47 protein-coding genes, 1 tRNA gene and 3 pseudogenes (1 of these 51 running past the window's edge) are annotated in these 57671 nt (G+C 48.5%); 19 read left to right on the top strand and 32 right to left on the bottom strand.

Annotated elements, in window-relative coordinates:
- From ACTHR7_RS09570 to ACTHR7_RS09555, 4 genes are all read left to right on the top strand, one after another.
- Positions 1–986, top strand: partial view of a DUF2868 domain-containing protein gene (locus tag ACTHR7_RS09570; protein ID WP_440370719.1) — the 3' portion only. Its footprint begins 355 nt before the window's first position; the window shows 986 of its 1341 coding nt (coding positions 356–1341); the start codon falls outside the window, past its left edge; it ends in the stop codon at positions 984–986.
- 266 nt (positions 987–1252) lie between these two features.
- Positions 1253–1507, top strand: a complete 255-nt coding sequence (locus ACTHR7_RS09565; protein ID WP_070646719.1) for a hypothetical protein — start codon at positions 1253–1255, stop codon at positions 1505–1507.
- A gap of 80 nt (positions 1508–1587) precedes the next feature.
- Positions 1588–1881: a hypothetical protein gene (locus tag ACTHR7_RS09560; RefSeq protein ID WP_070583845.1), complete on the top strand. Its 294-nt coding sequence runs from the start codon at positions 1588–1590 to the stop codon at positions 1879–1881.
- Between the two features lie 39 nt (positions 1882–1920).
- Positions 1921–2196, top strand: coding sequence for a hypothetical protein (locus ACTHR7_RS09555; RefSeq protein WP_070646718.1), 276 nt, complete (start codon positions 1921–1923; stop codon positions 2194–2196).
- 173 nt (positions 2197–2369) lie between these two features.
- Here ACTHR7_RS09555 and dnaK read toward each other — a convergent pair whose 3' ends face one another.
- Positions 2370–4301, bottom strand: coding sequence for a molecular chaperone DnaK (dnaK, locus tag ACTHR7_RS09550; protein ID WP_107867460.1), 1932 nt, complete (start codon positions 4299–4301; stop codon positions 2370–2372).
- 304 nt (positions 4302–4605) lie between these two features.
- The gene (gene grpE, locus ACTHR7_RS09545) at positions 4606–5157 is read right to left on the bottom strand and encodes a nucleotide exchange factor GrpE (RefSeq protein WP_293208555.1); all 552 of its coding nucleotides are present in this window, start codon (positions 5155–5157) and stop codon (positions 4606–4608) included.
- Positions 5158–5316: 159 nt separating this feature from the next.
- On the opposite strand from grpE, the gene cysE reads away from it, so the two are divergent.
- Positions 5317–6135, top strand: coding sequence for a serine O-acetyltransferase (cysE, locus tag ACTHR7_RS09540; RefSeq protein ID WP_293208558.1), 819 nt, complete (start codon positions 5317–5319; stop codon positions 6133–6135).
- Between the two features lie 73 nt (positions 6136–6208).
- Here the strand turns inward: cysE and ACTHR7_RS09535 are convergent, their stop codons facing one another.
- Positions 6209–6799, bottom strand: a complete 591-nt coding sequence (locus ACTHR7_RS09535) for a tyrosine-protein phosphatase (RefSeq protein ID WP_293208561.1) — start codon at positions 6797–6799, stop codon at positions 6209–6211.
- Positions 6800–6924: 125 nt separating this feature from the next.
- On the opposite strand from ACTHR7_RS09535, the gene mnmC reads away from it, so the two are divergent.
- Positions 6925–8535 carry an FAD-dependent 5-carboxymethylaminomethyl-2-thiouridine(34) oxidoreductase MnmC gene (gene mnmC, locus ACTHR7_RS09530; protein ID WP_293208564.1) on the top strand — a complete coding sequence of 537 codons (1611 nt, stop codon included), beginning with the start codon at positions 6925–6927 and terminating at the stop codon, positions 8533–8535.
- Positions 8536–8744: 209 nt separating this feature from the next.
- Here the strand turns inward: mnmC and ACTHR7_RS09525 are convergent, their stop codons facing one another.
- Entirely contained in the window at positions 8745–10982 is a 2238-nt protein-coding gene (locus tag ACTHR7_RS09525) for a TonB-dependent hemoglobin/transferrin/lactoferrin family receptor (RefSeq protein WP_440370722.1), read from the bottom strand.
- A gap of 234 nt (positions 10983–11216) precedes the next feature.
- Complete coding sequence (locus ACTHR7_RS09520; RefSeq protein WP_107792000.1) at positions 11217–12212, bottom strand: Slam-dependent surface lipoprotein; 996 nt, start codon at positions 12210–12212, stop codon at positions 11217–11219.
- Between the two features lie 367 nt (positions 12213–12579).
- Here ACTHR7_RS09520 and ACTHR7_RS09515 point away from each other — a divergent pair, with 367 nt between their 5' ends.
- On the top strand, positions 12580–14121 hold the full coding sequence (locus ACTHR7_RS09515; RefSeq protein WP_440370718.1) for a surface lipoprotein assembly modifier: 1542 nt from the start codon (positions 12580–12582) through the stop codon (positions 14119–14121).
- Positions 14122–14241: 120 nt separating this feature from the next.
- On the opposite strand, the gene ACTHR7_RS09510 is transcribed toward ACTHR7_RS09515, so the two are convergent.
- Entirely contained in the window at positions 14242–14865 is a 624-nt protein-coding gene (locus ACTHR7_RS09510) for a biliverdin-producing heme oxygenase (protein ID WP_070461963.1), read from the bottom strand.
- Positions 14866–15278: 413 nt separating this feature from the next.
- Between ACTHR7_RS09510 and ACTHR7_RS09505 the strand changes: the two genes are divergently transcribed.
- From ACTHR7_RS09505 to ACTHR7_RS09495, 3 genes are read left to right on the top strand one after another with little or no spacing between them, the layout of a single operon-like run.
- Positions 15279–16589: a PqiA/YebS family transporter subunit gene (locus ACTHR7_RS09505; RefSeq protein ID WP_440370717.1), complete on the top strand. Its 1311-nt coding sequence runs from the start codon at positions 15279–15281 to the stop codon at positions 16587–16589.
- Positions 16586–18247, top strand: coding sequence for an intermembrane transport protein PqiB (gene pqiB / locus ACTHR7_RS09500; protein WP_440370716.1), 1662 nt, complete (start codon positions 16586–16588; stop codon positions 18245–18247). Before ACTHR7_RS09505 ends, pqiB begins: the two co-directional genes overlap by 4 nt.
- Positions 18247–18765 (top strand): PqiC family protein, encoded by a 519-nt coding sequence (locus ACTHR7_RS09495; protein ID WP_296184098.1) that lies wholly within the window; start codon positions 18247–18249, stop codon positions 18763–18765. The genes pqiB and ACTHR7_RS09495 overlap by 1 nt, the downstream gene beginning before the upstream one ends.
- A gap of 55 nt (positions 18766–18820) precedes the next feature.
- On the opposite strand, the gene ACTHR7_RS09490 is transcribed toward ACTHR7_RS09495, so the two are convergent.
- Positions 18821–19531 carry a GrxB family glutaredoxin gene (locus ACTHR7_RS09490; RefSeq protein ID WP_296184100.1) on the bottom strand — a complete coding sequence of 237 codons (711 nt, stop codon included), beginning with the start codon at positions 19529–19531 and terminating at the stop codon, positions 18821–18823.
- A gap of 88 nt (positions 19532–19619) precedes the next feature.
- Here ACTHR7_RS09490 and ACTHR7_RS09485 point away from each other — a divergent pair, with 88 nt between their 5' ends.
- The 4 genes from ACTHR7_RS09485 to putA all read left to right on the top strand — a co-directional run bounded on the left by ACTHR7_RS09485 (position 19620) and on the right by putA (position 28699).
- On the top strand, positions 19620–21833 hold the full coding sequence (locus ACTHR7_RS09485; protein ID WP_440370715.1) for a RelA/SpoT family protein: 2214 nt from the start codon (positions 19620–19622) through the stop codon (positions 21831–21833).
- Positions 21834–22087: 254 nt separating this feature from the next.
- On the top strand, positions 22088–22882 hold the full coding sequence (locus tag ACTHR7_RS09480; protein WP_070583823.1) for a formate/nitrite transporter family protein: 795 nt from the start codon (positions 22088–22090) through the stop codon (positions 22880–22882).
- Between the two features lie 456 nt (positions 22883–23338).
- Entirely contained in the window at positions 23339–24865 is a 1527-nt protein-coding gene (gene putP / locus ACTHR7_RS09475) for a sodium/proline symporter PutP (protein WP_070583822.1), read from the top strand.
- Between the two features lie 225 nt (positions 24866–25090).
- A complete protein-coding gene (gene putA / locus ACTHR7_RS09470) occupies positions 25091–28699 on the top strand; it encodes a bifunctional proline dehydrogenase/L-glutamate gamma-semialdehyde dehydrogenase PutA (protein WP_440370714.1) in 3609 nt (1202 codons plus the stop codon).
- Between the two features lie 57 nt (positions 28700–28756).
- Here the strand turns inward: putA and nth are convergent, their stop codons facing one another.
- The 6 genes and pseudogenes from nth to ACTHR7_RS09440 form a co-directional block, all read right to left on the bottom strand.
- Entirely contained in the window at positions 28757–29386 is a 630-nt protein-coding gene (nth, locus tag ACTHR7_RS09465; protein ID WP_049323145.1) for an endonuclease III, read from the bottom strand.
- Positions 29387–29510: 124 nt separating this feature from the next.
- Positions 29511–30890 carry a Na+/H+ antiporter NhaC gene (nhaC, locus tag ACTHR7_RS09460; RefSeq protein WP_070460969.1) on the bottom strand — a complete coding sequence of 460 codons (1380 nt, stop codon included), beginning with the start codon at positions 30888–30890 and terminating at the stop codon, positions 29511–29513.
- Positions 30891–31070: 180 nt separating this feature from the next.
- Positions 31071–31616: pseudogene (locus ACTHR7_RS09455) on the bottom strand (alpha/beta fold hydrolase); the annotation flags it as partial.
- A gap of 146 nt (positions 31617–31762) precedes the next feature.
- Positions 31763–32770 (bottom strand): IS5 family transposase, encoded by a 1008-nt coding sequence (locus ACTHR7_RS09450; RefSeq protein ID WP_440370713.1) that lies wholly within the window; start codon positions 32768–32770, stop codon positions 31763–31765.
- Positions 32771–32834: 64 nt separating this feature from the next.
- Positions 32835–32918, bottom strand: a pseudogene (locus ACTHR7_RS09445) (acetyltransferase); the annotation flags it as partial.
- 92 nt (positions 32919–33010) lie between these two features.
- Positions 33011–34234 carry a sugar MFS transporter gene (locus ACTHR7_RS09440; RefSeq protein ID WP_440370712.1) on the bottom strand — a complete coding sequence of 408 codons (1224 nt, stop codon included), beginning with the start codon at positions 34232–34234 and terminating at the stop codon, positions 33011–33013.
- A gap of 274 nt (positions 34235–34508) precedes the next feature.
- Between ACTHR7_RS09440 and ACTHR7_RS09435 the strand changes: the two genes are divergently transcribed.
- On the top strand, positions 34509–34922 hold the full coding sequence (locus ACTHR7_RS09435; protein WP_440370711.1) for a YqaA family protein: 414 nt from the start codon (positions 34509–34511) through the stop codon (positions 34920–34922).
- A gap of 65 nt (positions 34923–34987) precedes the next feature.
- On the opposite strand, the gene ACTHR7_RS09430 is transcribed toward ACTHR7_RS09435, so the two are convergent.
- The 4 genes from ACTHR7_RS09430 to ACTHR7_RS09415 form a co-directional block, all read right to left on the bottom strand.
- A complete protein-coding gene (locus tag ACTHR7_RS09430) occupies positions 34988–36181 on the bottom strand; it encodes an amino acid aminotransferase (RefSeq protein WP_440370710.1) in 1194 nt (397 codons plus the stop codon).
- Positions 36182–36280: 99 nt separating this feature from the next.
- Positions 36281–36931, bottom strand: coding sequence for an HAD family hydrolase (locus ACTHR7_RS09425; protein WP_440370709.1), 651 nt, complete (start codon positions 36929–36931; stop codon positions 36281–36283).
- Between the two features lie 69 nt (positions 36932–37000).
- Entirely contained in the window at positions 37001–37945 is a 945-nt protein-coding gene (locus tag ACTHR7_RS09420) for a cation diffusion facilitator family transporter (RefSeq protein ID WP_440370708.1), read from the bottom strand.
- A 15-nt stretch (positions 37946–37960) separates the two neighbouring features.
- Positions 37961–38791, bottom strand: a complete 831-nt coding sequence (locus ACTHR7_RS09415; protein WP_440370707.1) for a ferritin-like domain-containing protein — start codon at positions 38789–38791, stop codon at positions 37961–37963.
- A gap of 289 nt (positions 38792–39080) precedes the next feature.
- Between ACTHR7_RS09415 and lolA the strand changes: the two genes are divergently transcribed.
- A complete protein-coding gene (gene lolA, locus ACTHR7_RS09410) occupies positions 39081–39701 on the top strand; it encodes an outer membrane lipoprotein chaperone LolA (RefSeq protein WP_036493771.1) in 621 nt (206 codons plus the stop codon).
- 76 nt (positions 39702–39777) lie between these two features.
- On the opposite strand, the gene glmM is transcribed toward lolA, so the two are convergent.
- Entirely contained in the window at positions 39778–41115 is a 1338-nt protein-coding gene (gene glmM, locus ACTHR7_RS09405; protein WP_070813758.1) for a phosphoglucosamine mutase, read from the bottom strand.
- Between the two features lie 199 nt (positions 41116–41314).
- Positions 41315–42172 carry a c-type cytochrome gene (locus ACTHR7_RS09400; RefSeq protein WP_440370706.1) on the bottom strand — a complete coding sequence of 286 codons (858 nt, stop codon included), beginning with the start codon at positions 42170–42172 and terminating at the stop codon, positions 41315–41317.
- A gap of 285 nt (positions 42173–42457) precedes the next feature.
- On the opposite strand from ACTHR7_RS09400, the gene ACTHR7_RS09395 reads away from it, so the two are divergent.
- Positions 42458–42533 (top strand) — tRNA-Arg (locus tag ACTHR7_RS09395).
- Between the two features lie 91 nt (positions 42534–42624).
- On the opposite strand, the gene ACTHR7_RS09390 is transcribed toward ACTHR7_RS09395, so the two are convergent.
- Together ACTHR7_RS09390 and ACTHR7_RS09385 are read right to left on the bottom strand one after the other, a co-directional pair.
- Entirely contained in the window at positions 42625–43818 is a 1194-nt protein-coding gene (locus tag ACTHR7_RS09390) for an amino acid aminotransferase (protein WP_440370705.1), read from the bottom strand.
- A 110-nt stretch (positions 43819–43928) separates the two neighbouring features.
- On the bottom strand, positions 43929–44702 hold the full coding sequence (locus ACTHR7_RS09385; protein WP_070589682.1) for a FadR/GntR family transcriptional regulator: 774 nt from the start codon (positions 44700–44702) through the stop codon (positions 43929–43931).
- Between the two features lie 427 nt (positions 44703–45129).
- Here ACTHR7_RS09385 and ACTHR7_RS09380 point away from each other — a divergent pair, with 427 nt between their 5' ends.
- Positions 45130–47106: a TonB-dependent copper receptor gene (locus ACTHR7_RS09380; protein WP_070607624.1), complete on the top strand. Its 1977-nt coding sequence runs from the start codon at positions 45130–45132 to the stop codon at positions 47104–47106.
- A 127-nt stretch (positions 47107–47233) separates the two neighbouring features.
- On the opposite strand, the gene ACTHR7_RS09375 is transcribed toward ACTHR7_RS09380, so the two are convergent.
- The 4 genes from ACTHR7_RS09375 to ACTHR7_RS09360 all read right to left on the bottom strand — a co-directional run bounded on the left by ACTHR7_RS09375 (position 47234) and on the right by ACTHR7_RS09360 (position 51501).
- Positions 47234–48571, bottom strand: a complete 1338-nt coding sequence (locus ACTHR7_RS09375; RefSeq protein ID WP_440370704.1) for a sodium-dependent transporter — start codon at positions 48569–48571, stop codon at positions 47234–47236.
- A gap of 267 nt (positions 48572–48838) precedes the next feature.
- Positions 48839–49744 carry a metal ABC transporter solute-binding protein, Zn/Mn family gene (locus tag ACTHR7_RS09370; RefSeq protein ID WP_049331107.1) on the bottom strand — a complete coding sequence of 302 codons (906 nt, stop codon included), beginning with the start codon at positions 49742–49744 and terminating at the stop codon, positions 48839–48841.
- A gap of 79 nt (positions 49745–49823) precedes the next feature.
- Positions 49824–50699: a metal ABC transporter permease gene (locus ACTHR7_RS09365; protein WP_440370703.1), complete on the bottom strand. Its 876-nt coding sequence runs from the start codon at positions 50697–50699 to the stop codon at positions 49824–49826.
- A 76-nt stretch (positions 50700–50775) separates the two neighbouring features.
- Positions 50776–51501, bottom strand: coding sequence for a metal ABC transporter ATP-binding protein (locus ACTHR7_RS09360; RefSeq protein ID WP_440370721.1), 726 nt, complete (start codon positions 51499–51501; stop codon positions 50776–50778).
- A gap of 270 nt (positions 51502–51771) precedes the next feature.
- Between ACTHR7_RS09360 and ACTHR7_RS09355 the strand changes: the two genes are divergently transcribed.
- Positions 51772–52068, top strand: a complete 297-nt coding sequence (locus tag ACTHR7_RS09355; RefSeq protein WP_440370702.1) for a DUF2288 domain-containing protein — start codon at positions 51772–51774, stop codon at positions 52066–52068.
- 66 nt (positions 52069–52134) lie between these two features.
- Here ACTHR7_RS09355 and apaG read toward each other — a convergent pair whose 3' ends face one another.
- The 7 genes and pseudogenes from apaG to ACTHR7_RS09320 form a co-directional block, all read right to left on the bottom strand.
- On the bottom strand, positions 52135–52503 hold the full coding sequence (gene apaG / locus ACTHR7_RS09350; RefSeq protein ID WP_003682575.1) for a Co2+/Mg2+ efflux protein ApaG: 369 nt from the start codon (positions 52501–52503) through the stop codon (positions 52135–52137).
- Positions 52504–52595: 92 nt separating this feature from the next.
- Positions 52596–53084, bottom strand: coding sequence for a phosphatidylglycerophosphatase A family protein (locus ACTHR7_RS09345; protein ID WP_440370701.1), 489 nt, complete (start codon positions 53082–53084; stop codon positions 52596–52598).
- Positions 53077–54033 (bottom strand): thiamine-phosphate kinase, encoded by a 957-nt coding sequence (gene thiL / locus ACTHR7_RS09340; protein WP_440370700.1) that lies wholly within the window; start codon positions 54031–54033, stop codon positions 53077–53079. Before thiL ends, ACTHR7_RS09345 begins: the two co-directional genes overlap by 8 nt.
- A gap of 187 nt (positions 54034–54220) precedes the next feature.
- Complete coding sequence (locus ACTHR7_RS09335; RefSeq protein ID WP_293208441.1) at positions 54221–54940, bottom strand: SDR family oxidoreductase; 720 nt, start codon at positions 54938–54940, stop codon at positions 54221–54223.
- Positions 54941–55035: 95 nt separating this feature from the next.
- Positions 55036–56343, bottom strand: coding sequence for a hydroxysqualene dehydroxylase HpnE (gene hpnE / locus ACTHR7_RS09330; protein ID WP_293208438.1), 1308 nt, complete (start codon positions 56341–56343; stop codon positions 55036–55038).
- Positions 56340–57188 (bottom strand): presqualene diphosphate synthase HpnD, encoded by an 849-nt coding sequence (hpnD, locus tag ACTHR7_RS09325; protein ID WP_293208435.1) that lies wholly within the window; start codon positions 57186–57188, stop codon positions 56340–56342. The genes hpnE and hpnD overlap by 4 nt, the downstream gene beginning before the upstream one ends.
- Before the next feature lie 348 nt (positions 57189–57536).
- Positions 57537–57671 (bottom strand): annotated as a pseudogene (locus ACTHR7_RS09320) (ComEA family DNA-binding protein); the annotation flags it as partial.

Below are 57671 nucleotides of genomic sequence, written 5' to 3'. Positions count from 1 at the left end.
CTTTATTCCTGCGTTTGAAAAATGTGCACTTTATCAGCAGTCCGGCAACTTGGCTCCGTGGAAAAGACCCGGTCAATCAGGCAATTTTGCGGCTTTACATGGACGAATGGCGCAAACCGCAAACACGTTGGCTGATTGGTGCAACTTCACACGGCCTGTGGCTTTGCACGCTGTCGGGAATGTTGGTTTCTGTTTTGCTGCTGCTTTTGGTGCGTCAATATACGTTCAACTGGGAAAGTACGCTTTTAAGCAATACGGCATTGGTGAAAACGGTTGAGGCTTTGTCATGGCTGCCGGAACGTTTGGGCTTTCCTGTTCCTGACAGTCAGGCTGTGATTGCAGGCCGTCTAAATAATCATATCGAAGATGCACGCGCTTGGGCAGGTTTACTCATCGGCAGCATTGTCTGCTATGGCATTCTGCCGCGCTTGATTGCTTGGCTGGCCTGCAAGATTACTTTAAAAATCCTTCGCGAACGTTTGGATTTGAATCAGCCCTACTATCAAAATATCCTCCGCACATGGCAAACGAAGATTGTCGATGCCGATGATTTTCAGGAAAACATCGTTCCTGTTTCATCCAAAATTACGCTGAATAATGCGCCTAAATGGGCTGTTACACTGGAAACGGAATGGTCTGAGCCGCTTTGGTTTTCCGGCGTTTTGGCGCAAGAATGGATAGACAAAGGCGTGGCCGCCGGCAGAAAAGATTTGGAACGATTAGAAGCCGAATTGAAACAAACTCCGGCGCAACTTCTCATCGGCATACGCACGCAAACTGTTCCCGACCGCGGCATTTTGCGTCAAATCAGCCGCTTGGCCGAAGCTACGGACGGCGGCGTTATCGTTCAACTTTTGAATCAAGACAGTTTCTCTGAAGATTTAGATACCAAACTGGATTATTGGCGTGATGCGCTGGCAGAAAGAAACATTGCCTGGCTGGAGCCAACCCGTTTGGCACAAGAAAAACGGCAAAGCGCTATTTGACAGATAAACCGAAGGCCGTCTGAAAAGTTTTCAGACGACCTTTTATCGCAACTTGGAAGCTTGTTTTTAATATTGTCTTGCTGTCTTGATGATATAACCAATTTAAATTTAATCATTTCTTGACTATCCGTTATGTTTTCATTTTTTAATATAACTTAAAAAATAATTTCAAAAAAAACTACTACATACTTGCACTGTCAATACAACAGCAAACGGATGAAAACGCTTGCTATTTTTCACCCCATTTTTCATTTTGGAGTGCTAATATGCAAACACTAAACATGGATGATTTACAACAAGTTTCCGGCGGTTTTAATTTCAGTCGAAGCGCGGTTTCAGGAGCCGGCCGCTGGGTTGGTGCCGGAGCAGGTGCTTTTGCCGGCGGCTTTACCGGAATGGCGTTAGGCGCGATTGCGGGACCGGGCGGTATGGCTGCCGGTGGTGCTATCGGAGCCAACGTAGGTAGAGTTTTAGGAGGCAGATTAGGTTCGTTTGTCGCCAGAAGATCGTTTGGCTATTAAATCATTGCCGATCAAACTCCGTATCCCGAAAATATTTACGGGATACGGATTCTTTATCAACAATACTGAAGGATAACGGCATGAAAAATTTTTGGGAAAATTATAAGAAAAACTTGCAGTTGCTCGCAACTTTTGCCAAAAAATATTGGAAGGTCCTACTGGTCATCAGCTTCGCTGTAAACTTTATTGTCATCGGGGTGAACACTATCTTGAGTCTCTATGTGATCAATCCGAAATATTTTTTAGGGGAAGAATATTTCCTTTCAGAAATTATCGAAAGCCTCGTCGCAGTAAGCTTGATGATATGGACATTCCTGAAATATATTCAGTACAAACAGAAAGATGCTTCTTCGAAAGATTCTTCTTCAAATTAAATACGGAACAATCCCAAACTTTATAAGAAGGATAAGGGCATGAAAAATTTTTGGGAAAATTATAAGAAAAACCTGAAGTTGCTCGCAAGTTTCAGCAAACAATACTGGAAGGCATTGCTGATTATGTGCTTTGCGGCCAGCTTTACTGTTTTCCTTGCGAACTTGATTTTAAGCCTTATCATCAATCCGAAGTATTTCTTTGGAGTAGACCGTTTTCTTCCCGACTGGGTCGAAGTGTTAATTATGTGTACCCTGGTTGAACTGATGTTCTTGAAATACATAAAATCCAAAAAGAAAAAATCGCTTCCAGAATAGGTACAAACAGATTAGCCCAACCTTGTCTTTTCAATGGGTTATATCTTTTTCCTGTCTGTCAAGATTTCTAAAACCAAGGTCGTCTGAAAAGCTTTCAGATGACCTTTTACTATGAATAATTCAAATAAAAAGCGCGAACCTTTCGATTCGCGCTTTTTTTCAGACGGCATCAATTATTTTTTGTCGTCTTTTACTTCTTCAAAGTCGGCATCTACGATGTCGTCGTCTTTCTTAGCGGAAGACGGTTCGGCTTGTGCGCTTTCGCCTGCTTGGGCTTCGGCTTGCGCTTGAGCGTAAACCATTTCACCCAATTTTTGGCTGGCTGCACCCAAAGCTTCGGCCTTGGCATCGATAGCAGCTTTGTCGTCGCCTTTAACTGCTTCTTCAGCTTCTTTCAACGCAGCTTCGATTTTTTCTTTCTCGGCAGCGTCAAGTTTGTCGCCGTAGTCAGTCAGAGATTTTTTCACAGAGTGAATCAGGGCTTCGGCTTGGTTGCGGGAAGCGACCAATTCAGTCAGCTTTTTATCTTCCTCAGCATTGGCTTCGGCATCTTTCACCATGCGTTCGATTTCTTCTTCGCTCAAACCTGAAGAACCTTGGATGGTAATATTGGCCGCTTTACCGGTGCCTTTGTCTTTGGCAGAAACGTGCAAGATACCGTTGGCGTCGATGTCGAAAGTAACTTCAATTTGTGGCATACCGCGTGGTGCAGGTGCGATGTCGGTCAAGTTGAACTGACCCAAAGATTTGTTGGCAGAAGCGCGTTCGCGTTCGCCTTGCAGTACGTGGATGGTTACTGCGCTTTGGTTGTCTTCGGCAGTTGAGAACACTTGAGACGCTTTAGTCGGAATAGTAGTGTTCTTTTGAATCAGCTTGGTCATCACGCCGCCCATGGTTTCGATACCCAAAGACAGAGGAGTTACGTCCAGCAACAATACGTCGCTGCGGCCGCCGCTCAATACTTCGCCTTGAATCGCTGCGCCTACGGCAACGGCTTCGTCAGGGTTCACGTCTTTGCGCGGCTCTTTGCCGAAGAAGGCTTTAACGGCTTCTTGTACTTTCGGCATACGGGACTGACCGCCGACCAAGATCACGTCGTCGATGTCGCTGGTGCTCAAGCCGGCATCTTTCAATGCGATTTTACAAGGCTCAATAGAGCGGGCAATCAGGTCTTCAACCAGGCTTTCTAATTTGGCGCGGGTAATTTTCATGGCCAAGTGTTTCGGGCCGGTTGCGTCCATAGTGATGTATGGCAGGTTGATTTCAGTTTGCTGACCGCTGGACAATTCGATTTTGGCTTTTTCAGCAGCTTCTTTCAGACGTTGCAGAGCCATTACGTCTTGTTTCAAATCAATGCCTTGTTCTTTTTTGAACTCGTCAATGATGTAGTCGATCAAGCGTTGGTCGAAGTCTTCACCGCCCAAGAAGGTATCGCCGTTGGTAGCCAATACTTCAAATTGTTTGTCGCCGTCGATGTTGGCGATTTCGATGATGGAAATATCGAAAGTACCGCCACCCAAGTCATATACGGCTACTTTGCGGTCTTTGTTGTCGCCTTTGTCCATACCGAATGCCAAAGCGGCAGCGGTCGGTTCGTTGATGATACGTTTTACTTCCAAACCTGCGATGCGGCCTGCGTCTTTAGTCGCTTGACGTTGACTGTCGTTGAAGTAGGCAGGAACGGTAATCACGGCTTCAGTGACTTTCTCGCCCAAGTAAGCTTCGGCAGCTTCTTTCATTTTACGCAAAACTTCTGCGGAAATTTGAGGAGGAGACAGCTCTTTGCCTTGCGCTTTCACCCATGCGTCGCCGTTACTGGCTTTGATGATTTCGAAAGGCATAGATTCAATGTCGCGTTGAACTTCTTTGTCTTCAAATTTGTGGCCGATCAAACGTTTGGCGGCGTAAATAGTGTTTTTAGCGTTGGTTACCGCTTGGCGTTTTGCAGGCGCGCCGACGAGGATTTCGCCACCGTCCAAATAAGCGATAACGGAAGGAGTGGTGCGTGCACCTTCTGCATTTTCGATCACTTTGGTTTGACCGTTTTCAGAAATGGCCAAACAAGAGTTGGTTGTACCTAAGTCAATACCGATTACTTTTGCCATATTATGTTGCTCCTAATAAATAAACTTTTCTAAATTAATAATCCTGTGGAACATTTCGTTCCGATGGCTTGTAAATAAGGTTGCTTCATTTTTTTTCAAGGCTTAATTTGAATTTTTTTTTAAATTAAATTCAAGTACTTGATTTATTTATCCACAAGCCGTTTATTCTTTTTTCAGATGGCCGGTTTTAATTTTCCGATTCCGGTTTATCGGAATGATTTTCCAATAGCGGAACATCGGGATTTGAAACCGGATAAGGCCGTCTGAAGATTTTATGCTTGATAAACTTTATCAAGCGGTGCCTTCAGGCTTCTTTTTTCGCTACGATAACCATCGCGGGGCGCAGTACGCGGTCGGAGAGGGCGTAGCCTTTTTTCATGACGCTGACGATGGTGTTCGGCTCTTGCTCGCTGACGACCGTCTGCATCGCCTGATGTTGGTGCGGGTCGAGTTTGTCGCCGGGTTGCGGGTTGATTTCTTTGATATGCGTGGTGTCGAACGCTTTTTGCAATTCGTTCAGCGTCATTTGCACGCCCATTTTCAGCGCGTCGAAATTACCGCTTTGGTCGAGCAGCGCCATTTCGAGATAATCTTTAACCGGCAACATTTCTGCTGCAAATTTTTGTCCGGCGAATTTGTGCGTATCGGCAATTTCCTGCTGATGGCGGCGGCGCAGGTTTTGCTCGTTTGCCAAACCGCGCAGCTCGCTGTCTTTGAGTTGGCCTTCCAACTCGGTGACACGCGCCTGAAGCTCTTCGTAAGTCGGTTCTGCTTGTTTGGCTTCAACGGTTTCGGCAGTTTCAACGGCTGCTGCTTCTTCTGCTTCGTGTTGATGTTGTTCGTTATGCTCCGTCATTTCTGATATCCTTTTAGCGTGTTGATATTCGATGTTTTATATATAAGGCCGTCTGAAAAAACTTCAAGCATTTGAATACCGATTATCAAATGCCTTGTTAAAAGACGTTGGAAAACGGTAAGATAGCCATCTGATTTTATTCTTCAGACGGCCTCGAATATGAAAAAAGACCATTTGAATTCAACCGATTTTGATCTGTGGCACACCATCCGCGAAGAAACCGAAGCGGCCGCCACGGCCGAACCGATGCTGGCAAGCTTCCTGCATCAAACCGTGTTGCGCCACGATTCGCTCGATTCGGTACTTGCCTACCATCTTTCCAGCAAACTCGGCAGCCCGATTATGGACGTGCGCGCGCTGTTTGAAATTTATCAGCAGGCTTTGAGCGTGGACACCCGTATCAGCAAATGTGTCGAGGCCGACTTGAAAGCTATTTACGAGCGCGACCCGGCTTGTGATGAATATTCACTGCCGCTGTTGTATTTCAAAGGCTTCCACGCCGTACAGGCGCACCGTATCAACCACTGGCTCTATCAAAACGGCCGTAAAACGCTGGCGTATTTCCTGCAAAACCGCATGTCGGAAGTCTTCGGTGTCGATATTCACCCTGCCGCCCGTTTCGGTCACGGCCTGATGCTCGACCATGCCACCGGTTTTGTGGCCGGCGAAACCGCCGTCTTAGGCAACAACATTTCCATCCTCCACGGCGTAACGCTGGGCGGTTCGGGCAAAGAAAGCGGCGACCGCCACCCGAAAATCGGCAATGGCGTAATGATTGGTGCGAACGCTTCGATTTTGGGCAATATCCGCATCGGCGAAAATGCCAAAATCGGCGCAGGCAGCGTGGTGGTTGCCGATGTACCATCTTCGATTACCGTTGTCGGCGTACCGGCCAAACCTGTCGGCCGCTCTTCCAAAACTCCGTCTGCCGATATGGATCAAAGCATTCAATTATCGACTACGGATTTTGTAATTTAAGCAATCTGCCATTTAAAAGGCCGTCTGAAAGATTTGTTCTTTCAGACGGCCTTTTATCATTTAAATCCTAGTGTTAACCGCGTTTGCGCAAGGCTTCCAAGTGCGTTTTAACCTGCTTGACTTTCTCTTCGGTAAACAGGTTGGCAATGTTTTTCCAAATGCTGTGATAACCGTAAGGACCATGTTGCATTTCGGCTTTTGCCTCTTCCACCGGCCAGCCTTGATAGATGATGCGGTACATTCCAGCAATCAAACCGGTACGATCTGCGCCATGATAACAATGAATGAGCACTGCGCCGTTTTGCTGTTGTTTTTCAATCAGGTATAGGATTTCCGCAATCTCTTTCGGCTTAATGCTCCATGACAGCAACGGACGGTTTAGCAAGGTCAAACCATGCTCTTTCAAATGGTCATCATCGTTGCGGTCAAAAAAGCGCAAGTTGATCACGCTTTGAATGCCCAGCTTGACGATGGCTTCACCATCTTCGGCAACAGGCTGCTCGCTGCGGTAAAGCTTGTCGTCAATACGATAAAGGTTGGCATCGTGTTTGACGGGCGTTGCCCAGCGTTCGGACTGAACGGCTTTGTTGCCGTTATCCGGCGGCGCGGACGAACAAACGATGGGCAAGCCGGAAGCAAGAAGGCACAATAAAAGACGGCGCATAAAATTCCTGTATGAAAATCAATTGGAAATCAAAATATCATGCGATTCTATCAAAACACGTTCGGATATTCTATCCGCGCAAACCGCGTTACAATAAAGCCTCTTTTTTCAGACGGCCCTTCATCATGACCTGCCTTGCTTGGAACACCACGCCTTCCCTTGCTACCCTTTGCCGCGCGATCGAACAACATACCGTGCCACTTTATTTGATTGTCTGCCTGCCTGAAAACCATATTCCCGATTTTCCGCTGTCAAATCTTCCCTCCGAGCTTGAAGGCCGTCTGAACAACCGTCTCGCTCAATCCGTGAAATGCCTTCAGTTCAACAGCGTCAATGTTTTAGAAAACCTATTGCCTGATGTGCATCTCTGGCTGGTTCCGCCACACCGCGCCGACCGCTTACACGAACATTTCCATCATATCGAATGGCAAACCGAAGCCGTACCGCAATCTGCGCCTACTCTTCTAAAACCTTGGTTCAGACGGCCTGAACATCAAGCCGCACCCGAACACGTCCTGATTATCGGTGCAGGTATTGCCGGCGCAGCGACCGCGCGCAAACTGGCGGAGCACGGCGTACGCGTTACGGTTTTGGAGGCAAGCAAAGCGGCGCATGCAGGCAGCGGCAACCGCCAAGGCTTGCTCTACGCCAAAATCTCGCCACACGATACCGAACAAACCGAGCTGCTGCTGACAGGCTACGGCTACACACGCCGATTGTTGGAAGACTTGCTGCCCGACTCCGACGTATGGGGCGGCGACGGCATATTGCATTTGAATTTTGACGACAGCGAACGCAAACGCAATCAGGCCTTGGGTTTGCAACACCAGCATAAACACCTCTACCGCAGCGTATCCGCCGAAGAGGCTGCGCACATTGCAGGCATGGACGTATTTTCAGACGGCCTTTATTGGCCGCAAGGCGTATGGCTGAATCCGCCTGCCGTCGTTCATACCTTATTGAATCATCCGCTGATTGAGTTACATGAACACTCGCCGCTGACCGCCGTATCGCATGATGGCACACAATGGACGGCACACACGCCGGACACGCATTTCAACGCCAGCCATATTGTTTACTGCATGGGCGCGCACAGCCCGACTGCCGCCGACACCAACGTCTCCGCCCTGCCTTTCCGCCAAATCCGCGGACAAACCGGCGTTGTATCCGCCAGCCCGTTTTCACAAAAACTGCGTTGCGCCATTTCCGGCGAAAGCTACATCAGCCCGAGCTGGCAAGGCCGCCACTGCTACGGCGCGACATTTGTCCTCAACAGCAACGATGAAACTTGGTATCCGCACGAAGAAACCGAAAACCGCGCCACCTTGCAACAGCTCAATCCCCCATTGGCACAATCCCTATTTGAGCAAGATTCGTTTTCAGACGGCCTTCAAAACACACAAGGCCATGCCGCCCTACGTTGCGACAGCCTAGACCATTTGCCCGTTGTCGGCGCACTCGGCGACATCGCCGCCATGCAGTCCGCCTATGCCAAGCTGGCATTGGACAAAAACTACCGCCTCGACAATATCCCCTGCCCTTACCTGCCCAATGCCTACATCAATACGGCACACGGTACGCGCGGACTGGCGACAGCACCCATCTGCGCCGCCGCCATTGCGGCCGAAATACTCGGCTTGCCCCATCCGCTATCGCAAAGGCTGAGAACCGCGCTACACTCCAACCGCGCCATTATCCGCGCGATTATTCGGCAGCAGCCGTTGTTATCCGTTTAAAGATTTCGTTTTAACTAAAAAAGGCCGTCTGAAAGTCATCAAAACTTTCAGACGGCCTTTAGCTATCCGTTAACTGCTTAGAATTTCCATTCCAGCGATACGGCGTAATTGCGGCCTGGGGCGCGGTAGCGGTCTAAGCCTTTGCCATCGCGGTCAACCCCGTTGGTGGTGCTGTAGCTGTACCAACCTTCCTTTCTGTTCTAATTACCTTAGAACTTAGCTTCAAGTGTAAAGTTGTAACTTCTTCCTGGTGAAGAGAAACGCTCTATACCTGCATGTGTCTTATTATTAACACGATTAACTGTACCAAATTCGCGGATGCTGCGCAGCGATTCCCAAGTATAGTATTTTTTGTTGCCGATGTTGTACGCACCGGCGCGCAGGGTGAAGTATTTGCCCAAGTTGACGTAGCCTGTCAGGTCGAAAAGCGTATAGGCTTTGCTGTGCTTGGCAAATGGCCATGGGTTGTTCAAATCATCACTGCTGTGAACGGTGTCAGACGGTTTTTTAGCTGCGGTGTGTGTCAGGTACGCATTGATACCCCAGCGTTTGGAGGGAGCATCGTAGCCCAAATTGTAAACGGCAGACCACGGGGAAAGGGCGTTAATCGGGATTTCCTGTCCGTTGGTTTGTTTGGCTTTGCCTTTGATGTAGCTGACATTAACACCTGCGTGCGTGCCTTGCGGCAAACCGATGCTGTCAAGGTTCCATGTGCCGTTAAATTCCAAACCTTTCACCCATGCGGAGGAACGGTTTTGGTTTTGCCAAACGGGTGAGCTGACCAATGCGGTACCGTCGGAAATCGGTGCATAATTAGGGCTGTTGGGGTTGTCTGAGGACACGCCCATGTAGGTCAGTTCGATAAAGTTGCGGTAGCGGGTTTGGAAGCCGGAGAGTTTAAAGTTTCCGGCTTTGCCACTGCCGGCAAGTCCCAGTTCGAAGTTTTTGGCGGTTTCTGCCTTAAGGTTAGGGTTTGCTTTAAGGTAGAAGTCAGGATGCGGGAACAATAGCCAGGTTTCGTCTGAAGTCGGCGCGCGGAAGCCAGTGCTATATTTTGCCAAAAGATTCAGACGCGGCGTGAATTTCCAGTCTAATCCTAAACCGTAGCTGAAACCGCTGTGTTTACGCTCGCTGCCAAGATAGGGGATTTGACCGCGGATGGCAGGGGTATAGTTGGGGTTGTCCTTGGCTTTGCTGCTGCTGTTGTCGTAGCGAAGCCCGGCATTGAGGCGGTATTGGCTGCTGTCGCCGAATTGGAAGGTGTTGTTCCAGTAGGCAAAACGGTTTTTGGAGGAGCTTTCGACCAGCATAGTCAATTCTTGGTTGTTGGACGTTTGATATTTCGGGTCGTATAGGCGTACCCAATAGCTATGATCTCTATTGCCGTTGTCGTTTTGGGAACCACCCAATCCGTATTGCATTGCCCATACCAATTTGGAAAAGTCGATTTGTTTTTCGGCATCGGCACCGAATTGGGTATTTTTTTGACGGATGTTGCGAAACATATGGTACACGTCGCTGTTCACACCGCTGCGATTATAATCCGTCGGCAAATCCCAGGTCCAAGTGCTCATGTCGATGGTTTGACGGTCGTAACGTAGGTTAAGACTGTCCCATGGACCTTTGTCAAGTTGATTTTTGTATTCGAAACCGATGCGTTTGCGGTAGGAAATATCTTGACGGGAACGGGTATCGCCCAGTGCCTCGCCTTTCCAGTTTGCCGCCCACATATTAGATAATTCGGTCGTTGTGCGGTCGGTACGAGAGTCTTCGTAAATCCAGCCGATACGGTTTTGATCGTTGAAGTTGTAACCCAGCTTGAACAGGGTGCTTATGTTTTCCCAATTTTGAGGGTCAGGTTTGCTGCGCGCTATACCGCGGCTGCCGTAGTTGGTACTGCCGGCATTCGGACTCCAGCTTTGTTTGTTGTCGGTGATGACGGTATCGGCAGCGTCGCTGTTGTTTTTGGTTTCTTTACCGAAACGGCGGGTGTAGACCATCAATGCGTCCAGACCCAACCAGGTTCCCGCGGCGGTTATGCTGCTGAATTTTTGGCTGTTGCGTCCGATATAGCCGCCTTTAATGCCTAAGTGGTAGGGTTTTTCTTCGGAAACATAGTCGCTTGCGGATTTGGTTTTATAGTTGACGGCACCACCCAATGCACCGCTGCCGGATTTGAGCGAGTCCGCGCCTTTGGTCATGGTTACTTCCGAGAAATTTTCAGGTTCGGAAGTGTTGCGGTTTGCATTGAAGTTGCCGTATGCACCGAACAACTCTTGGAATGCTTCAGACGACCTGCTTTCTGCTTGTGCCAGTCCGTCCACGTTGATGGCAACGCGGTCTTTATCGACACCGCGTATGGTAAAACCGTTAGAACCTGAGCGTCCGCCTTCAACGACGCTGATGCCTGGATCGTAACGCACCAAGTCGCTTTCATCGGAGACCATTTGTTTATCCAAAGCCTGACGGCGGATTTTCTCTTCACCGAGTTTTTGTACTTTGCGGCCGCCAATGACTTTGACTTCATTCAACTCCTGATAAGCTTGAGGAATAGGATCGGCCGCTAAGGCAGGGAAAGTTTGGCTGACAATAGCTGCCAGCAGTACAGGTTTAAAATGGAAGGACATTTTTTGCCTCTTAATATATATTGATTATCTATTATTGGAATGCTTGATGTGCAGTTACTTGCTGACAGGTGTCAAACTTGTATCCGTCGTATTGCGGTCGTCATCATTCTTCACGCCGCCGAACACGGTATCCAACGATTTATCGGCATCAAAGGTAACTTTACCGCCTATACTGACTTCTGTTTTATCGCCGTTAAATTGACCAAAGAATTTCCCTTCGACTTTGCCGTTTTTACCATCGGATTCGGCAGTGCCTGAGAAATCAACGCCGTTGATGCCTACATCTTTCATCACAACGTCCGGACCGTAATCAGCATTACCTAAAATCGTGCCGCCGAGTTTGTTGGTGTTGAAATTGGCTGTCAGCAGTGAAAGTTTGGGCGTGTTTTTTTCAGACGACCCGGAGGATTTGCCCGGATCGTAGGTTGAGGTAACGATATTGCCGTTGCGGACGCGGACAGCCCAAACTTCGTATGTAGTCTTGCCTTTTGCCACAGTACTGTCAGACGGAGTGTAATAAGACGGTTTTGCCGTTCCGACAGGTTTGCCGCCGACAAACAGGTCTGCCGTACCGTCTGAACTTATCCATGCGCCAAATTTAAGGTGATCATGTTTGGTTGCAGGGGCATTGGTGAACTGTCCCGAACTACTGCAACAGACAAACAGTTTGCCACCCTCAGATAAAGGTTGTCCTTCATGGCGTGTACGAAGGGCATAAGACGGGCTGGAATATGATGGGACAATCGGATCAGAATATGAACTAATGTTGTAATAGTTACCAGAAGGGGTTTGATAGACATATTGTTTATCGGTATAGCTGTAGCCCCATGATGTTTTCACTTCGAGTTCCGCTTCACGCAGACTGCCGCCTTTACCGGAAAGGGTATTGATGGTCTGTATCGCACTGCTTTCATCGCTCAACTTAACATTGGCGATAGGTTGCGCTGTCGGAATAGCAACGGGAACTTTGGGTTCAGATGCACCTCCACCTGCACATGCAGTCAAAATAAAGGTAGTTGCAATAGGCACTATAAATACATTAATTTTCATAACCAATCTCTCTAAAATACAAGCTTCTCAGATACAATAATGATAAGTATTACTAATAATATGCAATATTGTGTAACAAATATTTTATTTTAGCAATACCAATATTTTTTATATCAGTAGTTAGGGTGAATCTTTATGCCATCCTCTCTCTGTTAAATATATTTACGCAATTTATAATCCTATAAAAATAAATAAGTTATATTTATTTCGTAAATTTGCCGTTATAATGATAAATCTAAATACGAATCTGTATTTTTTATGCAAAAATAAAATCACCTGAGATGTTTCAGGCAGTTTTATGATAAGAGCAAATCCCTTATTAGAAACGATTTGCCCTCAGATATACATATATTTCGGATGACTTTAAATGCTAAAAATAAAACAAAAAATTGTCTCAGCTTCTTTGTGCTACCTATTGCCGTCAGCAGCCTTTGCTGAATTTCCCGAAGAGGGTGTTCGGCAGAATATTTCTTCTCAGAATACTGCTGTACAAGTACAACAGAAACAATGGTTAGATATTCTATCTGAGGAGGAAAGGTCGCCTGAAAAGAATGAGAATATAGGCAGACCAACTCTGGTTAATGATGATTTTTTAGCGGCAAACCCGCATATTCTTGAAGACGCACTGGTTCAAGCACTTAACGGCAATAGCGCAGACCTGGTTTCCTCGCTTGTCGCCCTTTACCGTAAACAGCCCAACCACAATCCCAAACTGATTGCACGTGCCGATGCTTTGCTGGCAAAGTTGAAAGGACGGACTTCCGAAGCGGTCGAACGTTATCGTACCCTTTATGAATCTGACGTTTCAGACGACCGCATATTGTTGGATTTGGCAGCAGCAGAGTTTCAGGACCATCGCTTGGGTGAGGCAACGATGCATTTTCGTCATGCCGCGCAACACGATATACCTGCCCCTGTTTTGGAAAATGTCAAACGTTTTCAAGAAGCCGTCAAACGGCAGACAGAATGGAAATGGTCTGGTGGAATCAGCCCCGTGCATAACGATAATGCCAACAACGCTGCTCCGCGTTATTGCATCGAAACAAGGGGGCAAACCGCATGCAGTGTTACCTTACCTGTCAGTGCCAACGGCTTGAATTACGAATTGAACACCGAAAAACTCACCCCATTGCATGGGCATCACGCCATCAAATTCCGCACCAACCTCAGCGGCACAAGCTATTTTTTCGACCGTCAATCGGCTTACGACGATGCGTTCGGCAGGGCTTATTTGGGATGGCAGCGCAAGGATGGCAAACAAACCATCAGCGTTTTACCGTTTTATCAGGCACAGTTGGCAGGCAGCAGCGAGTTTGACAGCAAAAAAGAAAATAACCGTCGCGCCGCGCCGTATATGCTGGCACACGGTGTTGGCGTACAGCTTTCACATATGGTCAATCTCGGTAACGCAACACAACTTTATCACTCACTGGAGCGCTACCGCCAAAACTATCGGGAAACTGATCGTGCACTGCGCAACGATGGTTGGCACGACAGTACTTATCTTTCCCTAGCGCGCCGTTTTGGCAGTACGACCCTGTTCGGCGGTTGGCAATACAACCGCTTTGTTCCTGAAAACAAAAACATACGTAATACCGTCAACAATGCAGCCTACCACCGCAACGGTTTCAATATAGGTTGGATACAGCAATGGCAGGTTTTAGGTGGGCTTAACAGCAGACTTACCGCTTCATTTGCCAACCGTCGCTATAAAGGCATTATGGCATTCGGTACGGAGCCGCAACGCAATCGGGAGCGCGCGCTCTCTATCAATCTTAGTCACAACAAATTATCTTATAAAGGCATTACCCCTACTTTGAATTATAGTTATAGTCACAACCGTAGCAATGCACCCTATGCAATGCGTAATATTCATCAATGGTCATTAGGTGGTGAATGGAATTTTTAAAAGAGAATCAAATCTGAGTAGGTATAAGACAGCAACCCGTTCAAACAAAACTTTGTAGTGTAATTAAAGGTCTCTGCAAACATCTACGCCGAGACCTTGTCTGTTTGATTTAATTATTTTTTAGAGTCTGTGCGGCGTCATACCTTCAGGCGCTTCCGCACCTTCCGGCAAACCGAAAGTTTCGCGCAAAATCACTTTATAGAAGGCAAACGCTTCGCACGCACCTTGAATGGCTTCCGCCTCGGCTTCGGGAGTCAAGTTCAAAGCGTTCAGATGCTCGACAAAAGCGCGCCAGTGTTTGCCGCGTCCGTTCGGATGAGGAGCCAGGTGGCGTGCGCCGAATTCGCCGGTGTATTCGAGTTTTTGAGCGTGTTTGAACAAGAATGCCGCGCCCAAATTAGAACCTTCGGCGCAATACAGCCAGCCGATGGCTTTATTACCGGTTTCGTGTGGCAATTCTTTGTCAAATTTGTAAGGCTCTTCGCCCAAGTCTTTCAAGTCTTGAGTCACGGCATCGTAACGCGCCATGTATTCAAGCTCTGGAATGGCTTTGTTCAATTCGGCATCTTTATAGATGTGGTCGACGGCCTTATGGAAAACAGATTGAAGTTTCAAGAATTTGATGTAGTTTTCTTTGCTGGAAAAAGGTTGAACGGACATAACCAAGTTATCAACGCTGTCGTGTGTAACTGTGGTTTGCTCTTTTAAGCGTTTGGCGAAAGTCAGCTCTTGTGTTTCACTCATGATGTTTACTTTGAATTAAGAGACTAATAGTTTCAGATGGTTTCAGACGGCCTTTATGGTTAAAAATCCGTCTAATTTGAAAAGAATCGTTTTAAAAACAAAGAAGATAATTTTTAGCCTACTTCAGGTTCGTTGACCGCGTACCTTCCACAAATCTACAAGGATTATCGTGTTTTTAAATATTGAGAATATATCTTATTTTTATCCTAATGGAAATAAACCAAACTAAGACCTATTAATAAAATTTAACGGTCCATAGCAATAAACTTCTGAAGTCTTTTCAAACTTTTCAGACGGCCCAAACCTTATTAAGCAGCCGCCATTCAATCAAATATCGACCTAAATTTGGGCTATCCTTCTGTTTTCCTTTATAATGCGACACTCTTTGCACCTTCTTTATCCCCTGCCGAACCATGAAACGGATTCCTGCCTACCATCGCTGGTGGCGCTACAAGTCTTATCTTCCTGATGCGACGCTGCCTGCACATACGGTGGAATGCCCGGATTGCGGCTGCCGTATGGATATTCCGCGCCTGCGTCAGGGGCAGGAAGCGCATTGTCCGGTGTGCAACCATGAAATTGTGGAGGTGGAAAACAATCCGTATATCGCGCCAATTGCCTATGCGCTGACAACCTTGATTCTAATGGCGTTCGCGTACAATATGGTGTATATCCGCGTGGATTTGTTCGGCGTGACATCGATTTTGTCGTTGCCGCAAATGATGCGGCTTTTGATTTCGCTGGATTACGGTTTTCTGGCGGAAGTGATGTTTATCCTCACCTTCGGCGCGCCCTTACTGTTTTTGCTGCTCTGCCTTTATGTTTATACGGCCTTGATACGCGAAAGGGCCTACCCTGCGCTGCGCTTTGCAACGCGCGTATTAGTACGGCTGCGTCATTGGATTATGGTGGATGTGTTTTTTATTTCCACTTTGGTGGCGTATATCAAACTCTCGTCCGTTGCCACGGTAGAGTTCGGCTCGGCGTTTTATCTGATGTTTCCGCTGTCGGTCATGCTGATTCGGACTTCGGTATCGATTCCGCAGCATTGGGTTTATTATAAGATTCACCGTTTAACCGGCGGCCATGCGGTTCAGACGGCCTCTGAGGACAAAATCTGTTGCAGCCGCTGCCTGTATTTCCGCAATAAAGACGAGCAGCCTTGCGGCGTTTGCGGTGCGGACTTATACCGTCGCCGCCCGAAAAGCCTGAGCATTTCGCTGGCGTTTTTAGTGGCGGCGTTTATCCTGTATTTCCCTGCCAACATCCTGCCGATTATGATTTCGTCCAACCCGACGGCTTTGGAGATCAATACGATTTTCAACGGCATTGTTTATATGTGGGACGACGGCGACCGGTTGATTGCGGTGATTATTTTCAGCGCGAGCATTATGGTGCCGGTATTGAAGATTATCGCGATGGCGGTTTTGATTTATTCCGCATACTTCAAACCCGTGATGAGCGCGGACAAGATGTCGGTTTTGTATCGGATTACCGAATCCATCGGCCGCTGGTCGATGATTGATATTTTTGTGATTATTATTTTGATGAGTTCGTTCCACACCAATATGGCGCGCGTCGTGCCGGGTGGTGCGGCGATTTACTTCTGCCTGGTCGTTATTTTGACCATGCTTTCGGCCTATTATTTCGATCCCCGTCTGATTTGGGACAAGCAACAGCAGCTTTCAGACGGCCTTGATTCTGACCAGACCTTAACACAATGAAAAAACACGATTCTTCACCCAATTATCACGCCCCAGCGCGTGTCAAGAAAACCAATGTCTTCACGTCTGTCGTGTGGCTGATTCCGCTGATTGCACTGATTGCCGGCAGTTGGCTTTTGGTGAAAGACATCCGCAACCGCGGCCCTGTCGTTACCTTATTGATGGACAGCGCCGAAGGCATCGAAGTCAACAACACCATTATTAAAGTGTTGAACGTCGATGTCGGACGCGTTACCCGCATCAAATTGCGCGATGACCAAAAAGGCGTGGAAGTTACTGCCCAGCTCAGCGCCGACGCCAAAGACCTTATCCGCAGCGATACCCAATTTTGGGTGGTCAAACCGCGCATCGACCAAAGCGGCGTTACCGGCTTGGGAACCTTGCTTTCCGGCTCATATATTGCATTTACACCGGGTAAAAGCCAAGAAACCAAAGATGTATTTGTCGTCCAAGACATTCCGCCGATTGCCGCCATCGGTCAAAGCGGCCTGCGCCTGAATTTGATCGGCAAAAATGACCGTATCCTCAACGTCAGCAGCCCGGTTTTATATGAAAACTTTATGGTCGGCCAAGTAGAAAGCGCGCATTTCGACCCGTCCGACCAAAGCGTGCATTACACCATCTTCATCCAAAGCCCCAATGACAAACTGATTAATTCCGCCAGCCGTTTTTGGCTGGAAAGCGGCATTAATATCGAAACCACAGGCAGCGGTGTCAAACTCAATTCCGCCCCTCTAGCTGCCCTGCTATCCGGCGCGATTTCCTTTGACTCACCTAAAACAAGCGACAGCAAAAACGTCAAAAGCGAAGACAGCTTCACGCTTTATGACAGCCGCAGCGAAGTAGCCAATCTGCCTGATGACCGCTCACTGTATTACACTGCGTTTTTCAAGCAATCCGTACGCGGTCTGACTGCCGGTTCGCCCGTCGAATACAAAGGCCTGAATGTCGGCGTGGTTTCCGACGTTCCTTATTTCGACCGCAACGACAGCCTGCATTTGTTTGAAAACGGCTGGATTCCCGTGCGCATCCGCATCGAGCCTTCCCGTTTGGAAATCAATGCCGACGAGCAAAGCAAAGAGCATTGGAAACAACAATTTCAGACGGCCTTAAACAAAGGCCTGACTGCCACCATCTCCAGCAACAACCTGCTGACCGGCAGCAAAATGATTGAGTTGAACGATCAGCCTTCCGCCTCGCCTAAGCTACGACCGCATACCGTTTATGCCGGCGATACCGTTATCGCAACCCAAGGCGGCGGTTTGGATGATTTGCAGGCAAAAGTGGCCGACTTGTTAGACAAGTTCAACAATCTGCCATTGGATAAAACCGTTTCCGGCTTGAACGGCTCGCTTGCCGAACTCAAGTCCACACTCAAATCTGCCAATGCCGCTTTAAGCTCTATTGACAAACTGGTCGGCAAACCGCAGACACAAAACATTCCGAACGAGCTGAACCAAACCCTGAAAGAATTGCGTCAAACCTTGCAAGGCGTATCGCCGCAATCGCCCATCTACGGCGACGTGCAAAATACGCTGCAAAGTTTGGACAAAACCTTAAAAGACGTTCAACCCGTGATTAATACTTTGAAAGAAAAACCCAATGCGCTGATTTTCAACAGCAGCAGCAAAGACCCCATCCCGAAAGGAAGCCGATAATGCGCCTCTTCCCGATTGCCGCCGCCCTGACGCTTGCCGCCTGCGGCACCGCGCAAAGCACACAATATTTCGTCCTACCCGACAGCCAATATATCCGTCCGGCTGCACAAGGCAACGAAATCGCGGTCAAAGTCAACCTTGCCGAACCGCTTGCCAACGGCGGCCTCGTTTACCAAACCGACGCCTATCATGTGAATCTGGCGAAAAACCACCTTTGGGCGGCACCACTCGATGGCGCGTTGGCAGCAAACCTCAGCAACAAGCTCAACCGCCTCAATTCGCATCGCACCTTTGTGCCTGCTTCACGCAGCCAAAGCAGCCAAACCCTGAAAGTCTATATCGAAGCCTTCCAAGGCAGCTATCAGGGGCAGACCACCATCAGCGGTTATGCACAATGGCCGGACGGACGCAGCAAACCGTTTAACGCCATCACGCCGCAGCAAGGCGACGGCTATACCGCCATGCTCGAATCGTTGGAAAACGGTTTGTCACAGGTTGCCGATACGATTGCCTATTAAACCAAAAGGCCATCTGAACATTTTCAGACGGCCTTTTTTATGTTTCAAACATTCATCACAACGCGCGGTCAAAATACAAAGCCACGCCGGAACGCTCGCTCATTGCCAACAAATAATCCATCAATTTTTGCGGCCATTGGATACCGCGCACAACGGTCAGGTTGCGCAAAATAGGGAACGTCAGGATATCTTCCAAACTAATTTCTCCACCCAAGCCCTCGCCTTCGCACACCAGCGCTTCCAGTTCTGCCAAGTCTTGATGCAGACGCTCCAGATATTGCGCTGTTTTGTTCAGATTAGTCTCGAAATTGCCGATACTTTTCTCTTTTTTGTCGATAAAGTATTTTTTCGCTTCATCAGTCTCAAATTCGGGCAAACCAATTTTGACCATGCGCGGCTGTACCAGTTTGTTATTGTATTCACCCACTTTATCCAACCAAGCCTGTACTTCTGGACGAACTTCTTCTTTCAGACGGCCTTGATCGATATAGCGGACAATATCCAAACTCTCGCCCATAAACGAACCGTCTTCTTTTTTCAAAATCGGCACTTGTTTTGAGCCAATCATGCCAATCGGTGTAGCTTCATCATCGTTTGCCAAGACAACCTCTTCCACCGCCACATCGCGCAAGCCGAAAATCATCCTTGCACGAACGCAAAACGGGCAATGGTCGTAAATATACAGTTTCATCGAAATGTTCCTTAAAATTTCAAAACGGTTAACCATAACACCCAAGGCCGTCTGAAACAAGGCTTCCTGAAACATAGTGCCACATTCGCATACAAATCTAGGGCTGTCGGCAAGAAACTGTTACAATGGCAACGTTTTTATCAAAAAGAAAAAAACGCACGCCATGACCACTATTCGCCAAACGCCCCAAACATCGAGTGCAACGCTGGAAGGCTTACTCGCATGGTTCGACGGCTATGTTGCCGCGCTGCCCGATTCCGATAAAAACCTGATTCAGACGGCCTTTGACTTAGCTAAAGAACATTACCCCGCCGATGCCCTAACGACTTACGGCGAGCCATTGCTGGAACATTTCCTCGGCTCGATGCAAATCGTAAGCGAACTCGACCTCTTGCCTGATGCCGTGGCCGCTACGATTTTGTCCGACATCGGCAAATACGTTCCCACTTGGCGCGAATTGGTTACCGAACGCTGCAACAGTACCGTTTGCGAGCTGGTCAAAGGCGTGGACGAAGTACAGAAACTGACCCAATTCGCCCGCGTAGACAGCCTTGCCACGCCGGAAGAGCGCGCCCAACAGGCCGAAACCATGCGCAAAATGCTGTTGGCGATGGTTACCGACATCCGCGTCGTCCTGATCAAACTGGCGATGCGTACGCGCACCCTGCAATTTTTAAGCAACGTTCCCGACAATCCTGAAAAGCGCGCCGTTGCCAAAGAAACCCTCGACATTTTTGCCCCGCTCGCCAACCGCTTGGGCGTGTGGCAACTCAAATGGCAGCTCGAAGATTTGGGCTTCCGCCATCAAGAGCCGGAAAAATACCGCGAAATCGCCCTACTTTTGGACGAAAAACGCACTGAGCGCCTCGAATACATCGAAAACTTCCTCAATATCCTGCGTACGGAACTGAAAAAATACAATATTCATTTTGAAGTTGCCGGAAGACCGAAGCACATCTACTCCATTTACAAAAAAATGGTGAAGAAAAAGCTCACTTTCGACGGCTTGTTCGACATCCGCGCCGTGCGGATTTTGGTGGACACCATTCCCGAGTGTTACACCACGTTGGGCATTGTCCACAGCCTCTGGCAGCCGATTCCGGGCGAGTTTGACGACTATATCGCCAACCCGAAAGGCAACGGCTATAAAAGTTTGCACACCGTTATCGTCGGCCCGGAAGACAAAGGTGTAGAAGTCCAAATCCGCACCTTCGACATGCACCAATTCAACGAATTCGGTGTTGCCGCCCACTGGCGTTATAAAGAAGGTGGCAAGGGTGATTCCGCCTACGAACAGAAAATCGCTTGGTTGCGCCAACTCTTGGACTGGCGCGAAAACATGGCAGAAAGCGGCAAAGAAGACCTTGCCGCCGCCTTTAAAACCGAGCTGTTTAACGATACGATTTACGTTTTGACTCCACACGGCAAAGTCCTCTCCCTACCTACGGGCGCTACCCCGATCGACTTTGCCTATGCCTTGCACAGCAGCGTAGGCGACCGTTGTCGCGGCGCAAAAGTCGAAGGACAAATCGTGCCGCTGTCCACGCCTTTGGAAAACGGTCAACGCGTTGAAATCATTACCGCCAAAGAGGGAAATCCTTCCGTCAACTGGCTCTACGAAGGCTGGGTCAAATCCAACCGCGCCATCAGCAAAATCCGTGCCTATATCCGCCAGCAAAATGCAGATACCGTGTGCGAAGAAGGCCGCGCCCAGTTGGACAAACAGTTGTCAAAAATCTTCCCCAAACCCAATCTGCAAGCATTGGCGGAAAAACTCGGCTTCAAAAAAACCGACGAACTCTATACGGCCATCGGTCAGGGCGAAGTTTCCAACCGCGCCATCCACAAAGCCTGCGGCGCGCTGAATGAACCGCCTCCCGTGCCGATTGATGAAACCAATATCGTCAAGCAGTCCAAAATCAAAAAAGGCGGCAAAAACGGCATTTTGATTGACGGCGAAGACGGCTTAATGACCACACTTGCCAAATGCTGCAAACCGGCACCTCCTGACGATATTGTGGGCTTTGTTACCCGCGACCGCGGTATTTCCGTCCACCGCAATACCTGCCCTTCTTTCCGCCACCTTGCCGAACAGGCTCCGGAAAAAGTGTTGAACGCAAGCTGGGCAGCCTTGCAAGAAGGACAAGTATTTGCCGTCGATGTTGAAATCCGCGCCCAAGACCGCTCCGGTTTGCTGCGCGACGTTTCGGATGCGCTGGCGCGTCATAAACTCAACGTTACCGCGGTGCAAACCCAATCGCGCGATTTGGAAGCCAGTATGCGCTTTACCCTTGAAGTCCGCCAAGTCAACGACCTGCCGCGCGTATTAGCCAGCTTGGGCGACATCAAAGGCGTTTTAAGCGTAACGCGCTTGTAGCCCTCATTATCCAAGCAAATCCAAAGGCCGTCTGAAAGCAACTTTTTCAGACGGCCTTTTCAGTTTTTAAAACGCCAATATCTCAACGCCTCAACTTATCTTTCTTCAAAAAAGTCAGCCGTTAGCCTTAGCCGCTTCAATATATAACCCCCTCTTCTATTCTTACAACCAGTCGTTATTTCCTACCGGCATCATTCTCAGGCAAACTTATTATCCTCATGATAAACAAGATATTTCCAATTTAAGGGAGCCTCATGAATACACGAGATTTGTACCCTCACGAGATTTTACAGGAAGCCATCGGCAAGAGCTGCGCCAAGTCTGAGTTCAGCATCAAAATGTTGGTGATTTTGAGTTTTTTAGGCGGCGGCTATGTCGGCTTCGGCTATCTTGCCTGCCTGCGCGTCATCAGCGGTATTCCAGCCGAATGGAACGGCCTGGCTGCCCTTTTGGGCGCATCCGTATTCCCGATTGCGCTGATTTGTATCTTAATCGGCGGCGGTGAGCTGGCAACAGGCAATATGATGATTATGGCTTTGGGCAGATTGACCGGCCGCGTCAGCACCTACAAACTGGTACGCAACTGGCTCATCGTCAGCTTGGGCAACCTAGCTGGCGCCGTTGCCATGGCCTATTTCCTCGGCCACTATGTCGGCCTGGCAGAGGGAGCGGCTGCGGCGAAAACCATTGCCATTGCCGAAGCCAAAGTTAATATGGACTTTGGCCGTGCCTTCGTTTCCGCTATCGCATGTAACTGGATGGTGTGCATGGGTATTTGGTTCTATTTCGGCTCACGCCATACTTCAGGCCGCATTTTGGCAACTTGGTTTCCGGTCATGATCTTCGTGTTGATCGGTTTCCAACACTTTGTTGCCAATATGTTCATCATTCCGGCCGGTATTTGGGCGGGTGCAAATGTCAGCTGGGGTCAATTTTTCTACAATATGATTCCTGTCTTCTTAGGCAATGTCCTCGGCGGATCGTCTTTTGTTGCCGCTTTCTATCTCTTCGCTTATAAACATTTGTTAAAAGATGATTTTTCTATTTAGTTCAAGCTGACTCACTATCCCGTATTCATCATAAATACGGGATAGTGCCATTATCAGGCCGTCTGAACAGCTCGTTCCATGTCGCATAATTACGCTTTTTCTCCGCGCAACGTTTCATTTATAGGAAAGATAGTTTCATTGTCTTTCCTTTTCTCAAAATTAAGATAATTTTTGCAATCTTTTGTTTTCAAATAACTTCCCCTAAAAAGCGCTACGATTTTTCATAAAGCCCGTGTTCCGTGCTTTGCAAAACAAAAAATTTACTGTATTCTAAATTTAATTATTTACAATTTAATATGGATTGGTTACATATCCTATTGTATTTGAAAATAATTTATCCTGACTCTCTCGTGAAAAACAGGATTTTTAAGCTGTATTTTTATTAGAAAAAAGTTTGGGTACGAATTGTTTGCAATTTCAAAACCCGTATTTATAAGTTAGATGAGGAATAAGTACATGAATCCCATGTATATCACTTTCGCGATCTATTTGGTCGCCGTATTACTGATCGGCCTGGCCGCCTATTTTTCAACACGAAACTTCGATGACTACATCCTCGGCGGCCGCAGCTTGGGTCCGTTCGTGACCGCGATGTCTGCCGGTGCTTCCGATATGTCAGGCTGGCTTTTGATGGGCTTGCCAGGTGCCATTTACCTGAGCGGTTTGAATGAAGCTTGGATTGCCATTGGTCTGATTGTGGGTGCATACCTCAACTGGCTTTTGGTTGCAGGCCGTCTGCGCGTACATACCGAATATGCCAACAACGCGCTGACGCTTCCTGATTACTTCTTCCACCGCTTCGGTGCCGGCGGTCACTTGATGAAAGTGGTTTCTGCACTGATTATCTTGTTCTTCTTCACTATTTACTGTGCTTCAGGCATCGTAGCCGGTGCTACCCTGTTCCAAAGCCTGTTCCACGATCTGTCTTACACTCAAGCCATGTGGCTGGGTGCCGGCGCAACCATCGCCTACACTTTCTTGGGCGGTTTCTTGGCCGTAAGCTGGACCGATACCCTGCAAGCTTCTTTGATGATTTTTGCATTGGTACTGACTCCTATCATGGTGTATTTGGGTTTGGGCGGTGCAGATCAAATGAATGCGGCCATCCAACAAGTTGCCGCTTCTACCGGTAAAGAATACGGAAGCCTGTTTGCCGGTACTACTTTCATCGGCATTATCTCTACCGCCGCTTGGGGCTTGGGCTATTTCGGCCAACCACACATTTTGGCTCGTTTCATGGCTGCCGAAAGCGCTAAATCTCTGGTTTCTGCACGCCGTATCGGTATGACTTGGATGATTCTGTGTATGGCCGGTGCTGTGGCTGTCGGCTACTTCGGTATCGCCTACTTCGGTGCCAACCCTGCTCACGTTGAAGAAATGAACGGCAACCACGAACGTATCTTCATCGCTTTGGCTACCCTGCTCTTCAACCCTTGGATCGCCGGTATCATCTTGAGCGCGATTCTTGCCGCTGTAATGTCTACCCTGTCTTGCCAATTGTTGGTTTGCTCCAGCGCGATTACCGAAGACTTCTACAAAGGCTTCCTGCGTAAAAAGGCACAACAAGCTGAATTGGTATGGATTGGCCGTCTGATGGTATTGGCGATTGCCGTGATTTCTATCCTGATTGCTTCTGACCCTAACAGTAAAGTATTGGGCTTGGTAGCTTATGCATGGGCTGGCTTTGGTGCCGCATTCGGTCCGGTTGTTATCCTGTCTGTTCTGTGGAAACGCATTACTGCCTACGGTGCACTCTCCGGCATGATTGCAGGTGCACTGACTGTGGTTGTTTGGGCTGAGTGGATCAAAAAACCTGCTTTGGCCGCACAAGAAACAGGTTTCGCTACTGTCTATGAAATCGTTCCCGGCTTCATCGCTTGTTTCCTCGTGATTGTTTTGGTGTCCCTGATCGACAAAAAACCTTCACGCGAATTGCAAGAACGTTTCGAAAAAGCAGACGCAGAATACCGCGCTTCTAAATAAGACGTTTTCAGACGGCCTGCATGATTCGGTGCAGGCCGTCTTTATGAAATAAACTGTTTCAAAATAATCTGAGCCTTATCAGAAAAAACAGCAATTTATGCGGATGCATCTTGTATCCGCATCATAATTTTATTACGATATTACTATCCTTCAGAATGTCTGTTTTAGCAGTCTTAAAGTCAGGCCGTCTGAAACCATGAAAAAAACCTTTGGAGAACATAAATAATGTTTAACTTCGCTTTTCCAACACAAACTCCTCTGCGTCAAGCTGTAACTGATGCCTACCGCCGCGATGAAATCGAAGCCGTTCAGGATATGTTGCAACGTGCACAGATGACCGACGAAGAGCGCAATGCTGCCTCCGAGCTTGCCCGTCGTTTGGTTACTCAAGTCCGCTCCAGCCGCACCAAAGCAAGCGGCGTAGATGCCTTGATGCACGAGTTCTCTCTCTCCAGTGAAGAAGGTGTTGCACTGATGTGTCTGGCCGAAGCCCTGCTGCGTATTCCGGACAATGCCACCCGCGACCGCCTGATTGCCGATAAAATCTCCGAAGGCAACTGGAAAAGCCACTTGAACAACAGCCCTTCCCTCTTCGTTAACGCGGCTGCATGGGGTCTGTTGATTACCGGCAAACTGACCACCAACACTTCTGAGAAAAACATGGGTTCTGCACTGAGCCGCATGATCAGCAAAGGTGGGGCGCCTCTGATCCGTCAAGGTGTGAACTACGCAATGCGCCTGTTGGGCAAACAGTTCGTAACCGGCCAAACCATTGAAGAAGCGCTGCAAAACGGTAAAGAACGCGAGAAAATGGGTTACCGCTTCTCTTTCGATATGTTGGGTGAAGCCGCATACACCGAAGAGGATGCCAACCGCTACTACAACGACTACGTTCAAGCCATTCACGCCATCGGTAAAGATGCCGCAGGCCAAGGCGTTTACGAAGGCAACGGTATTTCCGTCAAACTTTCCGCCATCCATCCACGCTACTCACGCGCCCAACACGAACGCGTTATGAGCGAATTGTTGCCGCGCCTGAAAGAATTGTTCCTTTTGGGTAAAAAATACGATATCGGTATCAACATCGACGCCGAAGAAGCCAACCGCCTCGAATTGTCTTTGGACTTGATGGAAGCTTTGGTTTCCGATCCTGACTTGGCCGGCTACAAAGGTATCGGTTTTGTTGTTCAAGCCTACCAAAAACGTTGCCCGTTCGTTATCGACTATCTGATCGACCTGGCTCGCCGCAACAACCAAAAACTGATGATCCGTTTGGTTAAAGGCGCATACTGGGACAGCGAAGTGAAATGGGCTCAAGTAGACGGCATGGAAGGCTATCCGACTTACACCCGTAAAGTCCACACCGACATCTCCTATCTCGCCTGCGCACGCAAACTCTTAGATGCGCAAGATGCAGTGTTCCCACAATTTGCTACCCACAACGCCTACACTTTGGGCGCGATCTACCAAATGGGTAAAGGCAAAGACTTCGAACACCAATGTCTGCACGGCATGGGCGAAACCCTGTACGACCAAGTGGTTGGCCCGCAAAACTTAGGCCGTCGCGTACGCGTGTATGCCCCGGTCGGCACACACGAAACCCTGCTTGCCTACTTGGTACGCCGTCTGTTGGAAAACGGTGCAAACTCTTCTTTCGTGAACCAAATCGTTGACGAAAACATCAGCATCGACCGCCTGATTAAGAGCCCGTTCGACACCATCGCCGAACAAGGCATCCACCTGCATCCGGCATTGCCTCTGCCGCGCGATTTGTATGGCAAAGGCCGTCTGAACTCCCAAGGCGTCGATTTCAGCAACGAAAACGTATTGCAAAATCTGCAAGAAAAACTCAACCAAGCTTCTTCCGAAGACTTCCACGCCGCGTCTATCGTCAATGGCGAAGCGCGTAATGTAGGCGAAGCTCAACCCGTCCGCAATCCTGCAGACCACAACGATGTTGTCGGCACTGTCAGCTTTGCCGATGCGGCATTGGCTCAAGAAGCTATTGGTGCAGCCGTTGCTGCCCTGCCGGAGTGGAGCGCCAAACCTGCTTCAGAACGCGCCGACTGCCTGCGCCGTTTTGCCGATTTGTTGGAACAACACACGCCTGCATTGATGATGTTGGCCGTCCGCGAAGCCGGTAAAACCCTGAACAACGCCGTTGCCGAAGTACGTGAAGCCGTTGACTTCTGCCGCTACTATGCCAACGAAGCTGAAAACACCCTGCCTAAAGATGCCAAAGCTGTCGGCGCAATCGTTGCCATCAGCCCATGGAACTTCCCATTGGCCATCTTTACCGGCGAAGTAGTTTCTGCATTGGCAGCCGGTAACACTGTTATCGCCAAACCTGCCGAACAAACCAGCCTGATTGCTACTTACGCCGTTTCCTTGATGCATCAAGCCGGTATTCCGACTTCTGCGCTGCAACTCGTACTTGGCGCAGGCGATGTCGGCTCTGCCCTGACCGGCGATGCCCGCATCGGCGGCGTGATCTTTACCGGTTCTACCGAAGTAGCGCGCCTGATCAACAAAGCCCTGTCCAAACGCGACGACAGCCCTGTCCTGATTGCCGAGACCGGCGGTCAAAACGCGATGATCGTGGACTCTACCGCCCTGCCGGAACAAGTCTGCCTCGACGTATTGAACTCTGCCTTCGACAGCGCGGGCCAACGTTGTTCCGCCCTGCGTATCTTGTGTGTTCAAGAAGATGTTGCCGATAAAATGGTCAACATCATCAAAGGCGCAATGGACGAATTGGTTGTCGGCAAACCGACCCAACTGACCACAGACATCGGCCCTGTCATCGATGCTGAAGCCCAACAAAACCTGTTGGCCCACATCAACAAAATGAAAGGCGTAGCTAAGGCTTACCACGAAATCAAAACTGCCGCCGACGTTGATGACAACAACTCTACCTTCGTTCGTCCAATCCTGTTTGAATTGAACAACCTGAACGAATTGCAACGCGAAGTGTTCGGTCCTGTACTGCACGTTGTCCGCTACCGTGCCAGCGAATTGGATCAGCTCATCGACCAAATCAACGCCAAAGGCTATGCTTTGACCAGCGGTGTACACAGCCGTATCGAAGGCACTGTCGACCATATCCGCGACCGTATCGAAGCCGGTAACATCTACGTTAACCGAAACATCGTTGGTGCTGTTGTCGGCGTACAACCTTTCGGCGGTCATGGCTTGTCCGGTACCGGTCCAAAAGCAGGCGGTTCATTCTATCTGCAACGCCTGGTTCGTACTCCTGAATGGGTTGCCCCAACCCTCAGCCGAATCGGCCAAGCAGACGAAGACGCACTCAAACGTTTGGAAACCCTGGTTCACAAACTGCCGTTTAACGCAGAAGAGAAAAAAGCCGCAGCCGCAGCTTTGGGTCACGCACGCGTCCGTACCCTGCGCAAAGCCGAAACCGTATTGGTCGGCCCGACCGGCGAACGCAACTCATTGAGCTGGCGCTCTCCAGAACGTGTTTGGGTACATGGCGGCAATCTGCTGCAAGCCTTCTCTGCCCTGACCGAGCTGGCAGCCGCAGGCATCCAAACCGTTGTTGAGCCAAACAGCCCACTGGCTTCCTACTCAGCCGATTTGGACGGTTTGTTGCAAGTCAACAGCAAACCCGAAAACGCAGGCATCAGCCATGTTGCCGCTATCGAGCCTTTGAGCAGCGAGCGCAAACAAGAGTTGGCCGGCCGCGACGGTGCGCTCATCCGCATCCTGCCTTCTGAACAAGGTCTGGATATCCTGCAAGTATTTGAAGAAATCTCTTGCAGTATCAATACTACCGCTGCCGGTGGTAACGCTAGCCTGATGGCAGTTGCCGACTAATCGTAGCCAAATCAAAGGCCGTCTGAAATTCAGACGGCCTTTTTTATGTTTTTTTATTTACATTTTTGCCGGATATTCGCACAAATCGTTAATCAAACATTTACTGCATTGCGGTTTCAAAGCCTTACACGTATAGCGGCCGTGCAAAATCAACCAATGATGGGCATCCATCAAAAATTCTTTGGGAATAAAGCGCATCAGCTTGTCTTCAACTTCGCGCACATCCTTGCCCGGCGCGATTTTGGTGCGGTTGGCCACACGGAAAATATGGGTATCGACCGCCATAACAGGTTGCCCGAATGCAGTATTCAACACCACATTGGCTGTTTTACGGCCAACACCGGGCAAAGATTCCAAAGCCTCTCGGTCGGCAGGTACTTCACCGTTGTATTTCTCCAGCAAAATACGGCAAGTCTGCATGATGTGTTTGGATTTGGTTTTATAAAGGCCTATGGTTTTGGTGTATTCCATTACGCCGTCCAGTCCCAAATCCAACATGGCTTGCGGCGTATTGGCAACGGGAAAGAGTTTGGCAGTCGCTTTGTTCACGCCGACATCAGTCGCCTGCGCAGACAATAAAACAGCGATGAGCAGCTCAAACGGCGAGCTGAAATTCAACTCGGTAGTCGGATGAGGATTAGCAGCGCGGAAACGCTCGAAAATTTCTTGGCGGATTTGTTTGTTCATTGTTTGGATTATTTTTTTATTGGCGCAGCAATTATAGTGAAATCATGTTGATACGGCTACTTCAAGTAAAACAAGGCCGTCTGAAATTGTTTTCAGACGGCCTGATTATCAAACAGCCTACTGTTTATTTTTTACTCAAAGTCAACCCTGTCCAGCCAAACACCAGCGTCAGAGCCAAACTCAAGTAGCAGAAGAAGGCATAAGGCAGGTATTCCCAAACAGGCACACCCAAGGCATGGCTGATGAATACGCCACAGACGCTCCAAGGCACCAACGGGTTGATGACCGTACCCGCATCTTCCAGCGTACGGGCAAGGTTGCGCGAATGCAGACCAAGCTTGTCATAAACCGGCTTAAAGGTTTCGCCGGAAAGCAGGATACTCAAATATTGCTCGCCAATCAGGAAGTTGACACCGACCGATGTCATGGCCACGCTGAAAGTAGCGCGTCCAGCATTGGTCAGGAACGCACGAATAGCCTCCAACAAAGACGGAATCACACCGATACTGAACAACAGGCCGCCCAAGCTCATGCCGAGTATCACGATGGTTTGCGTAAAGAACATGCTTTCCAAACCGCCGCGAGAAATCAAACGGGCAATGTCTTTAAATGCTTCACCTTCGAGTTTGTATCCGCCGTAAAACCACGCACCCAGCTGTTTCAAATCAGGCGTACTGTGGAAGTAAGTCACAATCAGCGCCACCACAACGGTAAACAACATAGCCACAATGGCATTTACGCGCATCAGGGCAAGGATAACCAGTAAGGCAAACGGAATCAGCGAGTAGGCATGCACCAAACCGGTTGCTTCCAATTGCGCGCGAAAAGCTTCGACGCTGTTCATGTCATGCGCGGCAACATTGGGCAAGAGCCACAACATCAACGCCGCACTGATCAACCACGCAGGCACAGTGGTGTACATCATGTTTTTGATGTGCTCGAACAAATCAATGCCGACAATCGAAGCGGAAATACCGGTCGTATCGGAAAGCGGCGACATTTTATCGCCAAAGAACGCACCCGACACAATCGCGCCTGCCGTCATCGCCATATCGGCATGAAACGCAGCCGCCATACCCATAAATGCCACGCCGACAGTCGCACAAGTCGTCAAACTACTGCCGATGGAAATACCGATGATTGAGCAAAGCGCAAACGCCGAGAAATAAAAATAAGTCGGCGAAATCAATCCGAAACCGTAATACATCAGCGTCGGAATCGCACCGCTCATCATCAGCGCGCTGACCATCAGGCCGATAAAGAAAAACAGATAAATCGCACCCATGCCCTGCCCGACCGCGCCTATCATACCGTTTTGCATGTCTTGATATTTCAAGCCACGCATCAAACCGTACAACAGCAAGACCACGATCGCCGTCACAATCGACATATGCGGCAGCCATTCAAGCGAAATAATCGTGTAACCCATTGCCGCCACCAAAGCCAAGGCCACAGCGATGGCCTCAAAGCGCGGCATATTAAGTAAGGATTTGAAAGCAAACATTGTTCTTTGCCTTTTTAATAAGTATTTAACAGATTTTAGCATAACAGGCCGTCTGAAACCCGATTTTCAGACGGCCTGCCTGTTATTTTATAAAAACAGCTTCAGTAAAACTGCGACACTTTCTTTAAAATATATTAAATTATTAACATTAAATACTTTTAAATTAAAATAAATGAAATTTTATTGCTTTTTAAAACGTCCATCATGCAAAAATGCCACCACCTGCTCAACCGTTTTACGGTTAAACAGCATACCGCTATGGCTGACAGGCAAAACGACATGATCACGCATATTCGGACAATGCGTTTCGCTGACCAAAACCGTACCATCATGTTCGCCATGCAAACCTAAAACACGGCCCAGCCCATACGGTTTATTGCCGGCAATACTGCCCAACTTAACGCCCTCTGGCAATTCAGGCATACCACCGTCCAATGCGCCTTTATACGAGCCGCCCAATACCGGCTTTTGCAAACCCATATTGAACACACGTTGAGCGGCACGGCTGCCTTGATGCGGCGTACCCATGGTAACAATACGGCCGCTGACTTTATCCGGATATGCCGCCGCAAAATTGCGTAAGACCAACCCGCCCAAACTATGACCGACAAAGTGCAGCGTTTCATCAGCATGGTTCTCATCAATCCATCGCGCCAAGTCCTCAACATGCCGATTCATCGAGTGCAACACACTGCAATAATCGAACAGCGCAACTTCAAAACCTGAGACCTTTGCAAAAAAGCCCTTCCCTCGACAGCCGGAACCTAAACAAAGATTTTCGGCTGTTTCTCTCCCCCAATACCTCCTGATTTTACCCAAATGCCCCCTTAATCCTCCCCGGATACCTGATAATCAGGCATCCGGGCCGCCTTTTAGGCGCAAACAGGCACACTTAGCCTGTTGGCGGCTTTCAATAGGTTCAAACACATCGCCTTCAGATGGCTTTGTGCACTCACTTTAATCAGTCCAAAATAGGCTGCCCGGGCATAGCGGAACTTCCGGTGTAACGTACCGAAGCTTTGTTCGACCACATAACGGGTTTTCGACAAATATCGGTTACGTTTGGTTTGCACTTCCGACAGCGGACGGTTGCGGTGGGCTTTGCGCATAATGCCGTCCAACAACCGATGCTCTTTCAGATGTTGCCGGTTTTCCTCACTGTCATAGCCTTTGTCGGCATAAACGGTCGTACCTTTGGGCAAACCTTCCAATAAAGGCGACAGGTGTTTGCACTCATGGGCATTGGCGGGGGTAATGTGCAGTTTCTCAATATAGCCTTCCGCATCGGTACGGGTATGTTGTTTGTACCCGAGTTTGTAGAGGCCGTTTTTCTTGATCCATCGGGCATTGCTGTCTTTACTCGGTGTGGTTTGGCCGCTGACTTGTCCTTCCTCATCAACTTCTATGGCCTGGCGCTGTTTGCTGCCGGCGGTCTGAATAATGGTGGCGTCAATGACGGCGGCGGATGCTTTCTCTACTTTTAGGCCTTTTTCGGTCAGTTGTCGGTTAATCAGTTCCAGCAATTCGGACAGGGTGTTGTCTTGCGCCAGCCAGTTGCGGTAGCGGCATAAGGTGCTGTAATCGGGGATGCTCAGTTCGTCAAAATGGCAAAACAGGTTGAAGTCGATGCGGGTGATGAGGCTGTGTTCGAGTTCGGGATCGGAGAGGCTGTGCCATTGGCCGAGCAGGACGGCTTTGAACATGGACAACAGGGGATAGGCGGGACGGCCGCGGTGGTCTCGAAGGTAACGGGTTCTTTGACGATTCAGGTATTGTTCGATCGGTTGCCAATCAATCACTTGATCCAACTTCAATAGTGGGAAGTGGTCGATGTGTTTGGCGATCATGGCTTGTGCGGTTTGCCGGAAGAAGGTGCTCATGGAAAATCCCCTAAATGTCTTAGTAGGAATTTAGGGGATTTTGGGGAATTTTGCAAAGGTCTCAACCTTCTTGTTCCAGCAAATACGCCAGCGGTCTCATGACCCACGAATGCATGTGCAAGCCATGCAACAAAATGATTTTGGCCATTTTTTCCTCCTGTCATTTAAATCATTATGCCACAAAGTCAAAAGGCCGTCTGAAATCCCATAAGGTTTCAGACGGCCTGTTACCAGGATAGATTATTCGTCAGCTTTGTAGCCTTTTATAGCAAAGAAGACGATATATACGTAACAAATCGCTGATACAACGAAAGAAATCATCAAGCCGTAAGTATCCGCTGCCCAACCTTGTACCACAGGCACAATCGCACCACCGACAATCGCAGTACACAACACGCCGGAAGCGCTGCTGGTGAATCGACCCAGACCTTTTGTTGCCAAAGAGAAAATGGTCGGGAACATGATGGAGTTGAAGAAGCCGATGGCCAACAATGCCCACATCGCAATATCCGCACTGGCTTTACCTGCCAACATAGCAACGCCCAACAAGGCAACAGCAGCAGTAGCGTTAAATGCCAAATAGCGGTTAGGCGCAATTTTCGCCATGATGGCAGAGCCTAAGAAACGGCCGACCATTGCACCGCCCCAGTAGAACGACAAATATTTCGCGGCAGATGCGTGGTCCAAACCTTTCAGATAGCCCAACACGCTGACCAATAAAGAACCGATGGATACTTCCGCACCGACATAACAGAAAATACCGGCCGCACCAAAAACCAAATGACGGTATTGCCAAACACTGTGTTTGCCATCATGGTTATGTTCGCTCTCTTCTTCAGCAATTTTACGCGCATCAGGCAAACGAATCATTTTGACAAACACAGCCAAAATAATCAGCAAACCGGCCAACCCTAAATACGGAATTTGAACGGAAGAAATTTGCTCGGCTTTGCTGACAGTTTGTGTCGCATCAGCCAAAATCAGGAATGCGCCGATTTGCGGAGCAATGGTCGTACCCAAAGAGTTAAATGCCTGAACCAAAGTCAGTGTTGCAGATTCTTTACCTGGTTTAGACAACAGGGTTACATAAGGGTTACCCGCTACTTGCAACAGGGTTACACCTGAAGCCAAAATAAACAATGCACCCAAAAAAGTTGCATAAGAATGACTGCCGGCAGCAGGATAGAAGAGCAGACAGCCGATGGCAGTCAATACGAAGCCGCTAATCACGCCATTTTTATAGCCGATTTTGCCGACCAAATAGCCCATCGGAATCGACATAATCGCATAAGCGGTAAAGAAACAGAATTGAATCAGCATCGCCTGAACATAAGTCAGGTCGAAAATATCTTTCAAATGCGGAATCAAAATATCGTTCATGCAGGTAATGAAACCCATCATGAAAAAGAGTGTGGTTAGGACAACCAGCGCAGGAGTATGATTTTGTTGTGAATGCGCAGACATGATTTGCCTTTCGTTTTGTTAAGATTTGCTGGAAAAATGAGCTTAAATCAGTTCATTAAACTTAACACCCATTAACAGCCGCCCGTATCATACTGATAATCCGTCACTTTGAAAACTATTTTCTAGCAGCCGACTACATTATCCTTCAGTCGTTTAATTTTAAAAATTTCAATAATATTGGATTTATCTTTTATTAGATTAAAAAATAAAGGCATAATCCTCTTATTAAGCCTGTTATTTCTTTTTTACAATACTCATTGATATAACTCAAAATATGCCCCTTCTTTACGCTTACCTTGGCCTGATTGCCTCTGCCTTTACTTCTGCCACACTACTTCCGGGTACATCCGAGGCGGCATATGCCGCATTTGTGTACCAATATCCGCAAAATGCCCTCGGCGCATGTTTGTGTGCCGGATTGGCGAATGGCTTGGGCAGTATGGTTTCGTATTACATGGGCAGGATGTTTCCAAATAAAAAAAGGCCGTCTGAAAAAATGTTGGAAAGGCTTAATCGTTGGGGAATTTGGCCGCTATTGTTCGCATGGCTACCGATTATCGGTGATGCCCTCCCCCTTGCCGCAGGCTGGCTCAGGCTCAATGCCCTGCATTGCGCCATTATTCTGATTGCAGGCAAACTGCTGCGCTATGCGGTGATTTATTGGGGAATGAACACAGTTGCCGGATAAGCCGTCACAACAAAAAATAAAGGCCGTCTGAACGATTCAGACGGCCTTTGCCTTTAATTCGACAATTACAACACTTTTACAATGCTCTCGCACAAATAATCGATGTTGTCATCAGTAATGCCGGCAACGTTGATGCGGCCGGAGCGCACGGCGTAGATGGCAAACTCGTTTTTCAAACGGTCGACTTGTTTGGGAGTCAAGCCGCTGAAAGAGAACATACCGTTTTGTTCGATAATGAAATCAAAGTCTTGGCTTGCACCTTTAGCCTTGAGCAACTCGACAAATTTTTGACGCATGGCTTTGATGCGGCCGCGCATTTCGTCAAGTTCGGCAATCCATTGTGCTTTCAAATCATCATTTTTCAACACCAGCGCAATGGTGTTCGCACCGTGTGAAGCCGGGTTGGAATACAAGGTACGGATGATGGTTTTGACTTGGCTGTGGGCGCGGGCTGCTGTTGCTTCATCTTCGGCCACCAAAGTGAACGCGCCGACGCGTTCGTTGTACATACCGAAGTTTTTGGAATAAGAGCTGGCAATCAGCAATTCTTTATTGTATTTCAAGAATACGCGCAAGCCGTAGGCATCTTCTTCCAAGCCATTGCCGAAGCCTTGGTAGGCAAAGTCAAACAGTGGCAACCAGCCTTTTTCGGCAGAAAGTTTTGCCAAAATTTCCCATTGTTCGGGCGTAGGGTCGATACCGGTAGGGTTGTGGCAGCAGCCGTGCAACAGGACGATGTCGCCTTTTTGCGCTTGGCTCAAGTCTTCAATCATGCCGTCCCAATCCAAACCGTGTTTGGCGGCATCGTAATAACGATATGGTTTGTCTTGGATACCGACTGCTTTGGCGATGGCGTTGTGGTTTGGCCAAGTCGGATTGGAAATCCAGATGGTTTGCGCGTTCAACTGACGTTTGGCAAACTCGGCCGCAATACGCAATGCGCCTGTACCGCCAAGGCTTTGCGCTGTTTTGGCGCGACGGCTTGCAATGATTTCGTGGTCTTTGCCAAACAGCAGAATTTGGGTTTGTTCGTTGTAGTCGGCAACGCCGTCGATGGTCAGGTAGTTTTTGGTTGTTTCACTTTCCAACAGGCGTTTTTCAGCCTCTTTGACGGCTTTGACAATAGGCGTTGCGCCGGATGCGTCTTTGTACACGCCGATACCGAGATTGACTTTCTCCGGACGGGTTTCGGCTTTAAACGCCTCGCCCAAACCTAAAATCGGATCAGCAGGAGCAGCTTCGATATGCTTGAAGAACATGATTTTTCTCTTTACAAGTAGTAAAACGGTTGAAAAAATACAAACTTAGTACGATTTTACGCCGTTTCAGGCCGTCTGAAAACGGATTATTACAGGGTTTTAACGCAAGATTGCCAACAAATCCAAAGGCGTGGCAATACGGAAATCGGCAAGCCAGTTTTCGGTTTGGTCTTCGGCAGAAATATAACCCCAATCGGCAAGCACGGTCGTCATGCCTGCATTTTTGCCTGCCTGCATATCGCGCTCTGCATCGCCGACATAAAAACATCGCTGCGCTTCGACACCCATCTGTTCGCACGCATAAAACATAGGCTTCACGCTGGGCTTGGGCTCATCGCAAGTATCGCCGCTGACAATCACGGCGGGAGAAACGGTAAACCCGAGTTTAGGCACTAGGACATCGGTAAAGCGCATGGGCTTGTTGGTGATAATGCCCCATTGGATACCGCGTCGAACTAAGGCTTCCAGCATTTCGTTTACGCCGTCGAACAAAATGGTTTGGTCGGCATAGCAGCGGCTGTATTCGTTCAAAAACTCTTTGCGCCATTGCATATAGTCCGGATGGTCGGGCGTAATGCCTGCACCAAGTTTAAGCAAACCACTCGCACCGTGGCTGGCCTGCGGACGGATTTCATCCATGCTTTTTTCCGGCAAACCGTGTCGGCGCAATACCGTGTTGAGCGCGCCACCCAAATCAAGTGCGGTATCGGCAAGCGTGCCGTCAAGGTCGAATAATACGGCTTGGGTCATAAGTGTTCCTTTGATGATTTTAGAAGGCCGTCTGAACAATCCAACAAGTTTCAGACGGCCTGAATATGGTTAATGGTGATGATGTTCATGCATTTCCTGCGAACACAAGACTTCATCTTTATGCGGATGCCGTTCGCTTTCAATCTGAATCGTACAATGTCCGATGTTGTGATGCGCCAATTCATGTTCGATGCGGTAGGCGATTTGTTCAGATTCGGCAACCGTCATGCTGCCATCTACAACAATATGGCAGGATAAAACGTGGATATTGCTGGTAATTGTCCAAACATGCAAGTCATGAACGGATTTTACGCCTTCCGTATTGCGGATCACGCTGAGCAACTCATCGGTATGGATGTTTTCCGGTGCACCTTCCATCAAAATGTGCAAAGTCTGTTTAAACAGCGTCCAGCCGCTGCGCCCTACCAAAGCCGCCACCAATACGCTGGCAACCGTATCCGCCCATTGCCAGCCATACGCCATTATCAGCACTGCTGCGACAATCGCCCCTATCGAGCCGAACAAATCGCTGATTACATGAAGATACGCACCGCGCATATTGACGTTTTCTTTAGTATCGCTATTTTTCAACATATAAACGGCGACGCCGATGTTGACCAGCAATCCGATGATACTGACCACCAACATGCCGCCCGTCAAAATTTCTGGCGGATAAAACAATCGTTTGACTGCTTCATAAAAGATCATCGCCGCAATCAACACCAGCGACAATCCGTTAAACATCGCCGTCAAAATTTCAAAACGCTTATAACCGAATGTCTTTTGCAGCGTGGTCTGTTTCTCGCCAAGTTTGAATGCCCACAATGCTACGCCCAGCGAAAACGCATCGCTGAACATATGCCCCGCATCGGAAAGCAGGGCCAAAGAGTTGGTCAGCCAGCCGCCGACCGCCTCAACCAGCATAAATCCGGCAATAACGAAAAATGAAATGCGCAATACCTGCTTGTTGGCGGTATGCGTATGCGCGTGCGAATGATCGTGATGATGTGCCATGATGGTTTTACCGTTTCAGACGGCCTTTTTATCCTGTTTCAAACTTTTCTCAAAATCTTCCAACATATCCAACTCAAAACGGCTGAATCCAGCACGTTCCCGCGCTTCGATATTGACGTAGCCGCGGAAGATAAACATATCGTAACGCGCAATCAGGCTGCGGAACAGGGCGACCGGTTCCAAACCGCGCTCACGGCAAAGATGCTGATACCAATGATTGCCGATAGCGACATGCCCCACTTCATCGCGGTAAATAATATCCAGCACATCGCAGGTTTCCATATCGCCGCGCTGCGCCACTTTTGCACGAATACCCGGCGTAACATCCAGACCGCGCGCTTCCAACACCCGCGGCACCAAAGCCATGCGTAGCAAAGGATCGTAAGCGGTTTTATACGCCATATCCCACAAATGCCCGTGCGCTTCAAAATCGCCGTAATCGTAGCCCAAGCTGTTCAGACGGCCACGCATCAAGCCGAAGTGAAACACTTCTTCTTTCGCCACCCTTACCCAATCGCGTACAAACTGAAACGGCATATTGCGGAAACGATACGCCGCATCCAAAGCCAGATTAATCGCGTTAAATTCAATATGCGCAATCGCATGCAACATGGCCGCATAGCCTTCGACCGTATTCATCTTGCGCGGCGTAACCTCCGAAGGCGCAACCAAACGCGGACGAGACGGATGACCGGCGAAACGGCAATCCACGGGTCTCGACGCTTCAGCCGTCAAGCCTTCCGCCTCGCCCAACTGCGCAAACAAGGCCTGTGTCAATTTTCCTTTTTCATCCGGATTGTCCGACAGCAAAGCCTGTTCCAATAAAGGATAAGGATTTAGATACATACAAAACCATTGTTTTCAAAAGATAAATATTATAACCGTTTTAAAAAACAAACAGAAAGACTATAATTTCACGCTTTCCGTAAAATGACATTAAATACCACACCAAGCCCTTATGCGTTTCATTAAAAAAACGTCAAAACCAAATACAGGCCGTCTGAAGAAATAAAATTATTTCAGATACTTGCTTGGATTTTTCATATTTACACAAATTAAACCCGCCCTTCAGCCCCTTGCCTGTTACACCATAACGTCTATACTGAACCCATCTCTCCGAACAAGGAACCAAAACATGAAAACTACCCGACTGTTCACCCTGACCGCTGCCGCGCTGCTTTCTTCAGCCATCGGCTTTGCACAAGCCGGCGCAGTGGACGCCCTGAAAAAATTCAATAATGACGCCGACGGTATCAGCGGCAACTTCAGCCAAACCGTTCACAGCAAAAAGAAAACCCAAACCACATACGGTACATTCAAAATCCTGCGCCCGGGTTTGTTCAAATGGGAATACACCAAACCCTACAAACAAACCATCGTCGGCGACGGCAAAACCATTTGGCTCTATGACGTAGATTTGGCGCAAGTAACCAAGTCCTCACAAGACCAAACCATCGGCGACAGCCCTGCCGCCATCCTCTCCAACAAAACGGCATTGGACAGCAGCTACACGCTGAAAGAAGACGGCTCTGCCAACGGCATCGACTATGTTTTGGCTACGCCTAAGAAAAACAACGCCGGCTACCAATACATCCGCATCGGCTTCAAAGGCGACAACCTCGCCGCCATGCAGCTGAAAGACAGCTTCGGCAACCAAACCAGCATCAGCTTCAGCGGTTTGAACACCAAGCCTAACCTTTCCAGCGGTATGTTCAAATTCACTCCTCCTAAAGGCGTTGATGTCTTGAGCAACTAAGCTTCCAATAAAACACAAAGGCCGTCTGAACAACAGACGGCCTTTTATTTAGTTCAATTCAAAATCAAACACACTGTTACTTTTGACCTTGAATGGCAGCGGCAATTTTTTCTGCGCCTTTTTTCGCCCAGTCTGCCTGCTTGGCTTCCACCATCACGCGTACGACAGGCTCGGTACCAGATGCACGCAAGACCACACGGCCTTTGCCTTCGAGTTCTTTTTCCACTTCAGCCAAAGCCTCTTTGGAAGTGTCCTGCCAGTTTTGGCCTTTTTTGATGCGGACGTTGATCATGGTTTGCGGATACGGCTGCCAATCGGCGCAAACGGTGGCAAGGTCTTGATTCAAGGTTTGCAATGCGGCCAAAACTTGTAGCGCGGAAATGATGCCGTCGCCGGTATTGTGTTTGTCCATGCACAAAATATGGCCGCTGGCTTCGCCGCCAATCAGCCAACCGCGTTGGTGGAGCTGTTCCAACACATAGCGGTCGCCCACTTTGGCACGGCAGAAATCAACGCCCTGCTCTTTCAAAGCAATTTCCATCGCCATATTGGTCATCACTGTACCCACCACACCGCCGATTTCCACGCCTTCGTGCGCGCGTGCTTTGGCAATCACATAAATCAGGCTGTCGCCGTCATACACTTTGCCATTGCGGTCAACCATCATCAATCGGTCGCCATCGCCATCCAAGGCAATGCCGTAATCGGCTTCATTTTGCAACACAGCCGCTTGCAAAGCTTTCGGATGGGTCGCACCACATTTCTCATTGATGTTGTAGCCGTTTGGCTCATCACCGATACTGACCACTTGCGCACCCAATTCGTGGAATACTTTAGGCGCAACTGCATAGCCTGCACCATTGGCGGTATCGACCACCAATTTCAGACCGCGCAAGTCCAAATGGCTTGGGAAAGTGGATTTACAGAACTCGATATAGCGGTCATCCGCACCATTAATCCGGCGCGCACGGCCCAAACGGCTGGACGGCTGGGTTTTCATTTCCTCATCGATTTTGGCTTCAATTTCCAACTCGATTTCATCGCTCAGCTTCACACCGCCTTCGGCAAAGAATTTAATGCCGTTGTCGGAATAAACGTTATGGGAAGCAGAAATCATCACACCGGCAGACAAACGCAAAGCACGGGTCAGATACGCTACGCCCGGGGTTGGCAGAGGGCCGGTTTGAATAACATTGACACCGGCGGCGGTAAAACCGGCAATCAGCGCAGCTTCCAGCATATAGCCTGAAATACGCGTGTCTTTGCCGATTAAGACGGTTGGTTTGATTTCGCCTTCGTGCTGCACCAAAACCTGACCTGCCGCATAGCCTAATTTCAAGACAAAATCAGGATTGATAGGAAACTGACCGACTTCGCCACGCACACCGTCAGTACCGAAATATTTTTTTGCCATGAGATAACTCCGTGATTGTTTTGTCGTATGTGAATATAGTTAAACTTCTTTAAAAGAATATTGTGTTTGAAGGCCGTCTGAATCTTTCAGACAAACTACAATCTAGTACTCTCGTATTATAGCAAGATCAGGCCTTCCTGCACGAAAAAAGCGCATCCTATGCAGAATGCGCTTTCTATTCGAGAGTCAAAGTCAAATCTTAGAATTTAGCACCAGATTGATTAGCCATGTAATCAACTGCAGCTTTCACTTCATCATCACTCAGACTGCCGTTACCGCCTTTGGCAGGCATTGCGTTAAAGCCTTCGATTGCATGTTTGTGCAGGGTGTCTTTACCTTGTTTGATACGAGGAGCCCAGTCTTCTTTTTTACCTACATGAGGAACACCGGGAACCGCACCGCCGTGACATGCTTGGCAGCTGGCTTCGTAAACTTTTTTACCGTCTGCACCACCGGCAGCTGCGCCTTTGTCTTCAGCTTTGGCAGCGTCTGCTTTAGGAGCATCTGTAGGAGCCGCACCCTCAGCCGCTGGAGCTGAAGCAGCTTCGCCGGAAGCGGCTGCATCGGCAGGAGCACCTGCATCAGGATCAGGGAAATTACCGCCGGCTTTGTTGGCCATGTAAGTAATGACGCGTTTCAATTCTTGATCGGTCAAATCAGCCGCACCGCCTTTGGCAGGCATTGCGTTGAAACCGTTCAAAGCGTGTTGGAACAAAGTATCAAAGCCTTGGGCGATACGAGGAGCCCAATCGCCTTTGTTTTCAAATTTAGGCGCATTAGGAACAATACTGTCCGCCGCGTGACATTGGATACAGATTTTGTTGAAAATCTGGTCGCCTTGACGTTCGCCGACAGGAATGCCGTCGCCCATTTTGAGTTGGCCGACTGGCTGGATACGGGTTTGAGTCGCAGCTTCGGTTGTTTCGGCAACATCGCCGAATGAACCGCTTCCTGCCAATTTGATCAGGAAGAAAATCACTGCAATGACAATAACGATACCGCTCACAAGGGTGAACAATGCAGAGCCTTGGGCTTTGTGGTCGCGGAGTTGTTTCATTTGGTAGGCCTCGCCGTTAGGTTAGGTTGTGCTGTAAGTTATAGTTTATGTGTTAAACGCAGTTAACAATATTTTGCTGGATTATACTGAATTCGCAAAGGCTTTCCAATCCATCTTGAGAAAAAGATACGCAAAAATCCTCAAAAGGCCATCTAAATTCTGCTAAGCCTTTGTAGTTAATTGATTATTCCAGCTATGCAAAAAAGTGACCGCCAATGCCACTTTCAGACACTTTCAAGATAAACTTTGCCAATAAAGCCAATATGCGTTAACCTTACGGCTTTCGCACCCATAGCTCAGTTGGAAGAGTGTCAGTTTCCGAAGCTGGAGGTCACAGGTTCGATCCCTGTTGGGTGCGCCAATTATAAATAGGCCGTCTGAAAGATGAAAATTTTTCAGACGGCCTTTTGATTTACTTCAAATAAAACTACATTCAATTTCAGATTGAACGGCTATTGCAACACTTTGGCAAATGCTTCGGCCACATAATCGATATTCGATGCATTCAATCCTGCCACACACATCCTGCCTGAATCCAGCAGGTAAACGGCAAACTCGTCACGCAGGCGGTGTACCTGCTCTACGGTCAGGCCTGTATAGCTGAACATACCGCGCTGTTTGATGAAATAGCTGAAATCGCGATTGGGGATTTTGGCCGTCAAAACATCATAAAGTTTCTGACGCATGGCACGGATGCGGTCGCGCATGGCGTAAACCTCGTTTTCCCACAAAGCGCGCAAATCATCGCTGTTCATCACATCAGATGCAATATATGCACCATGCGCAGCAGGGCTGGAATAAATGCGGCGGACGGTAAATTTCAACTGTCCGAACACCAGCTCTGCTTCTTCCTTATTGGGACACACTACGCTCAAACCGCCGACGCGTTCGCCATACAGCGACAGGTTTTTCGAGAAAGAGTTGCTGACAAACAAAGGCAGTCCCATTTCGACGGCTTTACGGATCGCATAGGCATCGCTGTCCAAATCCTCGCCGAAACCTTGATAGGCAATATCCATAAATGAAATCAGCTTGTGCGTTTTGATGATGTCCAACACCTCATCCCATTGTGCTTGCGACATATCTACGCCGGTCGGATTTTGACAGCATGGGTGCAAGATCAAGACGCTGTTTTCCGGTAATGTTTTGAAAAACGCAGTCATTTCTTCAAATTTCACGCCGACGGTTTCAGGGTTGTAATAAGGATACGTCCCCACTTCAAAACCTGCGCCTTCAAAAATGCCTTTATGGTTGTCCCAAGTCGGATCGCTGACATAGGCTTTTGCATCGGGGAACCAACGGTGCAAAAAGTCGGCACCGACTTTCAACGCCCCCGAACCGCCCAAAGTCTGTATGGTTGCAACGCGCCCTTCTGCCAGCGCCTGATTATCCTGCCCAAACAGCAAACACTGAACGGCGCTTCGATAAGTGTCCAAACCTTCCATCGGCAGATAAGGCGATGGGCGCGGTACAGCCGCACGCTCTGCTTCTGCTCGGCGGACAGATTCCAAAACCGGCATTTTGCCTTCGTCATCAAAATAAATGCCGATGCTCAAATTGACTTTTTCAGGGCGCTCGTCGCGCTTGAAGGTTTCAACCAAACTCAAAATCGGGTCACCCGGATAATACTCGACATGACGGTACATGGTGCTTCCTTTGTTTTCAGACAGAATTGATGCAAATTGTGGCACTAAAAGTCCTTATTTGCAAAATTAGGCCGTCTGAAAAATTCAGACGGCCTGATTATTTTTAAACGCTACCAATCTACTCGTTTCAAATCGTTTTGTGCCAATACATCCGCATGCTCGCTGCGGCTTTGATATTCCCTGTCCTGCAAAATGCGGCGGGCGACATAATTCAAATGTAGCTTGGCCGCTTCAGCAGCCTCCGCCGGTTTGGCCTGCGCAACGGCTTCAAAAATAGCGCGGTGCTGGGCAATCAATGTCGGGCGCGGGTCTTCGGTTTGATGGATATAGATAATGCCGCTGCGTGTTTGCTGATAAAGCATTTTGAGCAGGCTACTGGAAAGATGACTGAATAGGATATTGTGTGCAGCATCGGCAATGGTTTGATGGAAGCTGACGTCTGCTTCGGCTTGATGCTCCAAATTTCCGCTTTCACAGGCCGTCTCGAACTTCTGCCGCCAGAAGTCAATGCGTTTCAAATCAGCATCAGTCCGTCTTTCGGCGGCCAGCGCCGCCATACAGCCTTCAACGTGACAGCTGAAATCGAATACATCTGTTTCCCAATTGGTATGTTTGCCGAGCAACTCCTGCCAGCTTTGTAAAAAATCCTGTTGCGGCTTGACGGAAACATAATAGCCATCGCCCTGCCGCGCTTCCAAAACCTGCTTGGCAATCAAGATATTCAATGCCACCCTGACCGACGGACGCGATACGCCGAATTCTTCCGCAAGCGTACGTTCGGGAGGCAATTTACTGCCTTCTTCATAAATGCCGGTAGCGATACGTTCTTCCAAAACGGCTAAAACCTGATCGCTGATTTTCTGCGGACGAACCAATTTCGTCATGTTGTATTCCTGATGATTGAAGGACAGTTTTATTCAGACGGCCATAAATTGGATTGACCAATTGGCCGCCCATTCTAATCAATCTCCTATTTTTTCGTCAAGAAATGTTATCAAATCGCAACATCAATAGAAAATCATAAGCAAATGACGCTTTCTATACCAAATATCTTCTTGCTTTTAGTTAAATAATTAAATTAATGAAATTCCAAATAATCAAGTTTAAACCCATATTGGTATTTTCATTAACTGCTTAAGAAGAATCAAATTTTACCATCACTGGTATAACCAAATCACGAACCAGCAAAACATGCAAATAAAATGATAAATATTGATATAAGTTAAAAACAGTATGTTTTAATTTTATTAAACTTTATATATACTACTTAAGTATTACTCGACATGACACTTAATAATAGAGAGAAACCACATGAAATACCCACCATTACTTATCTTGCCTATCGTCTTAGCCGTATCCCAAGCATGGGCAGACACTGATCCTGTACCTGAAGAAACTGTTACCCTTTCCCCTGTCACCGTCACCGGCACACAACAAGAAAAAGCCAACCGCGTTACTTTCAACCCCAAAGCTGCTTTGCAACCCCTCCCTGCCGGTGACGGGGCAGACCTTTTGCAATCCGTGCCTAATATGAGCATCATCCGCAAAGGCGGCAGCTCGGGCGATCCGCTGTTCCGTGGCTTGGGCGGCTCGCGCTTGTCCGTTAACGCCGACGACCAGTTTATTTATGGCGGTTGCGGTATGCGCATGGACCCGCCGACTGCCTATATTCACCCAAATTCATTTGATAAAGTCGTGGTCACCAAAGGCCCGCAAACCGTTACCCAAGGTATGGGCTTGGTCAGCGGCTCGGTGCAATTTATCCGTAAAGATCCTGATTTCACTGAAAAACCTTACAACATCAACGCCACCCTGACGGCGGGCAGCAACGACCGCCTTGACGGCTCGCTGGAAGCCGAGTTCGGCGGCAAATACGGCTATGTCCGTACCAATATCTCCCATAACGAAGCCGACGATTACAAAGACGGCGACGGCAACCGCATTCACTCCCACTTCAAACGCGACAGCCAAATGTTGCAACTGGGTGTTACCCCGACAGAAAACACCACCATTGCCGGCACATACGAACGCAGCAGAGCCAAGGTTGCCTACGCCGACCGCATGATGGACGGCAGCAAATTCGACCGTGATGCATGGAACATCCGCTTTACCCAACGCAACCTTACTCCATGGTTCAGCGAGTTGGAACTGCGCTACGGTAAAAGCGAAATCGACCACGTGATGGACACATACAGCCTGCGTACCATCTACAATCCTGCCGGCAAGCAGATTAAAAATGCCAACAACCCTAAACGTAATACCGATACAGGCCGTCTGAAAGCCACTTTCGACTGGGACAAGCTCAACCTGCAAACCGGTTTGGATTATTTGGATGACGTCCACGTCGCGCGTCATGAGCGTGGTGGCGACGGCTACAGCCACAAGCCTTACATGCCCAACCAAAGTTTCAAACAATGGGGTATTTTCACCGAAGCCTCTTGGCAGCAAGCCGATAATCAACGCTGGGTAGCAGGTTTGCGCCATGACCAAGTCAAAGCGCATTACGATACCGCGCGCGTGACCGACCCCGTTTTGAAACATCAAAAATTCAATTTGAACTCAGGCTTCCTGCGTTGGGAAAGAAATACGGACAACGGCCTGAAATACTATGCCGGCTTCGGTATTGCCGAACGTGCGCCTGACTACTGGGAACGCCTGCGCTCTGAAAACAAAGCCATCCGCGCAGAGCAAAACCGCCAAATCGATGCTGGTGTAATCTGGAAACGTCCTAACCTCCACGCATCTGTATCCGTATTCGGCAGCAACATCAAAGACTTCATCATGATGGAGCGCCAAGGCATGGATTTCAACGTACGCAACATCAACGCTTCACGCTTTGGCGGCGAAGCCGAAGTCAAATGGACATTTGCGCCTAACTGGGAAGTCGGCACCAGCCTTGCCTATACCCACGGCAAAAACCGTACAGATGGCAAACCTTTGGCACAAACGCCGCCGCTCGAGTGGAACAACACCCTCGCCTTTGACAACGGCAAATTCAGCGCGGGCGCATTATGGCGCGTCGTGGCCAAACAAAACCGTTACAGCAAAGGCCAAGGCAATATTGTCGGCCAAGACATCGGTGCTTCTTCAGGCTTTGGCGTACTCTCGCTTAACGCTGGTTGGAAATTCAGCAAATACGCCACATTGCAAGGCGGCGTGGACAACGTGTTCAACAAAACCTATGCTGAATTCGTCAGCCGCGGCGGAGACCCGTCTGCCGGTACACAAACCATGCGCGTGAACGAACCCGGCCGTACTGCATGGCTGAGACTGCAAGCGAAGTTCTAATTAGCCTCTTGCGTATATAAAAAGGCCGTCTGAAAATTTTTCAGACGGCCTTAATATTTTTAAGGATGTTTTTAAACAAACAGTCCGTCGAAGCAATGCAACGCCGGACTGTTTGCTCACTATCGGATTAAATCAAACCCAAAGAGTTGATGAACACCACAATAATCGCAATCGGCGCAAGATAGCGAAGCGTACCCAGCCACAGATAAAGCAGCTGTTTCGGAATGGTGCTGCCCATGCCCGCATCACGCAGGACAGACTGTTTATCTTGAATCCATGACGTAAACACGGCAACGCTCAATGCGCCAATCGGCATGATGACGGCGGAGATAATGAAGTCCCACAAGTCAAAAATGGTTTTGCCGAAAATTTTAAACTCGCTCCACACGCCGAAAGACAGCGCCGAAGGAATACCGACTATGAAAATCGCAATACCTGTTACCCAAGCGTGACTGCTGCGCTTTTTCTCGTCTTGGCGGATGGTTGCTGCGATAACGGTTTCCAACATAGAAAACGCGGAAGTCAGCGTCGCAAAGACAACCAACAGCATGAACACGGCAAACAAATATGTACCCATCGGCATTTTCATGAATACTGCAGGCAACACAATAAAAATCAAACCAGGTCCTTGGCCGGGCTCAAAACCGAAGGCAAATACCGCAGGGAAAATAACCAATCCGGCCAGCAGCGACACAAACAGGTTCATCCACATAATCATATGGCCGGAACGGAACATATCCTGGTCCTTACCCAAATACGAAGCATAGGTAATCATCGCGGACACGCCGATACTCAAGGCAAAAAATGCCTGGCCCAAAGCAGTCAGCATCGTGCCCGGTTTCAAATACGACCAATCCGGTTTCAACAAGAATGCCACGCCCTCCATTGCGCCGGGCAAAGTCAGCGAACGGACAGCCAGCGCGATAAAGAGGATAAACAAACCCGGCATCAACACGCGGTTTGCCTTTTCAATGCCGTCTGAAACGCCGCCTTTAACCACCCAAATGGTAATCAGCATGAACAAGCCTTGGTAAAACAACGAACCAAACGGCGAAGAAATCGTTTTGCCGAACAAGGCTTCAAAATCCGCACCGGCATGAATCTCGCCGGTAAAGCTGTGCACGACGTAGTTCAATACCCAGCCGCCAACCACGCTGTAAAACGACAGCAAGATAAAACACGCGGCCACACCCATGCGACCGACCCACGGCCACTGCGAACCCGGACGTAATACTTTAAAGGAATCAATAGCGTTTTTACCGCCTGTACGACCGATGTAAAACTCGGCCAGTTGAACCGGCAAAGCCACCAAAATGGTGAAAATCAAAAACAAAAGAAAGAATACGGCGCCGCCGTTTGTACCGGCTGTATAAGGGAATTTCCAAATTGCACCCAAACCGATGGCCGAGCCTGCCGCAGCAAGCACAAAGCCGATTTTGGATGACCAAGATGAATGGTTGCTCATGATGTAATATTAAGAAACGTGAAGATGCCGAATTGTAACAGGGTGAAGTCAAGCCGTGAGTGGCTGACGGACAGCCGATAAGCAATTCGCACGGATGGTGCGTGCTTACCAAGCAAATTAGCATGAATTTTTGATAATTAAACTTTTAATAGCACAAATTTTATTTTTATATTTAAAATTTGACGGTTTATTTTAAAAATAAGCATATAAAAGGCCGTCTGAAACCTTGTTTTTAAGGTTTCAGACGGCCTTTATCCTTAAGCCGCTTTATTTTTTCATGGCATCGGTCATAACTTTGACATTGTAGCGGTACATGCCGATGTAGCTGTTGGCCGGTGCACCACCCAATGCATCGGAATACAAACGTCCGCTGACATTGACGCCGGTTTCTTTGGCGATACGGTCAATCATGCGCGTGTCTTTGATGTTTTCAGTAAAGACGGCTTTAATGCCCTCGCGTTTGATTTGGCGGATAATGGAAGCCACTTGTTTGGCAGACGGCTCGGCTTCGCTGCTCACGCCTTGAGGGGCGATGAATTCAATATTGTAGCGTTTACCCATGTAAGAGAACGCATCGTGTCCGGTCAAGACTTTACGCTTGGCTGCAGGTACGGCATTAAAGGCAGCCTGCGCATCGCTGTGCAGTTTTTTTAGCTGCATTTGATAGTTGCCCAAACGTTGCTGATAGTAGGTTTTGCCTTCAGGGTCGGCTTGAATCAGCGCATTGGCAACGTTTTGCGCATAAGTGCCCATCAGGACGGGGTCGGTCCAAACGTGCGGATCAAACTCGCCGTGATCGTGATGATGGCCTTCGTGATCGTGGTCATGATGATGGCCGCCCTCTTCTGCTTTCAAAGCCTGAATGCCTTTGGTCGCTTCGGCGAAAGGAACTTTACTCTGTTTGACTGCACGCTGTACATCGGCGGCTTCCAAGCCCAAACCGTTAAGCAATACCAATTTAGCACTGCGGATTTTTTTGATGTCGCCACTGGTCATGTGGTAGGCATGGCTGTCTTGGTTGGGGCCCACCAAGCTTTGAACAGCCACACGGTCGCCACCAATCTGTTTGGCCACGTCGCCCAAAATGCTGAAGCTGGTCACAACAGGCAACGGAGCAGCATAAGCGGCACCGGTCAATAATGCGGCAACGATGCCGAGTTTCCAATGTTTCATATTCTCTCCATTGATATAACGTAACATTAACATCATCATAAAACAGACCGCCTGATTATTCAAGCGGCCGTCTGAAAAATCATGCCGTACGGTGTTTTTTACGGCGCAACCATTTTGCCAAAATACCGCCCTCCCAACCAAACACGACGGAAATTAGGTAAAGCGTGCCGCAGCATAAAATAATCGCCGGGCCGGACGGGATTTCGATATGGTAGGAAAACAACAATCCTGCCAAGCCGCAAAGCAAAGCCAATGCAACCGACAAAATCATCAGCCAACCCATGCTTTTCGCCCACAGTCTGGCGGTAATCGCCGGCAACATCATCAAACCGACCGACATCAGCGTACCCAATGCCTGAAAACCGGCAACCAGATTCATCACGACCAGCACCAAAAACAACACATGCCAAAAACCGCCCTTACCGCCGACAGCCTTGAGGAACAAAGGGTCTATGCTTTCCAACACCAGCGGGCGGAACATGACCGCCATCATCAAAATAGTCACACTCGCAGAAACGGCAATCAGCTGCAAAGCCGGAATATCCACCGCCAATACCGAGCCAAACAACAAATGCAGCAAATCGACGCTGCTGCCGTTTTTGCTGACCAAAACCACGCCGATGGCAAGGCTGCTCAAATAAAATGCGGCAAAGTTCGCGTCTTCTTTCAATGAAGTAAACCGGCTGACCAAACCGGCCAACAAAGCCATCAGCAAACCGGCCGCAAAACCGCCGACGCTCATCGCAGGCAAACTCAAGCCGGCAAACATATAACCAATGGCCGCACCGGGCAAAACCGCATGGCTCAAGGCATCACCCACCAAACTCATGCGGCGCATTACCAAAAATACACCGACAGGCGCCGCGCTCAATGCCAAGCAGAAAATCGACGCCAGGGCATAGCGCATAAAGTCAAATTCGGCAAACGGCGCGACGACCAAATCATATAAATCCATGTTTTATCGCTTTTTTATTAATCTCTGAAAGCCTGAGGCCGTCTGAAAAACACTTACTTTCAGACGGCCTTGTCCATTAAACCGCGCACCAATAGGCCGCTTCCTGTTTCTGCATCATTCGGTTTGCCTGTGCCAAAAATTCATCGGTCAACACATTTTCAGTCGCACCGGCAGTCACTTTTTCACGCGCCAAAAGCAGCGTGTTGGCAAAATATGCCCTCACCTGCTCGTAATCATGCAACACGGCAATCACCGCCTGACCGTCCTGATGGCATTGGCGCAAAACTTCCAACAGCGCATAAGTCGTCCGCGCATCCACTGCATTAAACGGCTCATCCAGCAGCAAAAATTTGGCATCCTGCACCAGCATCCGCGCAAACAATACGCGTTGGAACTGACCATTGGACAAATGCGCAATTTGGCGCGTGGCAAAATCCTGCATTTCCACGCGTTCCAACGCCGCCATCACGCGCTTTTTCTGCGCCGCGTTCACTCGTCCGAAAAATCCGATTTCATACCACAGCCCCATCGCCGCCAGTTCAAACACCGTCATCGGCTGGCTGCGGTCAATGTCCGACTGCTGCGGCAGATAGGCAATGTCCTTGCGCGCCATACTTTCATAGCGCACACTGCCCGTGTCCGTCTTCTGCAAGCCCATAATGGCTTTGAGCAGGGTCGATTTACCCGCGCCGTTCGGCCCGAAAATCGTCCACATCTTGCCATCTTCAAACACCATATCCACATGGTGCACCACCGGCCTGCGCTGATAGCTGACCGTCAGATTTTCCACCACGATACTCATGGTGATACCGCCCAAAAATATACAGCCCACAACGCCACCAATGCGACAAGCGCAATCAGCAGCCTTTGCAGCAATCCGGTCAACAATACAGAATTCATAAGCCTAAAACCGCCCTTGCCCGAATACGGACAACAGGCCGTCTGAAAGAAAATTAAAACATTAAAATGATACTGTATAACGTTAACCCTGTAAATTTCTTTCGTTTTCAGACGGCATCGGGCAAAAGGCCGAATATCGGTTACAATCCGTTTTTTATTTGATGATTGTCCTATGTCTATTCCACTCTTAAACGAAAAACTCAATACCGAAACCGCCCGCATTTCATGGGAAGAGCTGCAACCCCACTTCGCACGCGGTGCCGCCGTCTATGTTGCGCCCGATTTGGATTTGATTGCCGTTGCCCGCCATGTTGCCGAAGATGAAGCCGTGCCATTGAAACAATGGATGGAACAAGGCAAATTCGGTACCGTCAGCGATGATATGGCGCGTACTTTTCTAGCGGATAAGCAGGAAATGTGGGCGGTCGTTGTAGCGCCATGGGTATTGGTACAACCTTGCAAAGACTGATAAGGCCGTCTGAAAAAACAAAACCGGAACATTTCCCATGTTCCGGTTTTTCATTTTTCAGACGGCCTATTGCAAAGTAAAGCCTGCTTTGAATTCAAGCTTCGGCACTCCGATAACGAAACGTTTGCCGATGCTGTCTTCAAACTCATACGCGCCTTCGATACTGCCCCAAGGCGTGCTGATTTGCGAACCGCTGTTGTACTCATAGGCTTCGCCCGGGTACAAAACAGGTTGCTCTTCAATCAAGCCGGCATGACCGACTTGCTCTGTTTCACCGTGTCCGTCGGTGATTTCCCAAAAACGCTGACGCAAAGTAATGATTTCATCGCTGCGGTTGCAGATAGTAATCAGATAATTGAAGGCGTAGCGGTCGCGGTAGACGTCGCTTTGGCCGGCCATATAACGCGGCTCCACGTTAATCTCGATTTCGTTCATAATTGTTCACCCGTATATTTATTTTATTTAAAACCGGATAATTCCGGCGTGTCCGCCCTATTTTTGCAAAGGGTCGAAACACTTAAAACACATCACGCAATCCAATGAAATAGCCCCAAGACCAATAAAGTCATCACAGCCGCAATCAAATCATCAAGCATAATGCCCAAACCTCCATGAATCCGCCGGTCAAACCATTTGATCGGCCAGGGTTTCAACGCATCAAACAAGCGGAAAATAACAAAAGCCACCAGCCACCAGCTCCATTTAAACGGAATCAGTGACAGCACCAGCAGCATCGCGACAATTTCATCCCAGACGATACCGCCGTAATCCTGAATACCCAATTCCCTCTCGGTATAACCGCAAATGCGGATACCCCAAAAAAACAAGGCGATACACAATAAAAGCAATATCCAGCCGTCTATGCCCAACAGGCACAATACAAAAGCCAGAGGTAATGCTGCCAGCGTTCCGGCCGTACCCGGCGCAACCGGCGACAAGCCGCTGCCGAAACCGAATCCTAAAAAACACAATGGTTTGTGCAACAGCCAAGAAAAAGTAGGTTTACGTTCAGCCAAAATGATCAAATCCTAAAGAAGTCAGTTCCAATACGCCGCCTTCGGCATCCAAAATATTCAGACGGCCTGAGTCAGTCATTTTACCAATTCGGGCGACCGGTACGCCACTTTGTTTCGCTGCCTGACAAACGCGTTCCCTGTCTTCTGGAGCGGCAGTAAAAATCAGTTCGTAATCATCGCCGCCGGCCAATACTGCCGACAACCATTGCTCGCGCGACAAAACGTTTTTCAATTCAGGCAACGACGGCACACAATCGGCAAATATTTCCGCTCCGACAGCAGAGGCTTTTAAAATATGTCCCACATCTTGAGCCAGGCCGTCTGAAACATCTTGCGCAGCATGGGCAAATGGCAACAATGCCTGACCCAATGAAACACGCGGCTCCGGACGGAGCAATTTATCATCGCAAACCGCCATGATTTCAGACGGCAATTGATAATGCCCCAGATGTTTGTTCAACGCAGCGGCAGCCAAACCCAACCGACCCGATACCCAAATATCGTCGCCGACTTCGGCCGCATCACGCCGCAGGGCATACCCTGTCGGAACTTCACCTACTATTGTTACATTAAAGACCAAATCGCCTTTGGTGGTATCGCCACCAATCAACACCGTATCAAAACGCGCAGCCAAAGCAAAAAAGCTATCGCAAAAGCGTTTGAGCCAGTCTTGATTCAATTCAGGCAACGCAGCACTGAGCAACACCCAACGCGGCTTGGCACCCATTGCGGCCATATCGGACAAATTTACTGCAAGCATTTTCCATGCCAAATCTTCAGGCAAAACATCTTCAAAAAAATGTCTGCCTTTGACCAACATATCAGCGCTAAAACATAAATCAAATCCGTTACTTGGGCGAATAATAGCGGCATCGTCCCCTATGCCCAAAATCAGACCTTCCGATTTTTGTCGCTGCAAATATTGTCTGATAAAGTCAAATTCCGTCATATTTATCCAATACAACTATAACTTAGATTACTATATCTAATTTTGTGCCAGCCTAATGTTTGCCTGCTAGCACGTCAAACATCAAACTTCCATATTATTTAGATATAAAACTCAATAAGTTAAAGGCCGTCTGAAGATACAGATTTCAGACGGCCTCATGTTTTCAAACCACTCTGAGCAGGTATATTTACAGATAGACGATTTCGCCTGTCCGCCCCCTGCTCTCTCGGCTTGCCCACCAAATAAATTGCGGCAGGACATCTTCGTAGTTTTTACGTTCGCTTTTCGATTCGCCCGGATGAGATTTGATACGTTGCGGCGAATTGATGGCGCCCGGCACCAAAACATTGGCACGCAGGTTGTCAAAACGTTCCCACTCATCCGCGGCCACTTTACACAAATAATTGAGCGCGGCTTTGGAGGCACCGAAACCGCCCCAATAGGCCTGCGGTTTCTCACCGTGGCTTTCGCCGACAAAAATCACAGAAGCGTCTCCGGATTGCTTCAACAATGGGAACAGCGCACGGGTCAAGCCCATAGGCGCAACGGTATTGATGCGGTATTGGTTGACCCATTCCGATACGGTTTGGAAGTCCAATGGCGACAAGGCATAGAAATAGCTGGCGCAATGCACCACGCCATCCAATTTTCCGCCGGTTGCTTCATCAATAGTTTCCACGAATTGCTTAAACTCTTTCTCCTCCGCGCTCATTAAATCAAAGCAGATGGCAAACGGCTCAGGGCTGCCCACAGCCACAATGGCATCATATACTTTTTCCAAACGCTTTTGATGACGCGCCACCAAAATGACAGTCGCTCCCGCAGCCGCATAAGCTTTGGCAACCTGCTCACCCAAGCCTTGGGATGCGCCGGTAATCAAGATCGTTTTGTTCGCTAATGTCGTCATGACTTTTCCTTGAACTTTATGGTTTCGGATATTGTATCGGCTTGGTAAGTTTTGTAAAGTCAAAAAGGCCATCTGAACATTCAGACGGCCTCCGTTTATTCAACCTGTAAATCCAGCATAAGCTTTTCAGCCGCTGCAAAGCCAGACTGAACCGCAGCCTCCAATGTTGCCGGATAGCGCGGATGGAGATAGTCGCCGGCCGGATAAATACGGCGATGGTGCAACCATGAGAAATCTGGTTGTACAAAATCAACCGTTGCCGCCGTAGTCGCGCGCTTTTCCGTAATAATGCGTACGGCTTCAGGCTTACCCAAATCCGGACAAATCCGCTTAATGTCCGCATGAGCTTTCTCGGCCAAATCTTTATCCTTCCAAGCCTCGGTGCAATCGGAAACGCTGATGACAACCGCGACTTCATTATCCGGTAAACCCAATGCCCCCCGATGTAACACCCATTGCGCCGTACCATCAGAAAACCCTGTTAAAGGCGCAGGCAATTTGACTGCTTGGGCATAACGCAAATAAACCGTAGTAATCGCATGGTAATGCAACGATTGATAGGCCGTCTGAATATAGTCAGGCGTATCTTCAGGCAAAAGCGCGTCAACATGATATGGCGCAACAGCCAAAACAACCGCATCAAATACTTCGCCATTAATTTCAATCCAACCATCAATGTGGTGGTTTAAATGGGAAATACGAGTTCCAAGATGTATCTTTGCACCATGCGTGAGTAGAAAATCCAAAGCCGGTTCGGCTACGATCCGCCCTAAATCCTGCTTAGGCAAAAGATAATCGCTGTTCGCCTTTTCAGACCACACACCATCATTCAATACATTACATAAAATACGCAACGATGCCTGTTCTAACGGCGTATTTAAAGCACCCCAGACCAAAGGTTGCCAAAAATGGCCAAGCAGGCTGCGGGGAACATTTCGTGTTCTCAACCACTTTGCAACCGTCAAATCGGTTTTATGATGAGCAGCCCAACGTTGCAATGCCGACATATCCGACAGCAATTTGATTTTCAATGAAAAAGAAAGATTTTTCGCACGCAGGATACCGACAAGCAAATGCCAAGGCGCAGGCAGAGAGGCCGTCTGAAACTGTAATCCTTCATGGATGTACCATTGCAAAGGCTGGCGTAAAAAGGCTGATTCAGGTTTAACGCCAATATGTTGCATCAAAGTTTGAACACCATGATACGCACCCAACAAGATATGCTGCCCATTATCCAAAAAGCTGAATCCATCATCTTTCCCAGACAAGGCACGCGCCCTACCGCCTGCCTGTCTCCCGGCCTCAAACAAAGAAATATCAGCTCGATGAATCAGGGAAACCGCCGCAGACAAACCTGCCCAACCAGCACCAATCACAGCAATTTTTGGACGCTTAGTACTCATGGTTTAAATCCAAACAGCCAAGTTTTCAAAGCAATACGTTTTTTACGGGGAGAAGGAATCGCAATTTTATAAGTCAAAACATTTTGCGCACCATCACGGTCAATTTCATTCAACAACGCATAATAAATAGCCGCCATAATCAGGCCGACTTTTTGCGATTTCTTATCCTCAGCCGGCAAAAACAACATCGCTTCACGATAAGTTTCACGCGCCCTATTCACTTGAAATTGCATCAATTTTGCAAAATTATCTGTCAGTTTGCACTGCATGATTACGTTGGCAGGTACATCAAACTTCTGCATTTCCTCTATCGGCAGATAAATTCTTCCCTTCCGCGCATCTTCTCCCACATCGCGAATAATGTTCGTCAACTGCAAAGCCAAACCCATTTTGTCCGCATATTCCAAAGTTTTCGGATTGGAAAAACCTAAAATCCGCGCAATAAGACAACCCACTACTCCGGCAACACGGTGGCAATACAGCTTTAATTCATCAAAACTACCATAACGAGCCTGCTCCAAATCCATCTGCATGCCATCAATCAAAGCTTCAAATTCATTCTTCGGCAAGTCAAAATTTGCCCGAATATCTTTTAAAGCCTGATGAACGGGATGCTCAGGCATCTCATTATTAAATACTTTCTCCAAATCACTGCGCCACCAATTCAACGTTATCTGAGCTACATTTGGATCGGTACAGCCATCAACCACATCATCTAGTTCGCGACAAAAAGCGTATAAAACAGTGATCGCATTTCGTTTTTCTACCGATAAAAAACGAAAGCCGGATAAAAAACTGGAATGGCTTTCTGCAGCCTTTTGATGACAATAATCCAAAGCAAGCACTGTGTATCCTAAAAAATATCGTTATAAATAATTAACAGGGATTTTATCTGTATTTAAAAAAGTACGCCAATATCAAAAATTCATCTTACAACAAGGCCGTCTGAAAACTAATCTTAAGTATCTTTCAGACGGCCTAATACCAATATCGAAACCAACAGCATTACCACCAACAGCTGTATCAAAGAGTAGCCCCTCTGCACAGTTGCCCTATTCCGTTTGTCCCTTTTGCCCAATGAAGCCCCATTGGTCCAAGCTCTCATTGTCGCCCCCCATACAAAGCCGCCCGTCAACCCGAACCGGCAAACGGTTCAGCCTCGGGGCGGCGTATACGGCAGTTAACCGTCAGGCTTATTTTTTCACGGCAGGCTGTGCGGCCTTAGGCGTTGCAGGAGAAACCGTCGCCTCTGCCTTTAACTTGTTCAGCACCGCATCACCGATGCCCTTCACGTTTTTCAGCTCCTCCACCGATTTGAACGCACCGTT

Source organism: Neisseria sp. P0007.S010, from assembly GCF_051962875.1.
Lineage (GTDB): Bacteria > Pseudomonadota > Gammaproteobacteria > Burkholderiales > Neisseriaceae > Neisseria > Neisseria subflava_A.
Note: the sequence above shows the minus strand (reverse complement) of the source record. Positions and strands in the feature narration are given on the sequence as shown.

Coding starts and splice junctions, on each gene's coding strand:
- ACTHR7_RS09565 (WP_070646719.1), top strand. CDS start 1,253: ATGCAAACACTAAACATGGATGATTTACAACAAGTTTCCGGCGGTTTT.
- ACTHR7_RS09560 (WP_070583845.1), top strand. CDS start 1,588: ATGAAAAATTTTTGGGAAAATTATAAGAAAAACTTGCAGTTGCTCGCA.
- ACTHR7_RS09555 (WP_070646718.1), top strand. CDS start 1,921: ATGAAAAATTTTTGGGAAAATTATAAGAAAAACCTGAAGTTGCTCGCA.
- dnaK (WP_107867460.1), bottom strand. CDS start 4,301: ATGGCAAAAGTAATCGGTATTGACTTAGGTACAACCAACTCTTGTTTG.
- grpE (WP_293208555.1), bottom strand. CDS start 5,157: ATGACGGAGCATAACGAACAACATCAACACGAAGCAGAAGAAGCAGCA.
- cysE (WP_293208558.1), top strand. CDS start 5,317: ATGAAAAAAGACCATTTGAATTCAACCGATTTTGATCTGTGGCACACC.
- ACTHR7_RS09535 (WP_293208561.1), bottom strand. CDS start 6,799: ATGCGCCGTCTTTTATTGTGCCTTCTTGCTTCCGGCTTGCCCATCGTT.
- mnmC (WP_293208564.1), top strand. CDS start 6,925: ATGACCTGCCTTGCTTGGAACACCACGCCTTCCCTTGCTACCCTTTGC.
- ACTHR7_RS09525 (WP_440370722.1), bottom strand. CDS start 10,982: ATGGTCTCCGATGAAAGCGACTTGGTGCGTTACGATCCAGGCATCAGC.
- ACTHR7_RS09520 (WP_107792000.1), bottom strand. CDS start 12,212: ATGAAAATTAATGTATTTATAGTGCCTATTGCAACTACCTTTATTTTG.
- ACTHR7_RS09515 (WP_440370718.1), top strand. CDS start 12,580: ATGCTAAAAATAAAACAAAAAATTGTCTCAGCTTCTTTGTGCTACCTA.
- ACTHR7_RS09510 (WP_070461963.1), bottom strand. CDS start 14,865: ATGAGTGAAACACAAGAGCTGACTTTCGCCAAACGCTTAAAAGAGCAA.
- ACTHR7_RS09505 (WP_440370717.1), top strand. CDS start 15,279: ATGAAACGGATTCCTGCCTACCATCGCTGGTGGCGCTACAAGTCTTAT.
- pqiB (WP_440370716.1), top strand. CDS start 16,586: ATGAAAAAACACGATTCTTCACCCAATTATCACGCCCCAGCGCGTGTC.
- ACTHR7_RS09495 (WP_296184098.1), top strand. CDS start 18,247: ATGCGCCTCTTCCCGATTGCCGCCGCCCTGACGCTTGCCGCCTGCGGC.
- ACTHR7_RS09490 (WP_296184100.1), bottom strand. CDS start 19,531: ATGTTTCAGGAAGCCTTGTTTCAGACGGCCTTGGGTGTTATGGTTAAC.
- ACTHR7_RS09485 (WP_440370715.1), top strand. CDS start 19,620: ATGACCACTATTCGCCAAACGCCCCAAACATCGAGTGCAACGCTGGAA.
- ACTHR7_RS09480 (WP_070583823.1), top strand. CDS start 22,088: ATGAATACACGAGATTTGTACCCTCACGAGATTTTACAGGAAGCCATC.
- putP (WP_070583822.1), top strand. CDS start 23,339: ATGAATCCCATGTATATCACTTTCGCGATCTATTTGGTCGCCGTATTA.
- putA (WP_440370714.1), top strand. CDS start 25,091: ATGTTTAACTTCGCTTTTCCAACACAAACTCCTCTGCGTCAAGCTGTA.
- nth (WP_049323145.1), bottom strand. CDS start 29,386: ATGAACAAACAAATCCGCCAAGAAATTTTCGAGCGTTTCCGCGCTGCT.
- nhaC (WP_070460969.1), bottom strand. CDS start 30,890: ATGTTTGCTTTCAAATCCTTACTTAATATGCCGCGCTTTGAGGCCATC.
- ACTHR7_RS09450 (WP_440370713.1), bottom strand. CDS start 32,770: ATGAGCACCTTCTTCCGGCAAACCGCACAAGCCATGATCGCCAAACAC.
- ACTHR7_RS09440 (WP_440370712.1), bottom strand. CDS start 34,234: ATGTCTGCGCATTCACAACAAAATCATACTCCTGCGCTGGTTGTCCTA.
- ACTHR7_RS09435 (WP_440370711.1), top strand. CDS start 34,509: ATGCCCCTTCTTTACGCTTACCTTGGCCTGATTGCCTCTGCCTTTACT.
- ACTHR7_RS09430 (WP_440370710.1), bottom strand. CDS start 36,181: ATGTTCTTCAAGCATATCGAAGCTGCTCCTGCTGATCCGATTTTAGGT.
- ACTHR7_RS09425 (WP_440370709.1), bottom strand. CDS start 36,931: ATGACCCAAGCCGTATTATTCGACCTTGACGGCACGCTTGCCGATACC.
- ACTHR7_RS09420 (WP_440370708.1), bottom strand. CDS start 37,945: ATGGCACATCATCACGATCATTCGCACGCGCATACGCATACCGCCAAC.
- ACTHR7_RS09415 (WP_440370707.1), bottom strand. CDS start 38,791: ATGTATCTAAATCCTTATCCTTTATTGGAACAGGCTTTGCTGTCGGAC.
- lolA (WP_036493771.1), top strand. CDS start 39,081: ATGAAAACTACCCGACTGTTCACCCTGACCGCTGCCGCGCTGCTTTCT.
- glmM (WP_070813758.1), bottom strand. CDS start 41,115: ATGGCAAAAAAATATTTCGGTACTGACGGTGTGCGTGGCGAAGTCGGT.
- ACTHR7_RS09400 (WP_440370706.1), bottom strand. CDS start 42,172: ATGAAACAACTCCGCGACCACAAAGCCCAAGGCTCTGCATTGTTCACC.
- ACTHR7_RS09390 (WP_440370705.1), bottom strand. CDS start 43,818: ATGTACCGTCATGTCGAGTATTATCCGGGTGACCCGATTTTGAGTTTG.
- ACTHR7_RS09385 (WP_070589682.1), bottom strand. CDS start 44,702: ATGACGAAATTGGTTCGTCCGCAGAAAATCAGCGATCAGGTTTTAGCC.
- ACTHR7_RS09380 (WP_070607624.1), top strand. CDS start 45,130: ATGAAATACCCACCATTACTTATCTTGCCTATCGTCTTAGCCGTATCC.
- ACTHR7_RS09375 (WP_440370704.1), bottom strand. CDS start 48,571: ATGAGCAACCATTCATCTTGGTCATCCAAAATCGGCTTTGTGCTTGCT.
- ACTHR7_RS09370 (WP_049331107.1), bottom strand. CDS start 49,744: ATGAAACATTGGAAACTCGGCATCGTTGCCGCATTATTGACCGGTGCC.
- ACTHR7_RS09365 (WP_440370703.1), bottom strand. CDS start 50,699: ATGGATTTATATGATTTGGTCGTCGCGCCGTTTGCCGAATTTGACTTT.
- ACTHR7_RS09360 (WP_440370721.1), bottom strand. CDS start 51,501: ATGAGTATCGTGGTGGAAAATCTGACGGTCAGCTATCAGCGCAGGCCG.
- ACTHR7_RS09355 (WP_440370702.1), top strand. CDS start 51,772: ATGTCTATTCCACTCTTAAACGAAAAACTCAATACCGAAACCGCCCGC.
- apaG (WP_003682575.1), bottom strand. CDS start 52,503: ATGAACGAAATCGAGATTAACGTGGAGCCGCGTTATATGGCCGGCCAA.
- thiL (WP_440370700.1), bottom strand. CDS start 54,033: ATGACGGAATTTGACTTTATCAGACAATATTTGCAGCGACAAAAATCG.
- ACTHR7_RS09335 (WP_293208441.1), bottom strand. CDS start 54,940: ATGACGACATTAGCGAACAAAACGATCTTGATTACCGGCGCATCCCAA.
- hpnE (WP_293208438.1), bottom strand. CDS start 56,343: ATGAGTACTAAGCGTCCAAAAATTGCTGTGATTGGTGCTGGTTGGGCA.